49 protein-coding genes (1 of these 49 running past the window's edge) are annotated in these 57671 nt (G+C 36.6%); 19 read left to right on the top strand and 30 right to left on the bottom strand.

Features of this window, described 5'->3' with window-relative positions:
- On the top strand, positions 1–392 hold the 3' portion of the coding sequence (locus N7931_RS09415) for an SIMPL domain-containing protein (RefSeq protein WP_262793625.1). Its footprint begins 325 nt before the window's first position; the window shows 392 of its 717 coding nt (coding positions 326–717); the start codon falls outside the window, past its left edge; it ends in the stop codon at positions 390–392.
- A 33-nt stretch (positions 393–425) separates the two neighbouring features.
- Here the strand turns inward: N7931_RS09415 and N7931_RS09410 are convergent, their stop codons facing one another.
- The 5 genes from N7931_RS09410 to N7931_RS09390 form a co-directional block, all read right to left on the bottom strand.
- Positions 426–878, bottom strand: coding sequence for an MOSC domain-containing protein (locus N7931_RS09410; RefSeq protein WP_262793624.1), 453 nt, complete (start codon positions 876–878; stop codon positions 426–428).
- Between the two features lies 1 nt (position 879).
- Entirely contained in the window at positions 880–1401 is a 522-nt protein-coding gene (locus tag N7931_RS09405) for a DUF2937 family protein (RefSeq protein ID WP_262793623.1), read from the bottom strand.
- A gap of 43 nt (positions 1402–1444) precedes the next feature.
- Positions 1445–3325, bottom strand: coding sequence for an MFS transporter (locus N7931_RS09400; protein WP_262793622.1), 1881 nt, complete (start codon positions 3323–3325; stop codon positions 1445–1447).
- 7 nt (positions 3326–3332) lie between these two features.
- The gene (locus tag N7931_RS09395) at positions 3333–3950 is read right to left on the bottom strand and encodes a TetR/AcrR family transcriptional regulator (protein WP_262793621.1); all 618 of its coding nucleotides are present in this window, start codon (positions 3948–3950) and stop codon (positions 3333–3335) included.
- Between the two features lie 430 nt (positions 3951–4380).
- Positions 4381–4635, bottom strand: coding sequence for a hypothetical protein (locus tag N7931_RS09390; RefSeq protein WP_262793620.1), 255 nt, complete (start codon positions 4633–4635; stop codon positions 4381–4383).
- Positions 4636–4919: 284 nt separating this feature from the next.
- Between N7931_RS09390 and N7931_RS09385 the strand changes: the two genes are divergently transcribed.
- Positions 4920–5651 carry a MauE/DoxX family redox-associated membrane protein gene (locus N7931_RS09385; RefSeq protein ID WP_262793619.1) on the top strand — a complete coding sequence of 244 codons (732 nt, stop codon included), beginning with the start codon at positions 4920–4922 and terminating at the stop codon, positions 5649–5651.
- A gap of 64 nt (positions 5652–5715) precedes the next feature.
- Here the strand turns inward: N7931_RS09385 and N7931_RS09380 are convergent, their stop codons facing one another.
- A complete protein-coding gene (locus N7931_RS09380; protein ID WP_262793617.1) occupies positions 5716–6309 on the bottom strand; it encodes a single-stranded DNA-binding protein in 594 nt (197 codons plus the stop codon).
- Between the two features lie 9 nt (positions 6310–6318).
- The gene (locus N7931_RS09375; protein ID WP_262793616.1) at positions 6319–7695 is read right to left on the bottom strand and encodes an MFS transporter; all 1377 of its coding nucleotides are present in this window, start codon (positions 7693–7695) and stop codon (positions 6319–6321) included.
- Between the two features lie 147 nt (positions 7696–7842).
- On the opposite strand from N7931_RS09375, the gene uvrA reads away from it, so the two are divergent.
- Positions 7843–10677 carry an excinuclease ABC subunit UvrA gene (gene uvrA / locus N7931_RS09370; RefSeq protein ID WP_262793615.1) on the top strand — a complete coding sequence of 945 codons (2835 nt, stop codon included), beginning with the start codon at positions 7843–7845 and terminating at the stop codon, positions 10675–10677.
- A gap of 365 nt (positions 10678–11042) precedes the next feature.
- On the opposite strand, the gene rpe is transcribed toward uvrA, so the two are convergent.
- Entirely contained in the window at positions 11043–11717 is a 675-nt protein-coding gene (rpe, locus tag N7931_RS09365) for a ribulose-phosphate 3-epimerase (RefSeq protein ID WP_262793613.1), read from the bottom strand.
- Positions 11718–12104: 387 nt separating this feature from the next.
- Between rpe and N7931_RS09360 the strand changes: the two genes are divergently transcribed.
- Positions 12105–12758, top strand: a complete 654-nt coding sequence (locus N7931_RS09360; protein WP_262793612.1) for a TorF family putative porin — start codon at positions 12105–12107, stop codon at positions 12756–12758.
- 93 nt (positions 12759–12851) lie between these two features.
- Positions 12852–13055 carry a DUF2970 domain-containing protein gene (locus tag N7931_RS09355; RefSeq protein ID WP_262793610.1) on the top strand — a complete coding sequence of 68 codons (204 nt, stop codon included), beginning with the start codon at positions 12852–12854 and terminating at the stop codon, positions 13053–13055.
- On the opposite strand, the gene N7931_RS09350 is transcribed toward N7931_RS09355, so the two are convergent.
- From N7931_RS09350 to N7931_RS09310, 9 genes are all read right to left on the bottom strand, one after another.
- Complete coding sequence (locus tag N7931_RS09350; protein WP_262793671.1) at positions 13052–13897, bottom strand: Dam family site-specific DNA-(adenine-N6)-methyltransferase; 846 nt, start codon at positions 13895–13897, stop codon at positions 13052–13054. The two genes, N7931_RS09355 and N7931_RS09350, sit on opposite strands and share 4 nt — an antisense overlap.
- Positions 13891–15315 carry a hypothetical protein gene (locus tag N7931_RS09345; RefSeq protein ID WP_262793608.1) on the bottom strand — a complete coding sequence of 475 codons (1425 nt, stop codon included), beginning with the start codon at positions 15313–15315 and terminating at the stop codon, positions 13891–13893. Before N7931_RS09345 ends, N7931_RS09350 begins: the two co-directional genes overlap by 7 nt.
- A gap of 58 nt (positions 15316–15373) precedes the next feature.
- Positions 15374–16447, bottom strand: coding sequence for a 3-dehydroquinate synthase (gene aroB, locus N7931_RS09340; protein WP_262793606.1), 1074 nt, complete (start codon positions 16445–16447; stop codon positions 15374–15376).
- A gap of 13 nt (positions 16448–16460) precedes the next feature.
- Positions 16461–16976 (bottom strand): shikimate kinase AroK, encoded by a 516-nt coding sequence (aroK, locus tag N7931_RS09335; protein WP_262793604.1) that lies wholly within the window; start codon positions 16974–16976, stop codon positions 16461–16463.
- 234 nt (positions 16977–17210) lie between these two features.
- Complete coding sequence (locus N7931_RS09330; RefSeq protein ID WP_262793603.1) at positions 17211–19247, bottom strand: type IV pilus secretin PilQ; 2037 nt, start codon at positions 19245–19247, stop codon at positions 17211–17213.
- Between the two features lies 1 nt (position 19248).
- Positions 19249–19788 (bottom strand): pilus assembly protein PilP, encoded by a 540-nt coding sequence (locus N7931_RS09325; protein ID WP_262793601.1) that lies wholly within the window; start codon positions 19786–19788, stop codon positions 19249–19251.
- Positions 19781–20386 carry a type 4a pilus biogenesis protein PilO gene (locus N7931_RS09320; RefSeq protein ID WP_262793600.1) on the bottom strand — a complete coding sequence of 202 codons (606 nt, stop codon included), beginning with the start codon at positions 20384–20386 and terminating at the stop codon, positions 19781–19783. Before N7931_RS09320 ends, N7931_RS09325 begins: the two co-directional genes overlap by 8 nt.
- Positions 20383–20964, bottom strand: coding sequence for a PilN domain-containing protein (locus N7931_RS09315; protein ID WP_262793598.1), 582 nt, complete (start codon positions 20962–20964; stop codon positions 20383–20385). Before N7931_RS09315 ends, N7931_RS09320 begins: the two co-directional genes overlap by 4 nt.
- Complete coding sequence (locus N7931_RS09310; RefSeq protein WP_262793597.1) at positions 20952–22034, bottom strand: pilus assembly protein PilM; 1083 nt, start codon at positions 22032–22034, stop codon at positions 20952–20954. The genes N7931_RS09315 and N7931_RS09310 overlap by 13 nt, the downstream gene beginning before the upstream one ends.
- Before the next feature lie 169 nt (positions 22035–22203).
- On the opposite strand from N7931_RS09310, the gene N7931_RS09305 reads away from it, so the two are divergent.
- Entirely contained in the window at positions 22204–24735 is a 2532-nt protein-coding gene (locus N7931_RS09305; RefSeq protein WP_410369347.1) for a penicillin-binding protein 1A, read from the top strand.
- A gap of 78 nt (positions 24736–24813) precedes the next feature.
- Here N7931_RS09305 and yihA read toward each other — a convergent pair whose 3' ends face one another.
- The 7 genes from yihA to ubiD form a co-directional block, all read right to left on the bottom strand.
- Positions 24814–25446, bottom strand: a complete 633-nt coding sequence (yihA, locus tag N7931_RS09300) for a ribosome biogenesis GTP-binding protein YihA/YsxC (protein WP_410369348.1) — start codon at positions 25444–25446, stop codon at positions 24814–24816.
- A gap of 112 nt (positions 25447–25558) precedes the next feature.
- Positions 25559–27553: an ATP-binding protein gene (locus tag N7931_RS09295; protein WP_262793592.1), complete on the bottom strand. Its 1995-nt coding sequence runs from the start codon at positions 27551–27553 to the stop codon at positions 25559–25561.
- 127 nt (positions 27554–27680) lie between these two features.
- A complete protein-coding gene (locus tag N7931_RS09290; RefSeq protein WP_262793591.1) occupies positions 27681–29966 on the bottom strand; it encodes an EAL domain-containing protein in 2286 nt (761 codons plus the stop codon).
- A gap of 31 nt (positions 29967–29997) precedes the next feature.
- A complete protein-coding gene (locus N7931_RS09285; protein WP_262793590.1) occupies positions 29998–31515 on the bottom strand; it encodes an ATP-binding protein in 1518 nt (505 codons plus the stop codon).
- Positions 31516–31713: 198 nt separating this feature from the next.
- On the bottom strand, positions 31714–32412 hold the full coding sequence (gene fre, locus N7931_RS09280) for an NAD(P)H-flavin reductase (protein WP_262793589.1): 699 nt from the start codon (positions 32410–32412) through the stop codon (positions 31714–31716).
- Entirely contained in the window at positions 32413–32709 is a 297-nt protein-coding gene (locus N7931_RS09275; protein ID WP_262793588.1) for a 2Fe-2S iron-sulfur cluster-binding protein, read from the bottom strand. It abuts the gene before it with no gap.
- Positions 32709–34181, bottom strand: a complete 1473-nt coding sequence (gene ubiD, locus N7931_RS09270; protein WP_262793587.1) for a 4-hydroxy-3-polyprenylbenzoate decarboxylase — start codon at positions 34179–34181, stop codon at positions 32709–32711. The genes N7931_RS09275 and ubiD overlap by 1 nt, the downstream gene beginning before the upstream one ends.
- Positions 34182–34352: 171 nt before the next feature.
- Here ubiD and N7931_RS09265 point away from each other — a divergent pair, with 171 nt between their 5' ends.
- From N7931_RS09265 to N7931_RS09245, 5 genes are all read left to right on the top strand, one after another.
- Positions 34353–37058, top strand: coding sequence for a CHASE domain-containing protein (locus tag N7931_RS09265; RefSeq protein ID WP_262793586.1), 2706 nt, complete (start codon positions 34353–34355; stop codon positions 37056–37058).
- Between the two features lie 27 nt (positions 37059–37085).
- A complete protein-coding gene (locus tag N7931_RS09260) occupies positions 37086–37538 on the top strand; it encodes a type II toxin-antitoxin system HigA family antitoxin (RefSeq protein ID WP_262793584.1) in 453 nt (150 codons plus the stop codon).
- A gap of 103 nt (positions 37539–37641) precedes the next feature.
- The gene (locus tag N7931_RS09255) at positions 37642–38208 is read left to right on the top strand and encodes a glutathione peroxidase (RefSeq protein ID WP_262793583.1); all 567 of its coding nucleotides are present in this window, start codon (positions 37642–37644) and stop codon (positions 38206–38208) included.
- 64 nt (positions 38209–38272) lie between these two features.
- A complete protein-coding gene (gene recQ / locus N7931_RS09250; protein ID WP_262793582.1) occupies positions 38273–40084 on the top strand; it encodes a DNA helicase RecQ in 1812 nt (603 codons plus the stop codon).
- A 142-nt stretch (positions 40085–40226) separates the two neighbouring features.
- Positions 40227–41042: a DUF6174 domain-containing protein gene (locus tag N7931_RS09245; RefSeq protein WP_262793581.1), complete on the top strand. Its 816-nt coding sequence runs from the start codon at positions 40227–40229 to the stop codon at positions 41040–41042.
- An 80-nt stretch (positions 41043–41122) separates the two neighbouring features.
- Here N7931_RS09245 and N7931_RS09240 read toward each other — a convergent pair whose 3' ends face one another.
- From N7931_RS09240 to dnaA, 5 genes are all read right to left on the bottom strand, one after another.
- Entirely contained in the window at positions 41123–42673 is a 1551-nt protein-coding gene (locus tag N7931_RS09240; RefSeq protein WP_262793578.1) for a methyl-accepting chemotaxis protein, read from the bottom strand.
- A gap of 143 nt (positions 42674–42816) precedes the next feature.
- Positions 42817–45234, bottom strand: a complete 2418-nt coding sequence (gene gyrB, locus N7931_RS09235; RefSeq protein ID WP_262793577.1) for a DNA topoisomerase (ATP-hydrolyzing) subunit B — start codon at positions 45232–45234, stop codon at positions 42817–42819.
- A gap of 13 nt (positions 45235–45247) precedes the next feature.
- Positions 45248–46342 carry a DNA replication/repair protein RecF gene (gene recF / locus N7931_RS09230; protein WP_262793575.1) on the bottom strand — a complete coding sequence of 365 codons (1095 nt, stop codon included), beginning with the start codon at positions 46340–46342 and terminating at the stop codon, positions 45248–45250.
- 12 nt (positions 46343–46354) lie between these two features.
- Positions 46355–47455: a DNA polymerase III subunit beta gene (dnaN, locus tag N7931_RS09225; RefSeq protein WP_262793573.1), complete on the bottom strand. Its 1101-nt coding sequence runs from the start codon at positions 47453–47455 to the stop codon at positions 46355–46357.
- A 22-nt stretch (positions 47456–47477) separates the two neighbouring features.
- On the bottom strand, positions 47478–48908 hold the full coding sequence (gene dnaA / locus N7931_RS09220) for a chromosomal replication initiator protein DnaA (RefSeq protein ID WP_262793572.1): 1431 nt from the start codon (positions 48906–48908) through the stop codon (positions 47478–47480).
- A gap of 370 nt (positions 48909–49278) precedes the next feature.
- Between dnaA and rpmH the strand changes: the two genes are divergently transcribed.
- From rpmH to N7931_RS09195, 5 genes are all read left to right on the top strand, one after another.
- Positions 49279–49413: a 50S ribosomal protein L34 gene (gene rpmH, locus N7931_RS09215; RefSeq protein WP_262793571.1), complete on the top strand. Its 135-nt coding sequence runs from the start codon at positions 49279–49281 to the stop codon at positions 49411–49413.
- Positions 49414–49423: 10 nt separating this feature from the next.
- Positions 49424–49786, top strand: coding sequence for a ribonuclease P protein component (gene rnpA / locus N7931_RS09210; protein ID WP_262793570.1), 363 nt, complete (start codon positions 49424–49426; stop codon positions 49784–49786).
- Positions 49750–50013, top strand: coding sequence for a membrane protein insertion efficiency factor YidD (yidD, locus tag N7931_RS09205; RefSeq protein ID WP_262793569.1), 264 nt, complete (start codon positions 49750–49752; stop codon positions 50011–50013). Before rnpA ends, yidD begins: the two co-directional genes overlap by 37 nt.
- A 6-nt stretch (positions 50014–50019) precedes the next feature.
- The gene (gene yidC / locus N7931_RS09200) at positions 50020–51660 is read left to right on the top strand and encodes a membrane protein insertase YidC (protein WP_262793567.1); all 1641 of its coding nucleotides are present in this window, start codon (positions 50020–50022) and stop codon (positions 51658–51660) included.
- A 137-nt stretch (positions 51661–51797) separates the two neighbouring features.
- Entirely contained in the window at positions 51798–52898 is a 1101-nt protein-coding gene (locus tag N7931_RS09195; RefSeq protein ID WP_262793566.1) for a GNAT family N-acetyltransferase/peptidase C39 family protein, read from the top strand.
- Between the two features lie 87 nt (positions 52899–52985).
- Here the strand turns inward: N7931_RS09195 and N7931_RS09190 are convergent, their stop codons facing one another.
- Positions 52986–54449, bottom strand: a complete 1464-nt coding sequence (locus N7931_RS09190; RefSeq protein ID WP_262793564.1) for a RimK family protein — start codon at positions 54447–54449, stop codon at positions 52986–52988.
- A 277-nt stretch (positions 54450–54726) separates the two neighbouring features.
- Here N7931_RS09190 and mnmE point away from each other — a divergent pair, with 277 nt between their 5' ends.
- The 3 genes from mnmE to N7931_RS09175 all read left to right on the top strand — a co-directional run bounded on the left by mnmE (position 54727) and on the right by N7931_RS09175 (position 57510).
- On the top strand, positions 54727–56094 hold the full coding sequence (gene mnmE / locus N7931_RS09185) for a tRNA uridine-5-carboxymethylaminomethyl(34) synthesis GTPase MnmE (protein WP_262793563.1): 1368 nt from the start codon (positions 54727–54729) through the stop codon (positions 56092–56094).
- Between the two features lie 234 nt (positions 56095–56328).
- Complete coding sequence (locus N7931_RS09180; RefSeq protein WP_262793561.1) at positions 56329–56781, top strand: DoxX family protein; 453 nt, start codon at positions 56329–56331, stop codon at positions 56779–56781.
- A gap of 33 nt (positions 56782–56814) precedes the next feature.
- On the top strand, positions 56815–57510 hold the full coding sequence (locus N7931_RS09175; protein WP_262793560.1) for a pirin family protein: 696 nt from the start codon (positions 56815–56817) through the stop codon (positions 57508–57510).
- Positions 57511–57671 lie beyond the last annotated feature (161 nt).

Below are 57671 nucleotides of genomic sequence, written 5' to 3'. Positions count from 1 at the left end.
CCCAAAATTATGGCAATAATAATACCCAGTATCGTTACACTGCGACTCAAACTGTAACTGTATATTCGCCACAAATTGATTTAACCCGCGGGTTAATGCCACGCATGTCTGAACTTGGTAAACAAGGTATTGTTATAACCGGTGATGATTATCAAGCCAGAACTGAATATATTTTTAATCGCTTAAATGAAATAAAACCAGAGATGATTGAGCGAGCAACCCAAAATGCCCGTGCGGTTGCATTAAAATTTGCCGATGATTCAAACAGCGAGTTAGGTAAAATTAAACGCGCATCACAAGGCAGTTTTAGTATTAGTGCGCGTGATAAAAATAACCCGCACATTAAAAAGATTAGAGTAGTTTCAACTATTGAATATTATTTATCCGATTAAGCCTTAAAAATATCAACTCGATATTTTATAAGTTTATATCAAAGTTAACTTATCGCCTTTTGCGATAAATCCATCCGTTAAAATATCAGCTCGTAAGCCGCCGGATAATTTAAATGCGTCAATCACTTGATGGCGGCTGATTGTATTGTTTTCTAATAATTTACCCAATAAAGAGCAAGGCTCACATAACTCGATACCAAGTAGTTCAACTTCACCAATTTTAAATTTTTTGCCTACTAAATCATTTAACCTAATACCTTGAGTAATTAAATTACGACGCGGCGCATCCCAGCTTATCGTTTGCTGAAAAGTTTGATTAAACTGCGCAATCGCCTCTGCTTCTATCAAAGTTAAGTTTTGCCCCGGCCATTTATTTTTACCAAAGTTTCGGTCGCCCCAAATGCCTTGCCCAGCAGCACATTGAACTGATTCAAGCTCAGACAAAGCTTGTTTATGCTGCTGAGCAATAAAAATAGCCTGAATCATATTAGCTCCGTTTAAATGCTAAACGATAACTTTTGCGGCAACAGCCAACAAAAAACAAACTGATTACATCAAATAAGGCAGCAAAAATAATCGCAGCAGTCACGCCCCACGCAATTGCATTTACATTAAGTGGAACAACATAACTATAGTGCGTTTTGGCTTGCTCTAATATTTCTGGATTAGCATTAAATGCTAAATGCCAAACCACTTTATATTGGCTTTGTTTTAAAATGAGTTGCTCTTGTTTTAGTAATTCAACTCTTTGGTAAATCGCATCTATATTGCGCCCGTCAGCATTAATAATTTGATCCTCATTTTGCTGATAATACACAATCAATTTTTCAAGGCTGCCTCCAAAAAACTGGTCTGCGGTTTTTTGAAAACCAGATAAATTTTGTTGTGCTTCGGCTAATCTGGCTTCTGAAACCAAAGTATATTGCTGAATAAATCCCGGGATTTGCACGCCAAATAATAGCGCAATTGCAAATACTGTCAGCCTAAAATAACTACGGATCATACGCATTTTATTCTCCTTTAATTAACCTAAACTTCCGAGTTAAGGTTAATTACTTTGTGCGATCTAACATCTGCTGAATCTTATCTTGTAAACGTTCAGCGGTAACTTGTGGCGCTGCTATTGCTGGCTCAATTTCAACATTCACTTTAGACCAGAACCGGCTCGGTAATTTAGTTAATGCATGACCATTTTTATGGCTAAAGAAAGATCCCCATAAACCAGTTAACCCCACCGGAATTACAGGTACAGGGTTATTTGCTAAAATCCGTTCGATTCCCTTTTTAAAAGGACTTAATTGGCCATTTGGCGTTAATCGCCCTTCTGGAAAAATGCAAACGACTTCATCACTCTCCAGCGCTTGTTTAATACTCATAAAAGCCTGATCATACGTTTCTCTATTTTGTCTTGGCGGACAAATAGGAATCACTTTAGCATGTTTAAAAAAATATTTTAAAAGCGGTAATTCACTAATGCTTTTATCCATAACAAACCGGATTGGTCTTCGACAAACAGACGAAATAATCAATGCATCAACATAGCTGATGTGATTTGCCGCTAATACAACCGCCCCTTGTTTGGGAATAAACGACTCACCACTGGCTTTTACCCTATACATACAATGAGTTAATAACCAAATCATTAAGCGCAAAGTAAACTCAGGTACCTGATAATAAATATAAACAGCAACCAAAGCATTGAGTACAGCTAACACTAAAAATAATTGCGGAATAGTTAACCCAATCACAGATAAACACACAATTGCAAATATGGCGCTAACAACCATAAAAATAGCATTTAAAACATTATTGGCGGCAATAATTTGGGCGCGTTTTGAGGCTTGAGTGCGCTGCTGGATTAAGGCATATAAAGGCACTATATATAAACCGCCAAATAGGCCGATTAAGGTTAAATCTAACATAACCACCCAGTTAGCAGTGTTTTGCATAAAAGCACTAAAACTTTGACTGCTGATCTCTGAAACATCCGGCACAGCAAACATTAAATGCGCACCAAAAATAGTTAGCCCAATTGAACCAATTGGTACTAAGCCTAATTCGATTTGATCGCCAGATAATTTACTGCACAGCAGTGACCCCAGCCCAATACCGATAGAAAAAATAGCCAATAAAACAGAGACAACTTCAGGCTCTGCAACTAAATAAATTTTGGCAAAATTAGGAAACTGAGTTAAATAAGTTGCGCCTAAAAACCAAAACCAGCTAATACCTAAAATAGATAAAAACACAGCTCGGTTTTGTTTAGCTAATTTTAAAATTTTACCGGTTTGACTAAATGGATTAAAACTCAGCTTTAATTCACTGTTTAGCGCATTCGCTTTAGGAATAAAATAAGCTGTCAACAAGCCAGCGCAAGCTAACCCCACCACCACCCAAGCGGCATAATGTGCGCCATTTTCCAAACCGATTAATACGCCAGCTAATAAAGTACCAAGCAAAATAGCTAAAAATGTGCCCATTTCAACCAAGGCATTGCCTTTTAGTAACTGTTCTGGTTTTAAATGCTGTGGCAACAAAGCATATTTAACCGGGCCAAAATAAGCAGATTGAGTTCCCATTAAAAATAATAGCAACAGCATAGCAATTACATTTTGACTGATTAGCGCCCATGCAGCCACCAGCATAATGCCAAGTTCACACCATTTAACGACTCGGATTAAAGTCGATTTTTCAAATTTATCGGCCAATAAACCCGCATGTGCCGAAAACAAAAAGAAAGGTAAAATAAATAAAGCCGCCGCTATATTTATAATTAAATCAGAACTCGCAGGTAACGCTTGCGGCAGCATAAAAGCAACAATGAGCAACAAGCTGTTTTTATAAACATTGTCGTTCATCGTCCCTAATGCCTGAGTACAAAAATAAGGTAAAAAAGTGCGTTGTTTTAATAATGAGAAAGTTGAGTTTTTCATTGCAAACCTAACTGAGTTTTTGCCAGCTTAATAAAAAATGGGTAATTAACTGCTGAATAAGCTGATCACCTGCAGCTCCGTCTGAAAATAATTTATCTTCCAGCGTTAATTGGGTAATACCATGCACCGACGCCCATAAAGTGCGGCTGGTATCTGCAATCGCCTGCGGCTGCTCATCGGGCTTAATTTGCTGCAAAACGTTTTGTAATAAAATAAATAGTTTTTCAATTCGCTGGCTTTGCCATTCTGGCATTGCATCTCCTTCAGCCAGCCGTAGATCAAATACCAACTTCCAAAAATACGGTTTTTCTTTAGCATAAAAATAATAAGCCAAAGCAACCGCTAATACTTGTTCCTGATAAACATCTGCTGATTCAGTATTAACTCGCTCTAAAGCCAGCTCACAAACCTGATGGAGTTCATCTAAAACACTGGCACAAACTTCAAGCCAGCAAAGCTGGTAGCTGCCAAATATATTTAAAATAGAGCTTGGAACATAACCTACCTTTTGTGAAAGCTGACGAATACTTAAAGTTTGATAAGGCGCAACATTAAGGTGTTCAGTTAATGCACCTAAAATAAGTTGTCTTAGCTCTTCTCGGGTATGATCGCTGCGTCTGGCCATAATAATCTCTAACACAAAATAAAAAACAACGTTCAAAATAAACTGTTTGATTATTTTGTCAACACTTTATTCTGTAAACAATCATGCAATAACAGCGGAAAAATAAAATAATTAAAAAATTATAAAAATTTGGTGAACTAAATTGAAAAGGCTAACTCTATAGTTATACAAGCTGGTTGATATGTGTGTTTGTTAACTGGCTTGTGATGTGTGTTTAAAGTGTGTTCCTTGTTGTATCTCCCGTGTAGCCGCCTTTAGAATTTTTGAAGGCGGTTTTTTTTTTGCCTTTTATAAAGCGATTATAAAACTCACTGCCCCATTAACTCAATTGTGGTAATACCTGTTTTTTTTGCGGTTAGCTAGAACAAAAAAAGCCGACATATAGCCGGCTCATCAATTTGAATGTGTTAAAAACTTAAATAGCTGTAAATTAACAATCCATTTCTGTTTCTAAACTTTCATTTGTTTTTTCACATGCATCTTCAGCCATTTCTTTTGCTTTATCCGACGCATCTTCAGCCATCTCTTTAGTCTTGTCTGATGCATCTTTAGCGGCATCTTTTGTAGACTCGATCATGCTATCTAATTTTTCACCTGCTGTTTTTGGTTTTTCTTCGCAAGCAGATAATGCAAATACTGCAGTTGAAACCAAAGCCATTTGTACTAATAAATTTTTTAATTTCATGGTTTTACTCCGTTAAATTAGTATGTTCAAAACAATTATAGCCTAGCATGAAAAACTAAATTAGCAATATCCAGACAGAGTGTGAACAAGGTCTACAATAATAATTAAATTCCTGATTTCCAAACTGGTACGAATATTGTTTTTAGATTTTAAATACTAGGTTTGGATTATTGTTATAGTTGGATTAGTCGTATATTCCAATCCAAAGTTTTAAATTAACCACAGGCAAAAATTACAATTGATTGTAATTTTTATATAAAAGTTAATATGCTTAGGAGGAGGAAATGGAAAAAATAGCCGCATTATACCGAATGGAAACTAAAGATCATATTTGTCCATTTGGCTTAAAAGCAAAATACTTGCTAAAAAAACAAGGTTATAAGATAAATGATCATTTGCTGAAAAATCGTGAAGAAACTAATGCTTTTAAGCATGAATATCAAGTAAAAACAACACCTCAAATATTTATAGATGAACAGCGTATTGGTGGCTATGATGAGCTCAGAAGCTATTTTAACTTACCACCAATAAAGCAGGAAGGAACCACATATAGCCCTGTTATAGCCATCTTTTCAATTGCTCTTTTATTAAGCTTAGCATTTGCTTTTGTTATTCAAGGTTCAATCATCACACTTTTAAGCTTGAAATTTTTTATCGCAATTTCAATGAGTATACTCGCAATACAAAAGCTACAGGACTTATTTAGCTTTTCAAACTCATTTATTACTTATGATTTACTCGCTATGAAACTAATTCCATACGCTTATATTTATCCTTTTCTTGAAGCTTATGCAGGTATTGGAATGATTGCTGGATTACCATCAATATTAGTGGCCCCTATAGCTTTATTTATTGGTACAGTTGGAGCTGTATCCGTTTTTAAAGCCGTCTACATAGACAAAAGAGAGTTGAAATGCGCCTGTGTTGGTGGCAATAGCAGAGTTCCATTAGGTTTTATTTCACTAACCGAGAATTTATTTATGATTTTAGCCGGCGTTTGGATGCTGATTAGTTAACAAAAAAGCCGCTTAATAGCGGCTTTCTCAGTTATTTTTCAACATTTCACTATTTTGTTATAACTCAGAACGGAATATCATCATCAAAATCTAAATTAGGTTCGCTTGGTGGAGCAGCTTGTGGTGCTGGTTTATTTTGCTGTGCCGGTTGTTGATAACCACCTTGTTGACCGCCTTGATTATAACCACCGCCTTGTTGTGGCGCTTGATTATATTGAGGTTGTGCAGCTGGTTGCTGATAACCCTGATTCATTGGCGCACCTTGGTTCATCGGGGCACCTTGGCTATAACCACCGCCTTGATTATCTGAACGGCGATCTAACATTTGCATGACACCATTCATATCAACCACGATTTCAGTGGTGTATCTGTCTTGACCTTGTTGATCCTGCCATTTACGGGTTTGCAGTTTACCTTCAAAATAAACTTGTGAACCTTTACGTAAATATTCACCAGCAATTTCAGCTAATTTGCCAAAAATAACGACTCTGTGCCATTCGGTTTTTTCTTGTAACTGGCCTGTATTTCGGTCTTTCCAGCTTTCTGAGGTTGCAATAGTTAAGTTTGCTACTGCATTGCCATTTGGCATGTAACGAATTTCAGGATCTTGCCCTAAGTTACCAATTAAAATGACCTTATTTACGCCACGCGATGCCATTATATTCTCCTAAATTTGTTTTGCATGTTGAGTTTGCCAAAAAGCTAATGCTTTTTCATCCAACTTTGCGGGTAATATTTTTAAATAGGCTAATTGCTCTTCAACAATCACAACGGCTTCTTCTATCCCTTGGATTTCAGTAAGTTGTTGTGCCATTTTTTCTGCATCGGCAGAGCTATTAACTAATACATTCAATATTTTGGGTTTTGTTTTGTGTGGTAAAACCAATGTCCGGCTAATTAACCACCACGGCAATGCAAGGCTTGCTGCACCTAATAGTACACCAACTTGCCCAAAATGTTGTAATAGAACACCGCCTAGCATACCACCACAAAAAGCGCCTGCAAATTGGCTACTTGAAAAAGCGCCCATTGCTGAACCTTTTTGTCCGGCTGGCGCAATACGGCTCACCCATGACGGTAGATTTGCTTCTAAAAAGTTAAATGCCGCAAAAAATACAATTAACGCTATGATTAAACCCACACTGGACTGACCAAATAAATAAATAACCAGCATAGCAACCGCCATTAACCAAATTGAAATTTGGAACATGCCTGCTTCTTTATTATTGCGCATTGACCACATCATCATAGGGGCAAGTACAATAAAAGACATTAACAGTGCCGGAAAGTACAGCATCCAGTGGCTCTCAGATTTAAAGCCTGCGCCAACTAATAAACCCGGAACAACAACAAATAAGCAGGTTAATTGGGTATGTAAAAAGAAAACACCTAGGTTGAGTTTTCTCAACTGAGGATGGCGAATCAGTTGTTTAAGCTGAGCCGGAACCGGAATTGCATCACGATTACTGTTTTTAGTGACTGAATTTGGTACCAGAGTCACAACCACTAAAATTCCAATCACAGCTAATACGGCGGTAAAACCAAATAATCCACTTAGGCCAATTTTATTCGCTAATAAAGGACCAACCACCATAGCCGCAGCAAAAGATAAACCAATGCACATACCAATAATAGCCATAACTTTTGAGCGTTGATCTTCGCGAGTTAAATCGGCAGCTAAGGCCAATACCGCACTGGCAATTGCGCCCATACCTTGCAAAAATCGACCGACTGCAACCCAAAAAACATGATCAGAAACCGCAGCTACAATGCTACCAATCGCAAATAAAGTGAGGCCAATTAAGATAACCGGTTTACGCCCTATTTTGTCGGACAATAAGCCCATTGGCACTTGCAGCAACGCCTGAGTTAAACCATAAGCACCAATAATAATACCAACCCACATAGGTGAATAACCAATAAGTTGCTGACCATAAATGGCAACAACGGGCATTATCATAAAAAGTCCCAGCATACGCAGGCTAAAAATGCTGGCTAAAATGGCTGCTATTTTTTTTTCGTGTTGAGTTAAACCGTTTGACATATTGAAATACTAAAAAGAAAAGTCAGTTGCAATAAAATCAGGTTGCCGAGTATATCATGTGATATGTTTTTGTACTGTATAATTAACCAGATTTTTTTGTAAAACTATGCGAACATATTGTACGTTTTATTTTTTATTGGGATAGGTATGGATAAAATTGAAGTTCGTGGTGCACGTACACATAATTTAAAAAATGTAAGCTGCACCTTGCCACGAGAAAAATTAATTGTGATCACCGGATTATCCGGTTCTGGTAAATCTTCACTGGCATTTGATACTTTGTATGCAGAAGGTCAAAGACGTTATGTGGAATCTTTATCTGCCTACGCCCGCCAGTTTTTATCGTTAATGGAAAAGCCGGATGTAGATCATATTGAGGGTTTATCTCCGGCGATTTCAATTGAGCAAAAGTCTACCTCTCATAACCCAAGATCAACCGTTGGTACAATCACAGAAGTTTATGACTATCTAAGACTTTTATTTGCCCGTGTGGGTGAGCCACGCTGCCCTACTCATAAACAACCTTTGGCCGCACAAACTGTTAGCCAAATGGTTGATCAAGTATTAGCTTTGCCAGAAGGCAGCAAATTAATGCTTATGGCTCCAATTGTTCGTGGTCGTAAAGGTGAGCATGTAAAAACTTTTGAAAATTTAGCGGCTCAGGGGTTTATTCGCGCTCGGGTCAATGGCGAAATTTGTGATTTAAGCGATCCACCAACATTAGAACTCCATAAAAAACATACGATTGAAGTAGTGGTAGATAGATTTAAAGTTCGCGAAGATCTACAAACCCGTTTAGCTGAATCATTTGAAACCGCATTAGAGTTGGCCAATGGCATTGCTATTATTGGCTGGATGGACGATCCCAAAAAAGACGAGCTGGTTTTTTCTGCTAATTTTTCCTGTACCTCTTGTGGCTACAGCATGACAGAAGTCGAACCCAGAATATTTTCGTTTAATAATCCAGCTGGCGCTTGCCCGAGTTGTGATGGTTTGGGGATTAAACAGTATTTTGATCCCGACAGAGTCATTACTAACCCAGAATTGAGTTTATCCGGTGGCGCAATTAAAGGCTGGGACAAACGCAGTTTTTATTATTTCCAAATGTTAAAAACATTAGCGACTCATTATCAGTTTGATTTAAGTGCTCCGTGGCAATCGTTAGATCAAAAAGTTCAAGACATTGTGCTTTATGGCTCAGGTAAACAGGAACTTGAATTTAATTACATGAATGACAGAGGTGACATTATTACCCGTCATCATCCTTTTGAAGGTGTTATTACTAATATGGAACGCCGCTACCGCGAAACCGAATCTAACTCGGTACGCGAAGAAATGGCAAAATTTTTAAACAATCAGGCTTGCCCAAGTTGTAATGGTGCCAGACTACGTGAAGAAGCACGTCATGTTTTTATTAACGAAAACAACCTGCCACAGATTACCGAGCTTTCAATTGAAGCTTGCAAAACCTTTTTTGAATCGTTGAATTTAACCGGCCAAAAAGCGCAAATCGCCGACAAAATTTTAAAAGAAATTAATGACAGGCTTGGCTTTTTAGTAAATGTCGGATTGAATTATTTAAACCTGTCGCGTAGTGCAGATACTTTATCGGGCGGTGAAGCGCAGCGTATTCGTCTTGCCAGCCAAATTGGTGCAGGCTTAGTTGGCGTGATGTATGTATTAGACGAGCCTTCAATTGGACTGCATCAAAGAGATAACGAAAGATTATTAAAAACACTAACTCATCTGCGTGATTTAGGTAACACGGTTATCGTGGTTGAGCACGATGAAGATGCAATCCGCAGTGCCGATCATATTTTAGATATAGGCCCAGGTGCAGGTGTGCATGGTGGTCAAATTGTCGCTCAGGGAACACTGGACGACATACTAAAAAGTGAAGACTCACTCACTGGTAAATACCTTTCAGGAAAAAGAGCAATTGAGATCCCTGCTCAACGTCATCAACACCAAGATTTATGGATAGAATTAAAAGGTGCATCCGGTAATAATTTAAAAAATGTCGATTTAACGATTCCGGTTGGTTTAATGACGTGTATTACTGGAGTTTCCGGTTCAGGTAAATCCACGTTAATTAACGATACTTTATTTAGTTTGGCACAAACCCAGCTAAATAAAGCCAGCACCAATAAACCTGCGCCTTATAAAAGCATTACAGGTTTAGAACATCTGGATAAAGTAGTTGATATTGATCAAAGTCCAATTGGCCGTACTCCAAGATCAAACCCTGCAACTTATACCGGTATTTTTACCCCGATTCGAGAATTATTTGCAGCAACCCAAGAAGCCCGCTCACGAGGTTACAAACCCGGCCGGTTTAGCTTTAACGTAAAAGGTGGCCGCTGCGAAGCTTGTCAGGGTGACGGGGTAATTAAAGTTGAAATGCACTTTTTACCAGATGTTTATGTGCCTTGCGATGTGTGTAAAGGCAAACGCTATAATCGTGAAACATTGGAAATAAAATACAAAGGTAAAAATATTCACGAAACTCTGGATATGACAGTTGAGGATGCGCGTGAATTTTTTGATGCTGTACCAGCAATAGCCCGTAAATTACAAACTTTGATGGATGTTGGTTTAAGTTATATTCGTTTAGGCCAAGCTGCAACTACTCTCTCTGGTGGTGAGGCTCAAAGGGTAAAACTAGCGCGGGAATTATCCAAACGAGATACAGGCCAAACTTTATATATTCTGGATGAGCCAACAACAGGTCTGCATTTTTATGACATTGAACAACTGCTCGCAGTTTTGCATAGATTAAGAGATCACGGCAATACAGTGGTTATTATTGAACATAATTTAGATGTCATTAAAACGGCTGATTGGATTGTAGATTTAGGCCCTGAAGGTGGCAGTGGTGGGGGCGAAATTTTATTTAGCGGTACGCCGGAAGATCTTACCAAAGAAAAACGCTCACATACGGCCAGATTTTTAAAACCTATGTTAGTCAACCTCAACTCGTGATAACAAATTGCTTTCTAGTGGGTATTTTCCCCGATAACTGTGTTGAATTCGCTAGTAATAGCCAGCTATTACGTACGCAAATTCGCCTTGTTCTCAGAAAAAATCTCTCACTAGAAAACGAAATCAAGCTAAAAACCAATAAATTTAAGGTCTTAGCTAACTTCTTATCCCGAGTTGAGATTGAGCAGTTAATTTTGAGCCGTTAAATATAGCTCGGTGTTTAAGCGGTTAAAGATAAAGTTTTAACTGCTTAAATCTCTATAAAAAAGCGATTTAAATTAAACAAAGGCTAAAAGTGACAATCACTTTTAGCCTTTTATGTTATCTTGATTGCTACAACTAAACCTAAACTGCTTAGGTATAAATTAGCAATTCACTTTAGCCAGCTCTGTGCGCATTTCATCAATTGCAACTTTATAATCATCTGCACCAAATATTGCAGTACCAGCGACAAACATATCCGCACCAGCAGCAGCTACTTCAGCGATATTATTGGTTTTAACACCACCATCTACTTCAATTCGGGTATTTAGACCTAATTCATCAATTCTGGCTCTTAACTGGCGAATTTTATCCAAAGTATAAGGAATAAACGACTGCCCGCCAAAGCCCGGATTAACTGACATAAATAAAACAAAATCCAACTTAGGTAATACATAATCTAATACAGATAAAGAAGTCGCTGGATTTAATACTAAACCGGCCTTAATGCCTCTGTCTTTTATTAAACTAATAGAGCGGTCAATGTGTCGACTTGCTTCGGGGTGGAAACTAATATAACTGGCGCCAGCATCAGCAAATTGATTAATTAAATCATCTACCGGCTCAACCATTAAATGCACATCAAACTCAGCTTTAATCCCGTATTTAATTAAAGCCTCTAAAATAGCCGGGCCAAAAGTTAAATTTGGAACATAATGATTATCCATCACATCAAAGTGAACAATATCCGCGCCTGCCGCTACTACATTTTCTACTTCTTCACCTAAACGAGCTAAATCTGCCGCTAAAATTGAAGGTGCAATTAAATAAGGATTCATACTCAACCTGTCTGTTTAATTTGAGTCTCGCGGCTTTTGAGCCACATCTGTTTATTGGTATTTTACACAAGCTTTCAAACTGAGCAAATCTCAAAAATTTACAATAATTTCATAAAAATGGTGCAAAGATTGCTTTGAACCAAAACAGTGCACTATTATATAACAATTGCATTTTTCTACGCACCGTTTTGGTTAGAGCTGATAAATTTAGTATAAGGCTTAATATTCCTTACCTCTTTCCATTTTAATATTTTTTATTATTTTAACCATTTAAAAAACAAAGACTTAAATTATTTTTTAAACTTATATTTAAAATAGGCACAGTGATTGCTACCACTGATTCAGCACATTAAGTTTTAAATACAAAATCCAATTGGGAGAACTAGCATGAAAAAAACATTACTTGTGGCTTCAATTTTAGGTGCAGTATCTGCAATGTCTTCAACTTCAGCAATGGCAGTTGAGGGTTTATCAGCAAACGTTGGTGTAACATCTAACTACTTCTGGCGTGGTATGACTCAAGCAGCTGATGAAGCAGCGGTTTCTGGTGGTATTGATTACGCAGCAGCATCTGGTTTTTATGCTGGTACTTGGGTATCAAATGTAAACTTTGGTTCAGGTGATACTGAAACAGATTTATATTTAGGTTTTAGCGGTGAAACTGAAAGCCTAAGCTATGACGTAGGTTATGTATATTTTAACTATGCCAATGCAGGCCAAGCGGCTGATTTTGGTGAAGTATATGGTAGCGTAACTTTTGGTGCATTAACTTTAGGTTTAGCAGTATTAGCAAATACAGAAGCTAGCGAGTATGACTTTGGTGACTCAACTTATGTTTCTGCTGATTATGCATTTGAAGTTTCAGAAGGTTTAGAAGCAGCTTTCCATATTGGTTCTTACGATGGTGATTTTGCTGTTGAAGGTGTAGATATTGGTGCATCTTTATCTAAAGATGGTTTCACATTTGGTTTAATCGAAACAGATCGTGACGGCCAAGGTTTAGAAGCTTACGTTTCTTACGCAATCGACTTCGATTTATAATAATAAAATTATCTTCTCTAATTTTAGCCCGCTTTTTGCGGGCTTTTTTGTTTAAGCTAAACTCAAAACAAATAAACTTATTTTGGAATTGATTTGAGCCGCTTATCCAATAAACTCCAATACCTATTATCTGCACTGGCCGCATTAATTGGTGTACAAAGCCATGCCAACCGAGAAAAAGATTTTAAGCAAAAATCTGCCATAGGTTTTATCCTAACTGGCATTATTTTATTAATGATATTTATTTTGGGGCTAATTATGCTGGTGAAACTGGCGGTTTATTTAACCTCGGTTTAAACCACAGGTTGCTTTAGTTTATTCACTTTATATAAAGCTAAAACTTCATTAACGGCTTTTCTGGTGCCTGCATTTTGGCTAATCACTCTGGATACTTTTTTAGTTTGAATTTTTGCCGGTAAATATAAATGACGGCTCACCGGTGTATCATGATTGCTAATTAATACCGTATTTTTACCTGTGCTGGATAATTCATGGGCAATATCAGCTAAACGTTTTTGATCATGAATATTAAAGCCAGATTTAGCATATTGAGTAAAGTTAGCGGTTTCGCTCAAGCTAATATACGGCGGATCACAATAAATAGCGCTCCCTTTAGGGGCTTGCCGCATACAAGTTTCAAAGTCTAATAGTGTAAATTCAGCTTGCTGGGCTTTGCGGGCAAAAAAGTACATTTCATGTTCAGGAAAATACGGCTTTACGTATTTTCCAAATGGCACATTATAAAAACCTGAATTGTTATAACGACATAAACCGTTATAACCATGACGGTTTAAATAAGTAAATAAAACTGAGCGACGATAGCTATCTGTTTCCTGATTAAACTCAGTTCTGAGCTGGTAATAAGCATCTGCCTGATTATATTTTTCTTGATACATATTTTTACAATCAAAAATAAACTGCTCAGGCGTTGCTTTAAGGTGTTTGTATAATGCAATCAGATCTGGGTTAATATCATTTAAAATATAGTTTTTAAAATTGCTGTTTAAAAACACTGAGCCAGCACCAACAAAAGGCTCAACTAAAGTTGTACCGCGTTTTGGTAACAAATCAACAATAGATTCAACCAGTGAATATTTACCACCGGCCCATTTTAAAAATGCTCGTGTTTTTTTCAAAATTCAGTCTTGTCAGAAATTAGTTTTTGTATTGCTGCAACAGATTTAGCAAAAGCCCCTTCGCGAGTTAATTCTTCGGGTAATTGTGTAATCGCTTTAATTGCCTGCTGCTGAGTAGCATAAATACCGTAAGTTACCCCAAAGTATTTTTCACTCATATATATGTTTAATTTTTCAGTTGTTTTTAATGAAGCTAGATACTCATCCAATACTTTTTGTGAACTAACCAAGGTGAGTTGGATTACATAAGCATCGGCTTTTTGAGCCTTAAACCAAAGGTTATCATAATAGCCGGAATCGGCTTGGGTTTCATCTTGATTTAGCGCAGATTCAGCTAACTCAGGTTCGTTTGCTTGATTTCCATTCGCCTGATGATTGGTTTCGCTGTGTTCAGACTGAACTTGTTCCGGTTTATCTGTTTGAGTTAATTCAGAATCAGAGTTAGAGCCACTAACTAGGTTATCCGCCGTTTTATCATCAGCATCGCCAGCTTCTGTCACACTTTGTCCGTTAGCGTCACTCTGTATTTTGTCAGCCTTTTCACTTGTTTGATTTTTTGCTTGGCGGGCAAAAAATTCAGCCGCTGTCATATCTTTTTCAGCCGTTGCTTTATCAACAAAATCCATGTTTTCTTGAATAATCGCTTTATTTTCAATGGCATCAATTTGTTGTTTTGCAGTGCCGGCATTTTGTTGCGGAATTGATGGGTTATCCACTTGTTCTGCTTGAGATGAGGGCTGAATTTCAGCTTTGGCATTGGCTTGGTCTTTTGTTTCTGCTTTGTTTAATAACCAAAAAAGTGCACCACAAAACAGAATTAAAATTCCCCCTAAACCAACATATAAACCCGTTTTTTTCTGAGTTGATTTTGTTTTCTCGTCAGCTTTATTGCTTTTTGTTTTTGCTAATGTATTTGTAACTGTTTTTTTATCTTTAGCGTTATTACTTTTCGCACGATTATCTTTAGCATTAGTCTCAGCTTGGCCTGAGCCAATTAAACTTACTGTTTGGCTGGGATAATCATTAATAAATTTATCGCCCTGCGCTGGGGTTATTTCAAAAATAACATTAAACCGACCAGCTAAATATCGCATCGCCTGTAATAACTGATTAATAACTGAGTCGCTTGGTAACCCCTGAATGGCAACAACATAACAAATATCATTATTATCAAACTGATCTAATAAAAATTTTAAATCACTCTGACCCAAACCAACAGGTTGAGAAAATAACTGTTTAGCAATCGTTTGAATAATTTTATCGTCAGATAAGCCAGTTAGGCTTGGAATGTAACTTAAGCAAAACTCATCCTGAATATCACTTAAGTAACGAATTAGCGGGTCTTTAGGCTCAGAATATAAAATAACAGCGTGGGTAAAAGACAAGTTGTAAAACAGACGATCCCAGTTTTGTGGCCTCATCTTTAAATGCCTTATATTAAATTATGCCAATTATTATCTTGAGCCAAGCAGACATAAATTAATTTAAAATGGCTTCAAGCTCAGCTTCTGTCACGTCGTCCATAATTTCGCAGTGACCAATTTTTGTCGGAATAATAAAGCGCATGACATTAGCCTGCACTTTTTTATCTCGCTTCATGTGTTTTACAAAATCAGCAACCGACATTTGCTCAGGCTTAACAACAGGTAGTTGATAGCTTTCGATTGTAGCGGTCACTTCAGCAAAATCATCCGCATTAATATAGCCGCGTAAATGAGCTAAGTGAGTTGCTAATACCATACCGGTAGCAACAGCTTCGCCGTGTAACCATACGCCATAACCCATTTCGGCTTCAATTGCGTGACCAAAAGTATGGCCCAGGTTTAATAACGCTCTGGCACCTTTTTCAGTTTCATCCGCGGCAACTATTTCAGCTTTAATTTCGCAGCAGCGTTTAATAATTCGGGTTAACTCAGCATTATCTAAAGCAGATATTTGCACTTTGTTATCAATTAAACTTTGCCAGAACGAACGATCAAAAACGATCCCATATTTAAGCACTTCAGCCATACCAGCAGCAAATTCACGCTTAGGTAAACTTGATAAGGTATCAATATCAATAAATACAGCTTCTGGTTGCTTAAAAGCTCCAATCATATTTTTGCCAAGCGGGTGATTAACCGCTGTTTTACCACCAACAGATGAATCAACCTGAGACAATAAGGTCGTCGGCACTTGAATAAAATCAACTCCTCGTTGATAACAAGCAGCGACAAAACCAACTAAATCACCAATAACACCACCACCAAGCGCGATTAAAGTGACGTCTCGGGCGCAGTTATGTTCAAGCAAAAAGCTATTTACTTTTTCAAAGTATTCGAGTGATTTATATTGCTCACCATCCGGTAGTTGGTAAGTCAAAACATCAAATTTATTTAAGCTATTAACTAATTTATCCAGATATAAAGGCGCAATAGTTGTATTGGTAATCACCACCACTCTTTTGCCTTTAATAGCATTTTCAAATAGCTCAGCCTGATTAATTAAACCGCTGCCAATTAAAATCGGGTAGCTGCGCTCAGCTAAACTCACTTGAAGTTCTGTATTGCTCATATCTGAATCTTAATTAAAAACCTAATTTATCGATGATCTCACGAGAGACTACTTTGGCACTTTGGTTATCTGTTTTAACCGTTAAGTCTGCAATCTCTTCATATAGCGGGTTTCTGGCTTCGGCAAGATTCTCTAAAACTTCTTGCGGCTCGCCGGTTTGCAATAAAGGACGACGCTTATCGCGCGCAGTTCTTGCAACTTGTTTTTCAATGGTTGTTTCTAAATAAACAACAAAACCACGAGCTGAAAGACGGTTTCGTGTTTCTTTGCTTAAAATAGAGCCACCACCGGTCGCAAGTACAATGCCTTGTTTTTCGGTTAAATCGAAAATTACTTTTTCTTCACGCACTCTAAAACCAGCTTCACCTTCAACGTCAAATACCCAAGCGATATCAGCGCCTGTGCGACGTTCAATTTCGGCATCAGAGTCAAAAAATTCTAAGTGAAGTTCGTTTGCAAGTTGTCTACCAATGGTACTTTTACCGGCCCCCATCGGGCCTATAAGGAATATATTACGTTTCTCGGCCATTTTAGTTTTTACACATCTATTAAGTTAAGTTGCTCCGAAAATCCAGTATCCTGAAAAGAGCCGCGATTATCCCAATAATTAGCAAGTAAAAGCAAGCTTAGTAGCCAAAAATGAAGCCAATAAGCCTAAAAAATCTAAATTTGGAATAATAAACATGCATAAATTGAGTTTTGCGGGCTTTTTTACAAAATACCCAAGTTCAACTATGCGGATTTTACTGTAATCTGGCTGTAATTAAAGCTTTTCTGTTACGATTCTTGGGGTAACAAAAATAAGCAGCTCTTTTTTCTCATTAAATTCTCTGCTTTTTTTAAATAACCGGCCAACGTAAGGAATATCACCCAGCAGCGGAACTTTAGATTCGGTATTAACGATTTGTTGCTGATAAATACCACCTAATACTATAGTTTCACCGTTATCGACTAATACTTGAGTCCCAATCTCCTGCGTATCAATGGCTACAGCAGAGCCGGTTGAAGTATCCACAGTGTCACCACGAGTATCTTGAGTAATAATTAAATCCAGAATAATTTTATTATCCGGTGTAATTTGAGGTGTAACTTGCAGGCTTAAAACCGCTTTTTTGAACGTTACAGCGGTTGCGCCGCTTGAAGCAGCTTGCACAAACGGTATCTCAGTACCCTGCTCTATATAAGCGGTTTTTTGATTAGCTGTAGTAATTCTCGGGCTGGCAATAATTTCGCCTTTATTTTCAGTCTCAAGTGCGGTTAACTCTAAATCTAGAATTGTGCCGTCGCTTAATCTGGCAATACTTAACCCAATACTTCCCGCAGCATTAGCAACCGGCAAATTCACATTCATTCTTTGATTTAGCGGCGGGATCACACCAGATGCAATCGTATTTGCCCCTTCTAATGAACCGGAAACACCATCAGAATTTTGCTGATCACTAAATCCCCAGCGAATGCCCAACTCTTCACTTAAATTATCATTCACAGTCACAATTCTGGATTCAATTGTGACTTGTTTTACTGGAATATCTAAAATGTTAACCAGCTTTTTAACGTTTTCGATATTGCTGCCGGTATCCCTAATTAATAATGTATTAGTTCTTTCATCAACCGAAACAGCCCCACGCTCCGACAGCATTTTGCTTTGCTCACCCTGCAACATAGCTGCGATTTCTGTTGCTTTGGCATAGTTAATCTGAACAAACTCAGAATATAACGGTGATAATTCTTCAACTTGCTTTCGGGTTTCCAGCTCTTTTGCTTCTCTGGCTGCAATCTCTTCGCTAGGTGCAACCAACAAAATGGAGCCTTCCATGCGTTTATCCAAACCTTTAATTTTAAGAATAATATCCAGCGCTTGATCCCACGGCACTCCATCTAAACGCAAAGTCACATTGCCGCTTACCGAGTCACTGGTTACTAAATTAAAGTTATTATAATCTGCAATAATCTGTAAAACAGAACGCACCTCAATATCCTGAAAATTCAGTGAAATAGGTTTGCCATTATATCGGTTTGAGACACCTTTGTTTTTATTCTCAGCCACAATATCTAGACTAAAGATACTGTCAATTTGTTGATATTTATAATCAAATGGCGCATTCATGCTAATTTCAATACGCGCACTGTCGTCATTTCTAAAGGTTTCGATATTATCGACTATCGTGCCAAAATCGGTCACATCCATCTGATACAAAAGCTCATCTAAAATTCGAGTATTATGAAAAACCGCAATAATTTTGTTATTCCGCTCAGTAACATCGATTGCCGCCGCTTTATTTTTCATAAATACCAAGACTCGACCGCTATTATTTTCTGCATGACGAAAATCAATGGTATCTAATGAGTTAATATATTTGGACTGTGCGGTTTTATCATTTGCCCCTGTATTTAAATTATTGGCAATAGCAATAAAAAAACGATTGCCGGATGAGCGGGTTTTGTAAATTTTTAAATATTCTAATTCAATATTCAAGGTCAGTATTTTACCTTGCTGGCGAGCATTGATTTTATTGACACCGGCATGATCAATTTGAGTGGTGGTTAGGTAGTTTTCAAATTTTGCATTGTCAAAATTTAAACTAATCGCAGCAGGATTATTACTCACCTGAATTTCAGGTTTTGCGATGATTTGATCAAATACCAATTCAATTTCAATCGCATCACGCATAGTTGGCTGATATTTTATTTCATAAAGCGTGGGTGAAGCCTGTTCCTGTGCATATAACCGGCTCGGTAAACAATAAAATAAACAGATTAAAAACAAATAGCTATAAAGATATGTTTTATTATTTTTCATATTATTGGTTTCCTGCCGTATCACTTTTAGCAAAAATCGAAATTTCAGCCTGCCGAATTACCCAGCAGCCACTGCCATCCGGAATCAGCTCTCGCAGCTTGATATATTCAGGGGTAATTTGTTCAACTCGCCCATGAAACAAGCCGATATAATCGCCTTGTTTAACTCGATATAATTGACCACCAGCAACCGATGCTAATGCGTACAGCTTGCCTTTTTCGCCTAAAGTGCCACGCATTTTTATGGTATCGAGCGGATATTTCTCTAAAGCCTGTTTGTCACGATTAAAATCTGGCTGCAAACAATTTAAATCGGCCTGTTTGGTTTGGGTTAACATTTCTGGTTGTGGTTTTACAAACGGGCTACGCATTTGCTCAACTGAATACTCAAAGCTGGTAAATTCTTTTACGGTTAATATTGGCTCGATATCCGTTTGGGCATTTGCTTGTACTTGCTGAGTAAATGCCTGCAAGTCAGTTAAATCTTTACCGCATCCAAACAGCAATAAGCTCCCGATAAATATACAAAGTGGTTTAATCATTGGTTTTAACCTCTTTGTATCTATACGTTTTTGCTAATAAACTTAAAATTAAATTGCCGTCTTTTTGCTTGATCGTAAAATCATGCAGGGTAACAATTCTGGGTAAGGCCGCGACTTTACTTAAAAAGTGACCAAAATCATGATAACTACCTGTTATTTCTAACTTTAACGGTAGCTCAGTATAAAACTCTCGCTCAATTTCTGGTTCCCAATTTATTTTTGTAAAAGTTAATCCGTTTGTTGTACCTATATAAGTAATGTCGTCTAACAGACCAGGGGTTTCTGTTTCTGTTGGTAATGTTTTTAATAGCTCAGCAAAAGATTGCTCCATTTGGCGCATTTGAGTTTTATATGCATCAGCATTTATCGCAATATGATATTTAGCTCGATATTCTAGTTTAAGTTCATTTTCTTGCTCAGTTATTGTTTTATAATTTTCAATTTGGTCACTAATCATTAACTGATAACTCAAAATAGCGACCACAATAGCTAATAAAAAAGCGACAAAAACTTTAGCTGGCTTAGGCCAATTACCCATGTCGTTAATATCAAGCTCTAGCTCATTTAGGTTTTTAAGATCAAAGTTTTTTAAACTCATGGGTTAACCTCCGCCGCCGATATTCGCTCGGCAAAAGGCTTAACCTGAACTGACATTTTAAAGTCGCTTAATAAATCTATTTGGGCATTTGCTTTGGCGGCCACTATGGTATTGAGTAGCGGCAATTCAAATAAATAAGACGCTTCGGCATTTCTCATTAAGTTAGAAACCCGATTATTTGATTCACTTTTACCTGTAATAAAAACCGAATTCCCTTTTTTCTCAAGTTCAGTAAAAAAGATACCAGCAGGAACGGTAGTGGTAATTTCTGCCAATACTTGAGCTGCCAGATTACGGTTATGTTGTAAGTCGGCAATCAGCTCCATGCGCTGCTCTAAGCTTTTCCGTTTGGCTTTTAGCTCTTTAATTTCAGCAATTTTAGCGTCTAATACCAAAATTTCATTTTGCAGATACTGATTTCGCATTTGCTGATTTGCAATTAAATGACTGTAATAAGCATCTACTAATAACATTAATCCTAGAGCACTAATTCCTACCATAACCAAAATAACAATATAAGATTTTTGCTTTTTCTGTTTTGCTTGCTCACGCCAAGGTAGTAAGTTTATATGTGGCATAAATCAAAACTCCGCATGGCTAATCCAGTCGCAATTAAATATTCTGAATTTGACTTATTAAATTCAGAATCAACCAAACTATCTCCCTTTTGCATCTGTAAAAAAGGCTTTGCTAAAATACAAGGAATTTCAAGTTCCTGCGTGATCTGTTCAGCTAAGCCATGAATTAATGCGCAACCACCAGACAAAATTATATAATCAACTTTTTGTTCTGCTGTTGATGTAGTGAACATTTGGATTGTTCTTCTAATCTGTTGAATTATTGAATTTTGAAATGGCCCTAAAATTTCGGCCTGATAATTTTGTGGTAAATCACCAGAAAGTTTTTCTAATTCCGCTTCTTCATAACTTTTTTGATAAAAACTCTCTATATTTTTGGTAAGAACATCTCCTCCAAAAGGCTGATCTCTCGTATAAATAACCTGATCTTTTTTAATAATGCTCGTTAATGTTATATGAGCCCCCAAATCTACCATCGCAATACACGGCTCATCATCAGAGCCTTTAGGTAATTGGGGTAAACATAACTTCGCGGCACGAGCCAAAGCATAAGCTTCAACATCCATAACTTTAGCGTTAAAACCCGCTATTTCCATAGCCGATACCCTAGCTGTTACACTTTCCGTTCTAGCAACACTCACTAACACTTTAACTTTCTTATTATCTGTGTTGACTGCTTCGATCCTTTCAAAATCAATACTAACTTCTTCAATTGGATAAGGAATTAAACTATCTGCTTCTATTTCTATTTGAGTTGCCAATTCATCATCACTAAAGCTAGCGTCCATAAAAACTGTTTTAGTGATTACTGTAGAGCCAGATACAGCGACAGACACATCTTGAAATTGCCGAGATATTTTTTTTCTAAGTCGACTTATAACTCGGCCAACAGCTTCAATGTCTTTAATATCTTTATCATTAACTAATCCTTTTGGCATAGGCTCTTGCTCAAATTGTAATAGCCGATAATCATGACCTTGCCGCTCCATTAAAACAGCTTTAACAGAATAAGAGCCGATATCTACACCAATTAAAATTGAGCTTTTTTTTCCTAATAACTTGCCAAACATAGTAAATGACCATTTATTTTCATTATTATATGGTTAAGTCTGGTTAGCTTTTTTTATGCCAATCCACCACAACAAAATGCCGAATACTTGGCATATTCAGAATTTGTTGTAACATAACCATGTTGAAACTTGATATTATTTATATTCGCTAACCAATTCCTAAGCCCGGATGCTCATTGTGAAAAAAACGATTAAGTATTTATTTTATTTTTTTATTATCTCAAGTTTATTGGGCTGCTTAACTGTTTACGCCACTTACCAATATATTAAAAATGACTTACCTGATGTTGAAACTTTAAAAAATGTTGAGTTCCAAACTCCTATGCAAGTTTATTCAGCAGATGGCTATCTAATTTCTCAGTTTGGTGAAAAAAGACGAATCCCTCTTACTTACGAGCAAATACCACCTAAACTCATCAATACCCTATTAGCTACAGAAGACAACAGGTTCTATTCACATAACGGCGTTGATTTTATTGGTATGGTTAGAGCCGCTATTACAGTATTGACCAGCGGCTCTAAAAAGCAAGGTGCAAGTACAATAACCATGCAATTAGCTAGAGGTTTCTTTTTAAACAGAGATAAGACTTATATACGTAAAATAAAAGAGATTTTTATTGCTTTAAAGATGGAGCAAGAGCTAACTAAAGAAGAAATTTTGACGTTATATATTAATAAAGTTGAGCTCGGGTATAGAGCATTTGGCTTTGGTGCCGCAGCTAAAGTTTATTACGGTAAAAATATAGATGAGCTCAATATAGCTCAAATGGCTATGTTGACCGGCTTATTAAAAGCACCAACCGCTTACAACCCATTGCGAAATCCTGAACGAGCTCTTTTCAGACGAAATACCGTTTTGTGGCGTTTAAAAGATGCAAGATATATAACCGAACAAGAATATCAGCAAGCGTTAGAGCTGCCTTTAAGCGCAAGGTATCATGGTGCCGAAATCGAATTGGATAGTCCATATATCGCAGAAATGGTAAGACAAGAGTTGGTTGATAAATATGGTGAAGAAGTAGCATATACCCAAGGTTTTCAAGTTTATACGACTGTAACACTTAAATCTCAGTCAGCTGCCTTACATGCCCTTAGAGAAAATTTGCATAATTATGACGAAAGGCATGGCTACAGAGGAGCTCAAAAGATTCTCTGGATAGAGAATCAAGAAAGCAAACCAGATAACAAAGAAATTATAAATGCCCTAAAAAATGAGCCTGATTTTGGTTGGCTGGAAAATGTTGCAGTTATTCACATCGACAATGAAAAAAATACATTTTCTTTTCTACGTAAAAATGGACAGACTGGAGTTGTTGAATGGGATGGAATGAAGTGGGCCAGAGCTTTTATTGATGACGATAGCCAAGGAGATGAACCCAAATCTGTTACCGAAATTGTCCATGTTGGTGAGGTCGTTAGTGTAAGAAAAGTTGACTCAACATGGCACTTATCTCAATTTCCTGACGCCTCATCAGCTTTAGTTGCAATAGATCCAAATACTGGAGCTATTCAAGCCTTAGTGGGTGGTTATGATTTTAGGCAAAGTGAATTTAATCGAGTTACTCAAGCCAAACGTCAAGTCGGTTCAAATATTAAACCTTTTATTTATTCTGCCGCAATTCAACATGGGTTTACCTTAGCCAGTATTGTTAATGATGCACCGATTAATCAATGGGATAGACGTCAAGGGACAGTTTGGCGTCCACAAAACTCTCCTCCTGTTTATGATGGTCCTATCAGGTTAAGAACGGCATTAGCTAAATCTAAAAACGTAGTTTCAGTACGTTTATTAAGAGCTGTTGGAATTGATAACTTAGTTAATCATTTAACTCAATTTGGTTTTTCGCGTGATGATATTCCAAGAAATGAATCATTGGCTTTAGGCTCAGCATCATTTACCCCAATGGAATTAGCAACAGCTTATACCGCGTTTGCAAATGGCGGTTATATTGTAAAACCTTATGTTATTGAACGAGTTGAAGATTCTGCCGGCAATATGATCTACCAAGCGCCAATTCAAAAGTTGTGTCGGCCAAACTGTGAACCGCAAGATTCAATCGCTGAATTTACTCCAACAGAAACTCAAACAATAGAACAAGAATTAATTTATGCACCACGGGCAATTTCAAAACAAAATGCGTTTTTAATCGCAGATGCAATGACAAGTACGATTTGGGGCGGCGGAGACTGGAACCGAGGAACAGGTTGGAATGGGACAGGCTGGCGTGCACGAGCCTTAAAACGTAAAGATATCGGCGGTAAAACAGGTACAACTAACGAAGCAAAAGATACTTGGTTCAGTGGTTATGCCCCCAATTTAGTTGTAACTAGTTGGGTCGGCTTTGATGATCATAGACGTGCTCTAGGGGCGAGTTCTTACAATAATAATCTGGGTAAGGATCAGGTTTATGGTAAAGAGTTTGGTGCACAAACAGCACTGCCGTCATGGATTACATATTTACAAACAATGCTTGATGGTATTCCACAGAATGACAACCAGCTACCGGAAGATATTTCAACTGTCAGAATAGATACGGAAACAGGGAAACTCAGCAACAAAACGGATTATACAGCTATGTTCGAATATTTTATATCAGGAACAGAACCTAGCCAGTTTGCAGATAACTCACCTCAAATAGAAATGCTAAATTCAACACAATCAGGTGAAGTGGCCGAAACAGAAATAGAACAAATCTTTTAAAGTAGAAATTTAAATTAAGTGCAGTTAATAGCTGCACTTAATCTATATTTAAATTGAGTATTCATAGCTTCACAATCGTTACTCAGAAGCTTGGATATTTTCGGCTTTATACCATTGGTTTAATTTGTTTTTAAGCTGTTTAACCCCTATTCCTTTTAACGACGAGAACAGCTCGACATCAACATCACCTTCAAAATTAATACTGGCTTTCCTAACCTCTTTTAATACTGTATTACGGGCACCTTGTTTTAATTTATCTGCTTTAGTTAATAAAATCAGGACTGGTAAGCCACTATCAACAGCCCAAAAAACCAAATCTTGATCTAAGTCTTTAAGTGGATGCCGTATATCCATCAATACCACTAATCCTGCTAAACATTCACGATTTTGTAAATATTCACCTAAAGACTTTTGCCATTTTTTCTTAACTTCTAACGGCACTTTTGCAAAACCATAACCAGGTAAATCTACCAACCGCCGTTCTTCATCCAACTCAAAAATATTAATTAATTGGGTACGTCCCGGTGTTTTACTTGTTCTGGCTAGCCCTTTTTGTTCTGTGAGTGTATTTAAAGCGCTTGATTTACCCGCATTAGAACGCCCAGCAAAAGCGACTTCGTAACCAGAATCATCACCTAAACCATCTATATTTGGTGAACTAATTTTAAATTTTGCATGTTTGTACTGAATCACAAGATCACTCCTAAGAATTTTCGCTTAGTCTAATCAAATATATCGACAATGCCAGCTATAGATAACAATAAGAAAAAATAAGGAGGTAAAATCATAAAAATAAACTTTTGACTTGTTTTTATGGTGATATTTATGAATCAGAGACAACAACAGCTTGATTTAATTCTGATATAAGTTGAGCAAAATACCCTTGACCCTCTGCGATATTATTTTGCCTAATACTATGCTCAAGTAAGCCTGCAACTTCGGTTAACTTATTAAACCCAAAGTTTCCAGCAGAGCCCTTTATATTATGAGCAATCTGTAAGACTTGTTTCCAATCATTTTTCTGCTGTGCGCTTTCTAAAATTTCAATTTGCTCAGGTAAACCGTCTTTATATTCAGCTACCATTTTTGAAAATTCTGCACTATCAATTGAAAATAAAAACTCATCTTCATCCTCTTCAGATTCTTGCGCAATAGCTAAGAATTGAGATAATACTTGGATAAATGAATGCCGCTCGATAGGTTTGCTTAAATGACCATTAAATCCTCTTTGCAAGTAGCTATCAATATCCTTTTTCATTGCATTGGCTGTAAGAGCTATGACTGGTATGGATGCATTATTTTTTCGGATTAAACCCGTTGCAGTTATACCATCCATAACGGGCATTTCAATATCCATCAAAATTAAATCAAAATCTAATAATAAACACTTTTCAATTGCCTGCTCACCGTTAACAACTAAACAAACATCTAAACCAAGCTCAGTAAGATATTGAGCAATTAAACGCCCATTATCAGGGTGATCCTCCGCTAATAAAACTGTCCCTTTAAACTTTTGTTTGGAGAATAAATCCATATTTGGATAACTTTCAATTTCAGGGAGAGCACTTTCCCATACAGCAGATTTTGAAACCTCAGCCTTAATTGTAAAACTGAACTCTGAACCAATTCCAACTTCACTACTCACGTTAATCTGGCCATTTAACTTTTCTATCAATTCCTTTGATATATACAGCCCTAACCCCGTCCCACCAAATTTTCGACTTTGACTACTTTGAGCTTGATGAAATGCACAAAAAAGTTTATCCAGAACACTTTGCTCCATACCGATTCCAGTATCTTTGATTTTCACATGCAAATTATTTGACTGCTTAGAATAAGACACTCGAACATGAATCCCACCTTGTAATGTAAACTTAATGGCATTATTAGTTAAATTAAGCAAGACCTGATATAAACGTGTGCCATCAGTCATAATCTTATTAGGTAGAGGAAAAGAGTAGCTAACAGAAAAATTTAAACCTTTCTGATTTGCTAAAGCTTGTTGGTTTTGCTCTACTCTTTGGAAAAGAGCAAATAAATTAGTTTCTTCAATATCAACTTCTAATTTACCAGCCTCTATTTTAGACAAATCTAAAATATCATTAGCAATAGTGAGCAAATGCTTACTATTAATATAAATAGTGTTTAGAACTTGATCATTTTTAATTTTATTTTCTTCGGCATTAATATAAGCTTCGGCATACCCTATAATTGAAGTTAAAGGGGTTCTTATTTCATGGCTCATATTTGCTAAAAATTGGCTTTTAAAATTATTTGATGCTTCTTCTTTTTCTAGTAATATTTGTTTGTGTTCATTGGCTTGAGTAAGTGCCTGTTCATAGTTAAATAAACGGCGGTTAACTTGCTCTAAAATAATACTCGCTATCCACGCAATTACAGCCCAAATAAAAATTAACACTAAAACAGAAATATCTTCTTTTGTAATTTGAGGCTTGGCTATTATTAATACCAGAGGAATAAAAAAGCTAACAACCCCTGATAATAATTGCGTTTTTGAACCTACCTGAGCAATCACAATCCCAATTAGAAACATTAATAAACTAGGAACGATTAAAATATGGTTTTGAGTTAAAAACGCATTTAAATACGTAATAAAAACAGCCCCAACAATATTATAAATGATTAGAGATGTTTTTGAGTTAAATAGCGGTTTAGTTGAAAAAGTAGCCCAAGTAATAGCTGCCCACGCTAGTAAATAGCAAGCTCTCGCAGGAGCCACCAGATTAAACTCTTCAGTTGATAGTACATAAGATTGACACAATAAAATTAAAGGGATGATACCACCGATAGCATACACATAAGCAACAACCGGGCGAGTTCGTTTCTCAAGATATGCTTGATATTTTTCTTCCTTTTCAGCAGAAAAAACCTGACTCTTAAAAAACTCGAAAATTTGTCCCATGAGTATCTACTTATTATGTTTTTTAGCTATCAAAATGGTGATTTTTATATTGAGTAATAATATGTGAAAATTCAATTTCAATCTCCCGACCATCCTCGCCTAAAGTAAGAACTTGAGCAACACTGCTTTCAACTAAATCTACCAATTTTTGCTCTAAGTTTTCATCTGCGGAATGAGATAATAAATTAGCTCTGATATCCAGTAATAATTCATCAATAATTTGATGTGCTCCTTGTTCAAATTTAGAAACTTTCTTTTTCAGTTTGCTTAATACTCCCTCCAAATTATCACACATCTCTAACAGAGCTTTGAGCTGATTTAATTCTCTCCATTTTTTTTCTAAGCCGACAATCATGTTAATACAGAAATCGTCAAACCAACTTTGCGTCATATTCGGGCTAGACTTTATAATCATCCTGAAGTGTTTGGCGTTAACTATAACTCTTTGGTTAAAATGATAAATTTGGCCAGCATCCTTTAATAAAGTGAATGCACTATCTTCCATTGGGCTACACAATATCCCCGGAGCTCTATAGCTTTTTTCACCGTCGATAGAATCAGCTTTTAAACAAATTTGCCAACCTAAATTTTTAGAAAATTCAAAAATATACTCAACAAATTCGTTTTTATTCTTACAGGACATCAGTTGAGTAAATAGCTTAATTAACAAACGGTAATACTCTAATTCAGAGTAAGTTGTAAATGATTGATTTTTTAAAGAACAATCTAAATTATTTTGCCTACTGATATAAAATTGCTTTATAACCCGAAATTTAGCTAGTAACTGGCCCACGGAGTCTGTTTTAACAATATAATCCTCGCAGCCAGCGGAAAAAGCATTGAGTTTTAATGATTTGTCGTCTGTTCCTGACGCGATCATCAAACTTTTATCGATTCCGACTATTTCATTTAATTGTTCAAAAGCAGTAAAACCATCTTGAGTGCTTTCAACATCTACGAGGATTACAGCACCTGTATTTAATTGTGGTGCTGTCATTAAACCAGCCAAATCTGAAAATTCGATAATATCTAACTCTATATTTAGAGTATCTACTATTGTTTGTTTAAAATTAGAGTCTGAGCTTAATAATAATAGCTTTTGCTTGAATACTTTCTTATTGTCGGAGTTAATAAACTCTGGGTGATTATGAATCCATAAATCGAATTCTGATGCAGGCATAGGTTTGGCATAATAAAAGCCTTGCCCTTGATCACAATTAACCGATTTAAGGTAGTCCAAGGTAGCCATATCTTCAATGCCTTCCGCGACAACATGAATCCCGAGTTTATGTGCCATTTCAATGGTAGATTCAATAATAGTCCTAACTTGGGGGCGGTTAAAATAATTGGCCGTAAAAGATTTATCTATTTTTAATTCATTAAACGGAATATCCTGCAATTGCTGAATTGAGGAGTACCCCGTACCAAAATCATCTATAGATAGCCCAAAACCTTTAACTCTCAGCCGAGTTAAAATCTCAGCTGATTTTTCTGCATCTTCAGCTAAAGCACTTTCAGTTAACTCAAGGACAATATTTTTATTTTTTATTTGAAATAATGCGACTTGCTTAGCCAAATAATCAGGAAAGTCTAAATTATTCAGACTAAATGCAGATAAATTAATTGCGACTTTAAAATTTGGATTAATATTTATCCATTCCCGCAACTGAGGCAATACCTCTCCAATAATGCAGTGAGTTAACTCATCAATCAAATGATGCTTTTCTGCTAGTTCAATAAAAATGGGGGGCGGAATCATAATTCCATCTTGTAGCTTCCACCGAGCAAGCGCTTCAACGCCTACTATATGTAACTGATGAATATCAAATTTAGGTTGATAATAAACTTCTATTGTCCGTTTTTTTATCGCCCCTCTCAATAAAGGTAATAAATCCACCTGCTCTTGTGTGGCTCGATGAGCTTTTATAGGCTTTTGAGGCTTAATTTCATCATCTTGAAGAACATTTAATAACCTTTCTAATGGAAACGGCTTAACTAGTGGAGAATGCATTTTTAAGCCATAACTCTGCCCTATTTGTTGAGCAGAGTTTAAAACAGATGGTTCACAGCCCGAAGTAATTGAAACTGCACCTTTATAATTTTTATTTTTTAACCACCTGAGTAGCTGTACACCATCGGCTCCGGGAATAGATAAATCAAGAAGTATGTGCTCAAATTGATTTAAATTAACACTTTGAATTTCTGTTCCGTTGGTTACAGCTGTAGTAGATACACCGATTAATTCAGCCGCATCTGTAATAAACTCGTTAATTAATTCATCGTCATCTACTACTAATATTTTTCGCATTAGCTTTCCTTAGAGCAAGAGTGAATAACCTCTAACACAAAGCAACTTCTACTTGGTTTAGAAGCTCTTTTTTCCTAAATGGTTTACTAATTACCGGAATGTTTATTAGCTCATCTTTATCTATTAGCCTATTATCTGTATAGCCGCTCATAAAAATAATAGATGAATCAGGTTTTTGTTTTAAAAGTAAACTGGCAAATTCAGCACCATCAAGATCCCCCGGCATTACCAAATCACTTAGAATTAAATCAAAATTTTGACTTGTCGCTAAATCTAAGCCTTCCCGTCCAGAATGTGCGGTTTGTACCCGTAAGCCATAAATCCCCAAAAACTCTTTTAACAAAAATAGAATTGGAGCCTCATCATCTACTACCAAAACACTTTTACCACTCAGTTTTTGTTCTATTTCCATGTTTTGTTCCTTACTATCACTTTCAGATATATTTTCTTCTACTATCGGAAAATAAAGTGAAAAACAGCTACCTACACCTTCTTCACTTTTTAATTTAATAAATCCATCATGAATTTTCATATAGCTTTTAACTAAGTTTAATCCGATTCCTGTTCCTTTATTATTTATTTTAGTCGTAAAAAAAGGTTCGAATATTTTTTCCTGGATTTCTTGAGCTATACCACATCCAGAATCTTCAACACTTAAACATACATACTTTGTTATATTTAAGTTCTGATTTTCATCTAACACCTCACTTTCAGCAAAGGCCGTTTTTATATATATAACCCCTTCTCCAGACATTGCATTACTGGCATTAATACAAAGGTTAAATAGAACATCAATAAAATGGCTAGTATCTAAGTTAACTCTAATTGCATTAGGGGTTAAATTTAATGAGATTGAGACATTAGCAGCGACTGTATCTTGAAGTAAATCAGTATTATCTAAAATAATTTTATTTATATTACAGACACTTGCATCTGCTTTATCATAATAAGCTAAATGCCCTAACCTTGCGGCAAGAATTCGACCCCGGTTAATTCCTTTTAGAGCAGCCACAATTCTTTTATCGAGTTTGGCTTGCCTTGTTGATTCAAGTTTTAGCATCTCTAGGTGACCAGAAATAATATTTAAAATATTATTTAAATCATGAGCTATTTCACCTGAGTAACAACTTAGTATTTCAAACTGGCTAGCAGTTTGACTACTTAATAAATTTAACTGCTCTTTTGTTATCTCATCAAAACATATTAATGTTGATATTTCATTATCATTTTGAGGATAGCTTCTTTCAAAAAAAGAAAAACTTAATTTGGCGTCAAAAGGATCTGAAAAACGCCTCCAAGCGATAGAGTTACACTGAAAAATTTTATGTTGCCGAGCATTTTGAATTAAAACTTTAGCATTAGGGAAAAGAGTATCAACAGGTGTGTTTAAAAGTTGAGAGAGCTCAACTTTTAAACAAGATTCAGCGGCCTGATTTGCAAAAATAATATACTCATCAGCATTAAGCCCAACCATAGCAATATTCAGTTTAGATAAAAAACCATCCGGTAACTGAGCTTCTATATCAGAATCAGACCTGTACATTATCATGATTATACTTCACCTCCCTGTGCAGCTTTGTTTGGCTTTAAAAAGCAAAATAAAATTAAGAAGTAGCCAGAGACATCTTTAATTAAATTTTATAAGCTATTCTAAAGTATAACTAATTTGATATTTTTTGCGAATAATTAAAAATTAGATTTAAATGATTATTGGATATAATTATCTTTCCATGTAAACAATATTAACTTATATAAAGGCAAATGCATCGGCAAATATATGATCGACATTTAAGCCTTTTTTAACAAATTCGTCTCTGGCTTTACCAACCATCTCAAAACGACCTGCACAATAAATATGATAATCTGCCAGATTCTCAAAATCTTCCAGCACAGCATTAATCACTAAACCACTTCGTCCCTGCCAGTCAGCATTGGCTGTTTCAATCACCGGAATAAAGTGAAAATTGTCTAACTCATTATGTTTTTCTAACCAATATTCTAATTGATACGCTGCGGTTGTATTACGCAGCCCCCAATAAAAATAAATTTGCTGCTGGTGATTTTGTTTAAGTAAAGTATCGGCAATTGATTTGGTATAGCTAAACCCAGTGCCACCGGCTAATAAAATAATTGGACGATTATCATTGTCTCTTAACCCTGCATTACCAGAAGGGCCTTTTAAATAAACAACCGAATTATTTTTAATGTGGTTTAACGCTGCCGATGTCCACTCATCGCTCATTGCTGCACCAATGTGTAATTCAATATATTCATTGTCCAGCGGTGAGTTGGCTATTGAAAATGGTCTTTTATCATTTTCTGATATAACCAGTTCAATATATTGTCCGGCAATAAAAACAACGGGTTCTGTTGGCTTTAATAAAACTTTAGCAACATGCTCGGTTAGCGGACTAATTTCTACAACTTTACATTCAATATTAGACATCTAAATTCTCTTAGTTAGGTGCACATTTGGCTGATATAACACAATATCTGTCAGCGGATATGCAATGCAAGCAAAGGTGATACCCTGCTCTTTTTCCTCTTGGGTAAAAATATAGGGTAAATCGCCATAGCTTACCTTGCCAGCTAATAAGTTACAAACGCAAGAGTCGCATGTTCCCTGCATACAAGAATACGGAAAATCTATATTTTGCCTTAATGCAGCTTCAACTATAGTTTCCAGTGGTTCGACTGTAAATTGAACATTACTTGGCTTTAACGTTACTGTGCAACTTTTCATTATTTGGCAAAAATATTTAGTTCATCCCAAATTTGATCAACTTTAGCTTTCACTTCTGCATCCATCTCAATGGCAGTGCCCCACTCTCGAGTTGTTTCGCCCGGCCATTTATTGGTCGCATCCATCCCCATTTTTGAACCAAGCCCAGACACTGGCGAGGCAAAATCAAGATAATCAATCGGTGTATTTTCAACTAAAGTGGTATCACGAGCCGGATCCATTCGGGTCGTAATCGCCCAAATAACATCATTCCAGTCTCTTGCATTTACATCATCATCGCAAACAATCACAAATTTGGTATACATAAACTGGCGTAAAAACGACCAAACTCCCATCATTACCCGTTTAGCATGTCCGGCGTATTGTTTTTTCATAGTTACAACCGCTAAACGATACGAACAACCTTCTGGCGGTAAATAAAAATCAACAATTTCAGGAAATTGCTTTTGTAAAATCGGTACAAAAACTTCGTTTAATGCCACACCAAGCACAGCCGGTTCATCTGGTGGACGACCAGTATAAGTGCTGTGATAAATTGGGTCTTTACGGTGTGTGATATGGGTAACGGTAAATACCGGAAAGCTATCTACCTCGTTATAATAACCGGTGTGATCGCCATACGGCCCTTCGTCCGCCATCTCACCCGGCTCAATGTAGCCTTCTAAAACAATTTCGGCGCTTGCCGGTACTTGCAAATCACAGCTAATACAATCAACAACTTCGGTATTATTGCCTCTTAATAAACCGGCAAAAGCATATTCAGATAAAGTATCAGGTACAGGCGTTACCGCCCCTAAAATGGTTGCGGGATCAGCCCCTAAAGCAACGGCAACCGGAAATTTTTCACCTGGATTTTGTTGCTGCCATTCCTGAAAATCTAACGCGCCACCACGATGCGATAACCAGCGCATAATAACTTTGTTTTTACCTAATAATTGCTGACGATATATGCCTAGGTTTTGACGTTTTTTATGAGGTCCGCGCGTAACGGTTAAACCCCAAGTGATTAATGGCGCAACATCACCCGGCCAGCAATGCTGAATCGGCAATTGAGTTAAATCAACTTGCTCGCCAGTTAAAACGACATCCTGACAGGCTGCTTTTTTAACTTTTTTGGGCGCCATATTTAAAACTTGTTTATAAACCGGCAGTTTGGCAAACGCATCTTTAAAACCAGACGGTGGCTCAGGCTCTTTTAACATAGCAAGCAATTTGCCAACTTCTCGCAGCGCTTCAACCGAGGTTTGCCCCATCCCCATAGCGACACGCTCTGGTGTACCAAATAAATTACACAGCACAGGCGTATCAAACCCAATTGGATTCTCAAATAATAGCGCAGGCCCTTTTGCTCTAAGCACTCTATCGCTTATCTCTGTCATTTCAAGATAAGTAGAAACCGGCTGTTTGATTCTTTTTAATAAGCCTTGTTTTTCAAGCTGGGCAATAAAATCGCGTAAATCTTTATATTGCATAAATAAAAATATTGCTGGTTTAAATTAAATAGAGGATACGCAAAAAAAACCGCGCTGTAAGCAGCTTTTTGGCATTCAGGATTATTTTTTTATATTTGGGCAGTTTATAATGCTAAATTATGTATACACTTAAAAAATAAAGCTAAACCAGATAAAACTATAATAAAGATTATGCCTTCTATTATAACTAAAAATATTATTGCTTTTTTTCTGTATTTTATTGCAGCAATGTTTGGTGCTTTATTTGCTTTGCCCTCTGAAATATCAAGCCCAATATGGCCTGCAGCAGGTGTTGCTGCTGGATTATGCATCATTTGGACCTATAGAGTCCTGCCAGCGTTATTAACCGCTTCACTTATTTATTACTTTTTATCTTTTGATGAACCAAGTTTAAACGCAACAATAGCAACTATTGGATTATCTATAGCAACCTGCATACAAGCTTTTTGTGCTTCAGTTTTAGTATCAAAATTATTAAAAAAATCATTCGTTCAGCTAAAACCTTATGAATTGATTACTTTTTTTTGCAAAGTAGCTCCTATTAGCTGTTTAATATCTTCAACAATAAGCATATTAATACTAACTAAACTTGCCTATCTAAACCTAAGTAATATTTTATATAATTGGTTAACTTGGTGGCTAGGAGACACCCTAAGCTGCTTAATAATTTCTCCTATCATTATTTTAATAAATTATCGTAAGGAGCTTAATTTACAAAATAAACTCCCAATGCAACTAATCCCTACATTTTTGGTTTTTAGCATTGTTGCTACAGCCTTTGTATTTAGTCGATCTCAGTTTGTTAATAATCAAAAAGAAGCTTTATCCGCAACAACTCAAGAGATAACTCACTTAATCAAAACACAAGTTGAGCTCTATCAAGTTAACCTACAAGCATTAGGTGCATTTATCCAAAGCAACAAAGAGCTTTCAGAGCAAGAGTTTCTAAATTTTTCTCAAAAAATATTAAATAATAAAACCATTGTTCAAGCCGTTGAATGGATAGAACCCGTAAATGCGCAAGAAAAATCAGATTTTTATAGTCATTTAAGCGAGCTACACCACACCGAAATACACTATAAGTTTTTTGATGACAACTCCCCAGATGTTACATACGCTATTGTTTTTGCTTACCCAAAAACCAAAAACTCACAAATCATTGGGCTAGATTTAGCAACAGAACCTAAGCGCTCAACAGCAATCAGGAAAGCTCTGACGACAGATGGATTCAGCTTTTCTGAGCCTGTGACATTACTACAGAGTCAAAACGGCAATAAAGGCGCTTTATTATTTCATGCCGTGTACGAAGATACCCCCCCTGAAAAATTGAGGGGATTGATCACATTGGTTATTGAATATAAAGATTTATTTTCTCAAACTAATTTTTATATGAAGGAAAAAGGGATTTCCAATTATGCAATATCAATAGACTTTTTGAATCATATACAACTCTATCAATATGATAATTTAGATAAAACCTTACCTGTTTATACTAGCCACATTCAGCTAGATATTCTTAATCAAACTTGGCAACTAAAACTTACTTTACCTCAAGAGAATTTAATTCAACAACAAGATTGGGCTAGCTGGGTGATTTTAGTGATTGGTTCGATAATAACCCTTAGTATTCAACTCTTTATTATATGGTTATCAATTAACCGTAATTTAATCACACAAAAAGTAAGTTTAAAAACTAAAGAACTTAATGAAGCGAAAGAAAAAGCAGAGCAAGCGACACTCCAAAAAACTTATTTTTTAGCCAATATGAGCCATGAACTCAGAACGCCCCTAAATGCGATCATGGGGCTAACAGATATGTTCAATAGCAGTGAGTTAAATAACACTCAACAAGATTACATCAGGAAAATTAGAACTGCGTCTAAAACACTACTGTCTTTAATTAGCGATATTCTTGATTTATCTAAAATAGAGACCGGAAAAATAGAACTAGAGGTTGCCCCTTTCTCTTTAAATCGACTGGTAAACCGAATGTCAGAACTATTCACCAGTCAAATTGAAAATAAGGGTTTAGCATTTAAAATCAACTACAAACCATTAGTCAATGATAAAATATTAGGTGATGAGCACAGGCTTCAACAAGTAATTATGAATTTATGCAGTAATGCGCTCAAATTTACCGAATTCGGTGGTATAACATTAACAATACAACATGAAACTAGCCAATCTGATAACAGTAAATTAATTTTGTATATTGAGGTTAGCGATACCGGAACAGGTATTCCACAAGATAGAATCCAAAGTATTTTTGAATCCTTTACTCAAGCCGATTCCAGTATAACTAGAAAGTTTGGAGGCTCAGGATTAGGGTTAAGTATTAGTAACAATTTAATAAAACTGATGGGCGGAAGTTTATGTTGTGAAAGTCAATTTGGGATAGGAAGTCGCTTCTACTTTGAGCTATCCATGAAAAAAAGCGCCTCCGGCTACAATACGAGCAAACAGCCTGAAAAAATTATAGATTACGCGCTGAGAGCAAAAAAGCTTTTACAAGGACAACCCGTTTTAATTGCCGAAGATAACGAAATCAATCAACAAATCATTATTTTCCAAATGGAGCAATTAGGGGCAGATGTTACCTTAGCCGAAAATGGTTATGAGGCGGTTGAATACTGTAAAACCCGTAACTTTAAGCTGGTTTTAATGGATATTCAAATGCCAGTTTTAGATGGAATAGAAGCAACAAAACAAATATTAGCCCTGCCAAATGCAAATAGCAGTAAAATAATAGCGATGACAGCAAATGTATCTATAGAAGATAAAGCCGCTTGTTTAAAAGCAGGGATGCTAGCCCACATACCTAAGCCATTCGATGTCAATAAACTTCATCAAACATTGATAAATGTATTAGAATCATAAAATATCATATTGAGATATAAGGGTGCCATGGAAACAAAATATCAAGTTGATATAAAATCAATTAACAATACTCTGAATTTTTTTTCTAATTGCAGTGATCAAAAAGCAAAAGAACTAGTTGAGTTATTAAATTATTCTCAAAGTGTTATCAACAATGAGCTTGAGCTATTAGATAAATTGCAATTAATAGAAGATTTAAGTGAACTAGAAACGGACAAAAATGCTTTTCTAGTTATCATTCTGGATTATTTAATAGCTAGCATTGAAGCATACCAAGCCTGTGAACAAACAACACCAAATCAGGTGCTTGCTAAATTAATGAAACAGGCTAATGTAAAACAAAAAGAACTATCGCATATAGTTCCACAAAGTATTATCTCTGAATTAGTGAATGGTAAACGTCAGTTAACCTTGCGTCATATTCAATGTTTTGCAGAGTTTTTTAATGTGCCAGTCAGTTATTTTCTCAAAAATGAGTGATAACTTTTAAACTGAATTGGGTAAAACTCTGTATAAGGTAGGTTGATTTCGTAACTTTCATTATGAAACCTCAGCGTGCACCTTAAATAAATGGAGAAAAATAATGAAAGCTTTACTAAACAATAAGTTATTTAAACCAGCTTTGGCTTTGCTATTGTTAGCCCAAAGCCCGTTAGCAACCTCAGAAGAAAACAGTTGCCCAGAACTGCTAAATTTCCAAGCAAAAAAATTACATAGCAGCAAACAAATTGATTTTTGTGAGACCTTTAAAGGCAAAACTTTACTGGTCGTTAATACTGCCAGCGACTGTGGTTTCACCCCACAATTTAAAGAGCTGGAAGCTTTATATCAAAAATATAAAGAGCAAAATTTTGAAATTATCGGGTTTCCGTCTGATGACTTTTTTCAAGAAAGAGATACCGAAAAAGAAACCGCTGAAGTCTGTTATATCAATTATGGCGTAACGTTTACCATGTTAAGCAGTAGCGCCGTACGCGGTAGCGATGTTAATGATTTTTATAAAAATTTAATAAAACAAAGTGATACATCGCCTAAATGGAATTTTTATAAATATCTGGTTAACCCGCAAGGTAAAGTGGTTAAAGTTTATAACTCCAGAGAAAAACCACTTGAACAAATCGAACAAGATTTAATTAAACAACTTAAATAGGCTAGTTAGATAGCCATCCCTTTTCGCTTTCAGTAAAATAGCGGCTCAGATTTAAGGAGCCGCTTTGTCTAATTCAGCAATTTCAGTTTTACAAAACGTATTTGGTTATACCGCTTTTCGCAGTGGTCAGCAGGAAGTCATCAACGCCCTGCTACACGGACAAGACTGTTTAACAATCATGCCAACAGGCAGTGGTAAATCCCTGTGTTATCAAATTCCGGCAATTGCTTTACCCGGCTACGCTATTGTTATTTCACCTTTAATAGCTTTAATGCAGGATCAAGTTGCACAATTAGAAGCGCTTGGCGTGCCCGCGGCTTATATTAATTCAACTCTCGATTACCAGCAGCAGCAAGATATTTTAACTCAACTGAGTCACCAGCAACTTAAAATATTATATGTAGCGCCAGAAAAACTAATGCAGCAGCACTTTTTAGCGCAGTTAGAGCAAATGCCACCTAATTTAATTGCAATTGATGAAGCGCATTGTATTTCTCAATGGGGACACGATTTTAGACCAGATTACGCTCAGCTAGGCTTGCTTAAAAACAGCTTTAGTCGAGTTCCTTTTATAGCTTTAACCGCAACTGCTGATTCCGCTACCCGACAGGATATTTATCAATTATTAGGTTTGCAGGATGCATTTCAATTTATCGGTAGCTTTGACCGCCCAAACATTCGCTATATTCAACAAGAAAAATTCAAACCATTACAACAAGTTGAGCAATACTTAAAACAAAAATCTGGCCAAAGCGGCATTATTTACTGCACATCCAGAAAACGAGTTGAAGAAGTGGCGGATTATCTTAGCCGACATCAATTTAAAGTCCGAGCTTATCATGCAGGCTTAGATGTAAGCGAACGCTCACTATCACAAACTGAGTGGTTAAAAGATAATGTGCAGATTATTGTTGCTACAGTTGCGTTTGGCATGGGTATTAATAAACCAGATGTACGCTTTGTTATTCATTATGATATTCCACGCTCTATTGAAAGCTATTATCAGGAAACAGGCCGCGCCGGACGGGATGGTTTACCCAGCGAAGCGATTATGTTTTATGAATTTTCAGATGCCGACAGAGTTCGCTGGTTAATTAATCAAAATGAAAATCAACAAAGAGCCGATATAGAGCATCATAAATTTAACTCAATGACGGCTCTTGCGGAAAGTGAAACTTGCCGACGTATTGTTTTACTTAATTATTTTGGCGAGAGCAAAGATAATGCCTGTCAAAACTGTGATATTTGCCTGAACCCGCCACAAAAATACTCTGGGACAGTTGATGCACAAAAAGCTTTATCTTGTGTTTATAAAACGGGTCAAAAGTCTGGTTTTAATTATGTAATTGAAGTATTACGCGGCGCTAATACTCAAAGAGTACGCGAATTTTCACACGATAAATTATCGGTTTATGGCATAGGTAAAGCTAAATCAAACGAATATTGGCTAAGCGTTTTGCGCCAGTTAGTTCATCGTGGTTTATTAATTATTGATATTACCGACAATGGCCATTTAAAACTAACGGAACTAGCCCGACCAATTTTGCGTGGCGACATAGAATTAGAGCTTGCGCTCCCACAAATAAATATTGCCAGCGAAATAAGTAAAGATAAAAAACCTAATAACTTTGCCCATTTAAACTACGATAAAAGATTATTTGAACGACTGCGCCAAACCCGTAAAACGATTGCGGATGAACACGATGTACCACCTTATATTATTTTTAACGATGCCAGCCTAGTTGATATGTGCCAGCAAATGCCAGAAAACAAACATCAAATGTTGCAAGTAAGTGGTGTTGGTAAACGTAAATTTGAAAAATACGGTGATCGGTTTTTAGCTGAAATTCAGGCTTACATCCACAGATTCGATTAAAGTAAGATTAAAACAGGGTAAGCTCTATGTTTAAGTGTTTAAGTGTTTAAGGTTACAAACAATAACACTTGATAACAGATCTTCAATTCATTCTCTTCTAAGCTAAAAATATTACAGTGCATTAGCTTAAAGGAGATAAACAATGAATAAACTCAACCAAGTCAGCTTAATTGCAGCATCTGGATTTATATTAACAGCCTGCGACTTAGATTCAGATCTTAAAATAGATCAAGATTACCAACATATTCGGGTTTATCAGGACGACCAACAATTATCTTGCCAACCAGATACAGCCATTTCATTAGCTCAAAGCGCGTTAAGTTTAGCCCAAGAAAATATCGAGATTCATTGTAGCCAAAAAGCCCATGATGGTTTTGCCTACCCAGAATCATGTGGTTCAGATACTGGCAGTATTAATGTTTTTACGATTCATAAAGGCGATTTAGCAACGGCTGAATCACTTGGCTTTGCGCCGTTAAATACGTTGCCTCAGGCTCAATTTAATCCTAACTGCGAATATCAAGTCATTCCTGATGATTATAAATATGCGCTTATTCATCAGGTTAAAGCAAATATAAATACATGGGAAAGTTTATCGGCAACAGATTATCAATTTAACTATCAGCAAAGTTTTACTGACTGCCCAAGTTTAGTCGCCAGCCCCAAAGTCAGAATTACAGTAAGCGATGATGCAATCGTAGAAGTTTACGATTTAGATAACCAAACTTATTTAAATAACTTAACTGACTATTCAACTATCCCTGAGTTATTAAACCAATTTAAATTACAGCTATGGATGACCCCACTGTATGCTGGTCGCACAGCTGAGCAAAATTATCAACTCGCTGAATATGATGAAAATGGTGTGCCGCTTAATTATTTTTATGATCAAGGCACAAATGAGTGCGATGCGGTTTCAGTCAATGTTTCAGATTTTATTAATCTAGCTTCTGATTAATATGTCTGTATATGAAAAATAACAACAAAAAAGCCGGCGATTGATGCCGGCTTTTGTTTTTTCGATGATTTCTATTTCAACTATTTATCACTAAAAGTTGAGCTTACGTTATTAATATAATCAGTCGTATCTAATAACTTATTAGCTTGAACTTCTAACGCTTGTGCATTGTTATATCTTTCATCAGATAAATTATCAATAGACTGAATATTTTGATTAATCTCTTCTGATACCCTTTCCTGCTCTTCTGCTGCGGTTGCAATTTGTAGAGAAATATCCGAAATCTGATTCACCATATTATTGATATTTTGCACTATATGGTTACTTTGCTCGGCAGACTCATTACATTGCTGAGCTAGGTTTAAGTTTTGCTGCATCACTTTAAGCCAATCAGCAATTGTCGCTTGCATACCCTCTATGCTTTTTTGAATGCTCTCTGCTGAGCCTTGAGTACGTGTAGAAAGCGCTCTAACCTCATCAGCCACTACCGCAAAGCCTCGCCCTTGTTCACCGGCTCTAGCGGCTTCTATAGCCGCATTTAAAGCTAACAAGTTAGTCTGCTCTGCAATCCCTCTAATTTCATTCATTGCATTTTGCACAAGCTCAGCCTGAGCTTTTAATTCATCAGCCGAATTCGCTGCTATTTTGGATTGTTTAGCTAAATCAGAAATACCTTGGGCTGTATTATTAATTTGCGAACAAGCTGACTCACACTCACTGTTGGTCTCTCTAATTTGTTCATTTGTCTGAGCTGTATTTTTTGCTATTTCACTCGCTGTTGCTGACATTTCGTTTATTGCAGTTGCTACTTGAGTTAACTCAAACTTTTGTTCTTTAGCACCTCGGCTTGCTAGTGTAATACTTTCACTTAAATTAGCTGATACTAAATTTAAACTGCCAGTTAAATCATTAAAACGTCCTAGTACAGTTCTGTTTTTTGCTTTTGCCATTAAATCAGCATATTCAATTAAAGCTGAATTACCTTTACCGGCGTAAACAAACCGCGAAACACTGTCTTGCTGTTGACGAATTTTAGCTAAGCTTGCTGGTAGCTTGATCAACTCCTCTGCAAAAATCCCCAATAATAAAACCAGTGTAATGAGTAAGCCTATTGCTGCCAGCCAATTAATGTTTAATCCAATTAAAACAAAAGCAATTAAACCTACCAAACCAGCCAAAGCCGCTTTAGTTTTGAATGGTATCTCATAACTAGCTGACTTTTTATTATTGTTTACTGCCTGATAAAAGGATTCTGCTTTTTGTTTTAAAATATTATCAGGCTTTACCCGAACAGATTGATAACCAACTAACCGGCCATTCTCACGAATTGGAGTAACAAAAGCATCCACCCAATAATAGCGGCCATCCTTACTTAAATTTTTCACCATGCCCCGCCAGGATTTACCGGCTTTTAAATGAGCCCATAAATCAGCAAAAGCGGCTTTAGGCATATCTGGATGGCGTACTATATTATGGTTCTGACCAATTAATTCATCTTTAGAGTAACCACTTACTTTGCAAAAAGCTTGATTTGCATAAGTGATTACACCTTTAAGATCAGTTGTTGAAACCAGTTCTTCATTGTCACTATAAGGTACTTCTTGGTTTATTACTTGCGTATTATTTTTCATAAAAACAAATCCATCTAGAGTATTAACCTCATTTTATATAGGGTTAATCGAATAAACAACGCTACTACCAAATATTTATGTATATAAAAAAAGCGGCTCCTAAAAAGGTAGCCGCTTTCAATAAAATTAAAATTAATTAAAGTCTAAACGTCTAGGTTACTTACATTTAATGCATTTTTCTCAATAAACTCACGACGAGGTTCAACTTGATCACCCATTAAGGTTGAGAATAATTGATCTGCACCAATTGCATCTTCAATTGTTACTTTCAACATTCTACGGCTTTCAGGATCCATTGTTGTTTCCCAAAGTTGATCTGGGTTCATTTCACCCAAACCTTTATAGCGTTGAATGTATAAACCTTTTTTCGATTCTTTCATCAACCAATCTAATGCTTGTTCAAAAGAGCTTATTTCAAAAACTCTTTCACCGCGTTTAGCATAAGCACCTTCTTCAATTAATGAAGCGATTACACTACCGGTTTTAGAAACTGTTTTATAATCGGCAGAATTAATAAACTCTAAATCCAGATTATATTGATAATCAACACCATGAGTACGTACATTAAATCTTGGTACATATAACTGAACTTCACTATCAAATACTAGCTCAGCTTTAAAAATTGAGCTGCCATCTTGTGATGATTCTAATTTTGCAGTTAATGCATCAGCCCAAGATTTCACTTTAGCTTCATCTTTTAACGACTCTTCAGTTAATGTTTCAGCAAATTTAAGCTGGTTTAATAGATCTAAATTATAGTTACGAGACAAGCGTTTAATGATACTTTCCATTGTCTGGTAATCTTTAACTAACTGCTCTAATGCAGAGTCAGCAATCGCCGGAGCCGAATCATTTACATAAAGCTCAGCTCCATCTAAAGCAATATTAGTTAAATAAGCTTCGTAAGCAGCTTCATCTTTTATATATTGCTCTTGCTTACCTTTTTTCACTTTAAACAATGGCGGCTGTGCAATAAATACATGGCCACGTTCAATGATTTCAGGCATTTGACGATAGAAGAAAGTTAATAATAAAGTACGGATATGCGAACCATCAACGTCAGCATCCGTCATTAAAATAATTGAGTGATAACGTAATTTATCCGGGTTATATTCATCACGGCCAATGCCACAACCCATTGCAGTAATTAAAGTACCAACTTCGGCAGAAGAAAGCATTTTATCAAAACGCGCTTTTTCTACATTAAGGATTTTACCTTTAAGCGGCAAAATAGCCTGATTTTTACGGTTACGACCTTGCTTAGCAGAACCACCCGCAGAATCACCCTCCACTATGTATAGTTCAGATAAAGATGGATCTTTTTCCTGACAATCGGCTAATTTACCCGGTAAACCAGCAATATCTAATGCACCTTTACGGCGAGTCATTTCACGCGCTTTACGAGCCGCTTCACGCGCGCGTGCAGCATCCATAATTTTGGTAACAATAGATCTCACTTCGGCTGGGTTTTCTAATAAAAAGTCATTTAACTTTTCACCCACACTTTGCTCAACCGCCCCTTTAACCTCAGACGAAACTAACTTATCTTTAGTTTGTGAAGAGAATTTAGGATCTGGCACTTTAACCGAAACAACCGCAGTTAAACCTTCACGCGAGTCATCACCGGTTGTCGCAACTTTAGCTTTTTTCGCATGGCCTTCTTTTTCCATAAAGGTATTTAAGGTACGTGTTAATGCACCACGAAAACCAGCTAAGTGAGTTCCACCATCACGCTGTGGAATATTATTTGTAAAACAATAAATATTTTCTTGGAAAGAGTCATTCCATTGAGCAGCCACTTCTACCGTAATACCATCTTCACGCTCTAAATTAAAATGGAAAACAGATTTATGAATTGGCGTTTTATTTCTATTTAAATACTCAACAAAGGCTTGAATACCACCTTCGTACATATAATGATCGTTTTTACCGTCACGCTCATCTTTTAATTTAATTGATACACCAGAGTTTAAGAAACTTAATTCACGTAAACGTTTCGCTAAAATATCGTAATGAAAAACCGTATCACTGAATATAGTTGGTGATGGCCAAAAACGGATTTCAGTACCAGAGCCATCAGTATCACCAATCACTTCTAATGGTTTAACCGGCTCACCTAACTTATATTTTTGTTGATGAACTTTACCACCACGACGAATAGTTAACTGTAGGTCATCCGATAAGGCGTTTACAACAGACACACCCACACCGTGCAAACCACCCGAAACTTTATAAGAGTTATCATCGAATTTACCACCGGCGTGCAACACTGTCATAATAACCTGTGCAGCAGAAACCCCTTCTTCAGCATGGATCTCGGTAGGAATACCACGGCCATCATCACGAACAGAAACAGAACCATCCGAATGGATTGTGACCAGAATATCAGAACAATGTCCGGCTAATGCTTCGTCGATACTATTATCCACCACCTCAAATACCATGTGATGTAAACCAGTTCCATCGTCTGTATCACCTATGTACATACCCGGACGTTTACGTACAGCATCTAAGCCTTTTAATACTTTAATCGATGACGAGTCGTATACCTGCTCTGACATTTTTAGACCTTCATTAGTTTAACAATTGCCCATGTTTCACGTGAAACACTGCATGTTCAAAATTAATAGCTTGTTGAATTATCGCCAAATCTTTTTCTATGCATGTAAAAAACATTTGGTTATTTTGGCTTTTACCTACCGAAAACGCATTAACGATAGATTGGTAATCCAACTCAGCAGCAATATCATCTAAAACCCAAATACAATGTTTTTGACTTTTAGTGACTAATAACGCTTCAGCGGCCAGTAATAAAGCTAAAACAAACCGCTTGGTTTCTCCACGAGAGAGAATATTTTTCACTGGCGTATCGTCCAGTTGGAATATTATATCATCTCTGTGGACACCATAGTTACAACTTCGTCTTTTGATTTCAAAGCCTTGGTTTTTCGCCAAAAGCTCAGCTAAATCAAATTCACTATTCCAGCCTAATTTATAAGTAATAGTTGGTGACGAATTAACTTTACTAGATTCAACCTGACGATAAGATTTATTTAAATAATCTTGTAACTGCGAGATAACTTCATTTCGCATAGATTGAATCTGTAAATTCAACTCAACAAACTTTGGGGTCCAAGCTTGGATCATTTTAAGATCGGCTTGCTTAAGCGCTTCGTTTCTTTGTTCAAGCACTTTATCAAACTGACGGTAAATTTCAGCAACATCTTCACTATGTTTCACGTGAAACACTAACCAGTCGATAAATTTTCGTCTACCCGATGGACCAGAATCAATGAGGTCAATTGTATCAGAGGTGAAACTAATGATAGGAAATTCAGATGATAATTCACTAAGCCGTTTTGCTTTTTTTCCTCTGACTTTTATTTCGCTACTGCCATTTTTATATTTGCGAATACCAAATGTCGCAGTATCTTGATAATCAGATTCAGTTGCAGCAAAAATAGTTAAATCATTTTGGTCGAATTGAACCAGCTCCGCCGTTTTAGATTTTCTAAATGTACGGCCAAACCCCAACATATAAATAGCTTCTAAAATAGAAGTTTTACCGCTTCCGTTTTCACCAACAATAATGTTGCAACTAGAATGTGGCACAACTTCCATTTTATTAATACACCTAAGCCTGTGTATGGCTAATTTACTGATGTACATTAAAAGCTTATATTAGAGTCTCATTGGCATAACAACATAGACAGATCGATCATCTAAGTTGTCTTCAATTAATGCACTGCTGTTTGAATCACCTAACGTAAATTTAACTTCGTCAGACTCTAAAACATTTAATACATCAATCATATAAGCAACGTTAAAGCCAATTTCTAAATCATCACCCTGATAATTAATTTCGACAACTTCTTCTGCTACTTCCTGCTCAGGGTTAGTTGCAGTAATAGTTAACTCACCACTAGATAAGTTTAAACGAACGCCACGGAATTTTTCGTTAGACAAAATAGCCGCACGTGTAAACGCTTGTTTTATAACGCTTTTATCAGCAACAATTTCTTTATCGCCACCTTTTGGTAATACTCGTCGATAATCAGGGAAACGGCCATCCACTAATTTACTGGTAAATGTAAAACCAGAGCTGCTTAACCTAATATGGTTACTACCAATTGAGATATAAACATTATCGTCAGAATCTTCAATCAAACGACTGATCTCAGTCACCCCTTTACGAGGAATAATGACTTGAGATTCTTCTAAGGTTTCTTCTAAATCGACTCGGGTTAATGCCAGTCTGTGTCCGTCAGTTGTAACACAACGAATTTGGTTGCCCGAAGTTTCAAGCGACATACCATTTAAATAGTAACGAACATCCTGATTCGCCATAGAAAAAGACGTATTATCAATCATGCGTTTAAAGTCAGATTGTTTAATCGCAAAATTGATTTCGCTTTGCCATTCTTCTAAGTTAGGAAAATCTTTAGCCGGAAGGGTCGATAAGGAATATTTACTACGGCCAGAACGGATGCGTAATTTATCGTCTTCTAAAGTGAACTCAATTAAAGCAGAATCATTTAACCCTTTACAAATATCAAACAGCTTTTTAGCCGGAACCGTAATTTTACCATCGTCAGAAGCTTGCACTAATTCAACCGATGCAATCAGTTCAACTTCTAAATCGGTACCGGTTAATGATAAAACACCATCTGAAATATCTAACAATACATTAGATAAAATTGGCAATGTATGCCTGCGTTCAACAGTACCTGTTGCGAGTTGGAGTGGCTTGAGTATATCTTCTCGGCTAACTGAAAATTTCATATTATTCTTGTCCAATATTTAGTTACGACGATAGTGTTCTTACCAAATTAGAGAAATCTTCTTTTATATCATGATTTTTTTCTCTAAGTTCTACAACTTTACGACACGCATGTAACACAGTTGTATGATCACGCCCACCAAAAGCTGCGCCAATTTCTGGCAAACTATGATTCGTCAATTCTTTTGACAAAGCCATAGCGATTTGACGAGGACGAGCAACGCTGCGACTTCTGCTTTTTGACGACATATCCGCAAGCTTAATTTTATAATACTCAGCCACTGTCTTTTGAATGTTATCTATTGTAACCAGTTTTTCCTGTAAAGCGAGCATATCGCGAAGTGCATCTTTTGCAAAATCAATTGTGACTGTTTTACCGGTAAAATTGGCATTGGCAATCACTCGGTTTAATGCACCTTCTAAATCACGTACATTTGAGCGTAAGCGTTTGGCAATAAAAAACGCAACTTCGTGTGGTAAATCAAAATTAGATTCTTGGGCTTTTTTCATCAAAATAGCGACCCGCGTTTCTAATTCTGGAGGCTCAATAATAATGGTTAAACCCCAACCAAAACGAGATTTTAACCTTTCCTCTACCCCTTCAATTTCTTTAGGGTATCTGTCACTGGTTAAAATAACCTGATGGTTACCTTCTAATAAAGCATTAAAGGTATGAAAAAACTCTTCTTGCGAGCGCTCTTTACCAGCAAAAAATTGAATATCATCTATTAATAATGCATCCACACTACGGTAATGGCGCTTCCACTCTTCAATCGAGTTAGTTTGAATCGCTTTTACCATGTCCTGCACAAAACGTTCAGAATGCATATAAACCACTTTTGCATCAGGGTTACGCATTCTAATTTCATTACCCACAGCATGCATTAAGTGAGTTTTACCTAAACCTGTACTGCCGTATAAAAACAACGGGTTAAAAGCAGTGCCAGGGTTATCCGCTACCTGAGTGGCAGCAGCGCGAGCTAATTGGTTAGATTTACCTTCAACAAAGTTATCAAAAGTATAGTTTTCACGCAGGTTTGATTTTAAGCTTTGCGGTGGCGTTTGCCCTATTTTGCTAACATTTCCAGCAGATGCAAAATTAAGCCCGTGTCCACCACCATTAAAATGGCTATGCGGCTGTTGCACTACATTAGATTGCGCAGTATTTTTATTGCCCAGCTCAAGTTTTGGGTTAGCAATAGGCGCGGCAGATTTTGAACCAACTTCCATTTTTAAAGTTGGATGATCCTGACCTGCAAATTCTATTAACAGTTCATTAATTCGATCTGCATATTTATCTCTTACCCAATCCAAAACAAAACGATTAGGCGCTAATAAAATAAGATCATTATTAACTGTTTGAACCTGCAAAGGGCGAACCCACATATTATATTGTTGGGACGGCAATTCGCGCTGCAAAGCATCTAAACATGCTTGCCAAAGATTATCGGCCAAGGATTCCAGCTCCATTATAATTATCAGGTGACAGATCAAACCAGATTTTATCCACAACTTCAATATTGACAAATAAAGAATCTTAAACCACCTAAAAAAAACAAGTTAACAAACTGAAATATAATAAAAAAATATATTTAAAAAATTAACTTGACGACAACTCAAAAAGGGGATTCAAACTTAGCTTCAATACAAGATAATGTGGATAATATAATCAAATTAGCAAAGTTATACACTATTGATAAAATATTCTTATTAAATCTCATCAGGATATTTTAATTAAGCTTGTTGTTAAGATAATTATTTGCTATAGTTCGCGCCCCTTTAAAGGCGTTGTGCTTCGGCACATTAGATTAATCGGAATATTGCAATGAAACGTACTTTTCAACCTAGTAACTTAAAGCGTAAACGTAACCACGGTTTTCGTGCACGCATGGCTACTAAAAACGGTCGTCAAGTTTTAGCTCGTCGTCGTGCTAAAGGACGTAAAGTTTTAAGTGCCTAAGTCATTATAAGTGAATACTTATAAATACAAGCGGGAGTTTAGATTACTAACTCCCGCTGACTTTCAAAACGTTTTTAACGCTCACCCTAAAAAATTTTCCTGTCGATACTATACCATCTTAACGGCAACCAATAATTTAGGTTATGCCCGTATTGGTTTTACCATTTCAAAAAAGAAAGCCAAAAACGCAACAGACCGTAATCAAGTTAAACGTGTAGTGCGCGAACAATTTCGCTTAACTCATAATGAACTTCCGGCAGTTGATATGGTTTTTATTGCTAAACAAGGTATAGCACAGGCAGAAAATGAACAATTACGCCAAGAGTTGGACTTTACGTGGAAAAAATTAAAACGTGTTGCCAACAAATCTTAGCTAAACTGCTTATTTTTTTAGTTAAAAGCTACCAAGTAGTGATAAGTCCACTGTTAGGACCTCGCTGTCGGTTCCATCCAACCTGCTCAAATTATGCAATAATTGCAATAAATCGCTTCGGAGTTGCGATTGGTGGTTGGTTAACTTTAAAACGCGTTATAAAATGTCACCCGTTTTCGCCTGGCGGGCTTGATCCCGTCCCAGAATCTAAACCTAAAGAGAAATAAAGATTTATGGAATCGCAAAGAAGTTTTTTATTGATTGGTCTTGCGCTCGTGTCTTACTTATTGTGGGAACAATGGCAAGTTGATCACGCCCCTAAGCCGGCACCAACGCCTGCACAAATTCAGCAAACTGCAGCTGGCGTTAGCCCAACAGCTGGTTTAAATAATGGTGATGTGCCAGTTTCTAGCAATGAGCTAGTTGCAGCAACCAGTCCGGCTAATTCGAGTATAGAAGTTACTACTGATGTGTTGAAAACTAAAATCAACTTATTAGGTGGCGACGTAATTGACCTTAAATTATTAGACTATGCCAAAGAAAAAGACAGTGAAGAACCTTATACCTTATTGTCTGAATCTGGCGCTCAATTATTTCATGCTCAGTCTGGTTTAACCGGCACTGATGGCCCAGATGCCAGCAGTTCAGGTCGCCCTTTATATAAAGCAGCGCAAACCAACTACACCATGACAGGCGATACGTTATCTGTACCGTTAACTTATTTAAGCCCTAACGGATTAACTGTGACTAAAACCTTTGTATTTACCAAAGGCGAACACATAGTAAAAATTAATTTTGATATTCAAAATAATTCAAATACAGTTAAAAATGTTCAGTTGTTTGCTCAGTTAAAACAACATTCAGCACAAGCTAAAAGCTCAATGATGATGCCAACCTATCACGGTGCGGCTTATTCAACTAACGAAGAAAAGTACGAAAAAGCCAGCTTTGACGATATTTTCGATAAAAATATCAACATGCATAGCACAGGTGGCTGGATCGCTATGATTGAACATTATTTTGTAACTGCTTTTATTCCAGCAGCCGATGAGCAAATTGATATTTCAACTAAATCTTTATCTGGCGGTTTAGCGCTCATTACCTATAAAGATGCAGCCAAATCGATTGCGCCGGGTCAAAGCATTAGCTTATCAACAACTTTATATTCAGGTCCTAAGGATCAAGATAAATTAGCTGAATTAGCAGAATCATTAGAATTAACCGTTGATTACGGTATGTTATGGTTTATTTCTCAACCATTATTCCACTTATTACAATTCTTACATGGCTTAGTAGCAAACTGGGGTGTGGCGATTATTTTAATCACTATCATTGTTAAAGGTTGTATGTACACCTTAACTAAAAAACAATATACCTCAATGGCTAAATTACGTCAGCTTCAACCAAAATTAACTGAGCTGAAAAGCCGTTATGGTGACGATAGACAAAAATTCTCACAAGCTATGATGGAGCTTTACCGTAAAGAAAAAGTAAACCCTATGGGTGGTTGTTTACCTATCTTAATTCAAATGCCAATTTTCTTAGCTTTATACTGGGTGTTTGTAGAAAGTGTTGAGTTACGCCATGCTGAGTTTGCTTTATGGATCCACGATTTATCACAACAAGACCCATATTATGTACTGCCTATTTTAATGGGTGTAAGTATGTTTATAATGCAAAAATTACAACCAACGCCAGTGCAAGATCCGGTTCAACAAAAGATCTTCCAGTATATGCCTGTTGCATTTACCTTCTTCTTTTTATGGTTCCCGTCAGGCTTAGTTTTATACTGGTTAGTCAGTAACGTTATTTCAATTATCCAAATGTTAATGATTAATAAGTCCATTCAAAAACAAGGTCTAGGCGCTAAATAGCCCTGTTATTTGTTTTTAATTTCTCAAAAAACCCGCTTAATTTCAGCGGGTTTTTTATTGCCTAATCAATAATTTTTCTGTTGAATAATTCAACAATCAGCTAAAATAATAACACTTTAGTTTGTGGATGTTTTGCCTTGAATCAAGTTATTATCCGCCCTGCCTGCCCGTCTGATTTATCCCAATTAAATGCACTTGAACAAACCTGCTTTAAAACCGATAGGTTATCTAAACGCCGCTTAAAACACTGGATAAGTGCAGCAAATGGCATTTTATTAGTCGCAGAAGTTGCAGAACAAGTGCAAGGTTATGCCCTGCTGCTGTTACACAAAGGCAGTGTACTCGCCAGATTATATTCAATTGCCGTTCATCCCGAAGCCAGAGGTTTAGGCATAGCAGGCCAATTAATTAACTCAATTGAGCAAGCCGCCAGCCAATTTGCCAAGCTATATATCCGCTTAGAAGTTGCCAAACAAAACGAAACCGCTATTAAGCTATATCAAAACTTAGGCTACAAAGTATTTGATGTGTATTTAGATTATTACGAAGATCATCAGGATGCACTCAGAATGCAAAAGCGTTTGTATTACAAGCCAAATAAACTCACCACCCCAAATGTGCCTTGGTATCAGCAAACAACTGAATTTACCTGTGGTCCAGCAGCTTGCATGATGGCGATGTCAGCACTTTGCCCAACAATTGAAATGGGTCAAGCGTTAGAGCTGGATATTTGGCGCGAAGCCACCACAATTTATATGACATCCGGTCACGGCGGCTGTCACCCAATCGGACTCGCGCTAGCGGTGGAAAAAAGAGGCTTTAAATGTGAACTGTATTTAAACCAGAGCCAAACCTTATTTTTAGATGGTGTGCGTAACCCACATAAAAGAGAAATAATGACAACTGTTGATCAACAGTTTAGGCTTTTGGCGGAACAAACCCATTTGCAAATCCATCAACATAATGTCAGTCAGGAACAACTACAAAGCTTTTTAGAACAAGGTAAAATGTTAGTTATTTTAATTAGCAGCTACCGTTTTGACGGTAAAAAAGCACCGCATTGGGTGACTATTTCTGGCGTTGATGACAACTGCTTTTATCTGCACGATCCAGATCCACAAGATGATGATATAAATCACCTCGCCTGCCAATATTTACCAATTACCAAACAAGATTTTGCAAAAATGACCGTATTTGGCAAAGGAAAACTCAGCTCAGTTTTAGTAATCAGTAAATAAGCATTCGTGGTGGAAAAATAAAAGATTGCTGGAATAAACCTAAGAAAATTCCAGCATTTAGAGAGGAACAACGGTTAGAGATTAAACTTAACGCCCTCTTAACTCTAACCGACGCGCCATTTCAGACATAATAATCATATACAGTTCATCCCCTAAATAAACATCTTCAACACCCGAGTCCAAACTTGGGTTATCGTTAATTTCAATAACATAAGCTTGTTTACCCTGCTGTTTAATATCAACTCCGTATAAACCATTCCCTATAACTTTAGAGGCTCTAAGTGCAGCATCTAATACCACTTTTGGTACTTCAAATGTTGGCAAAGTTTCAAAACCACCCGACACACCACGCTTGGCACTATGGTTATAAATTTGCCAGTGGTTACGTGCCATAAAATATTTACAGGCAAATAAAGGTTTATTGTTAAGCACACCAATGCGCCAATCAAACTCGGTATACATATAAGTTTGTACTAAAACCAAGGCGCTTTTTTCTAATAATCGATTTAAAGATTCAACCAGTTCGGCTCTGTCTTTTACTTTAAATACACCTAATGAAAACGCACCTTCCGGTACTTTTAATACGACTGGGTAGCTAAAATCTTTTTCTATTTCTGCAACCGTATTTTCACAGCTACTTGAAACTGAAATGGTTTTTAATGCTGGTACCTTGTTGTAGGTAAAAGCATCCTGCAAAAATACTTTATTACAACAGCGTAAAATAGAGGCTGGATCATCAATCACCACCATACCTTCTAACTGAGCTTTACGGGCAAAGCGATAAGTATGATGGTCTATTGCTGTGGTTTCACGAATAAACAAAGCATCAAATTCGGTTAACCGCGAAATATCATTGGGTCCGATAAGCTCAGCATTTATGCCCACTTTATTTGCCGCTTTAAGCATTTTATTAATTGCAGTTTTATCACTCGGTGGTAATTTTTCTTCTGGATTAACCAAAATGGCCATGTCCCAGCGATATTGTTTTTTAGGTTTTTGCTGGCTCCAAAGCTTTTGATTAAATTTAAATAAAGCTTCCACAAACTTTTCTTTTTCAGTTTGAGTTAAATCACTCAATGAGCGAAAACTAATCGACTTAATCGACCACACGCCTGTTTCCAGCGTTAAATGCAAAATAGGTGCAGAAAAAATACTAAATAACTGTTTGGCTAAACTTTCAAATCCAGCTACCTGAGTTTGGCCAAAAAAGATATAAAACTCTAAAGTTTCATCCTGATAAATTTGGCTGTCTTTAGAGATTTTAGGTAATAATGCACCACTAATTTTCAGTTTATATAATTGCTCGTTACGCAAATCGTTCATCGTATTAACAGACGGCAACACCTTGTGCCCACGCGCTTCTGCCAATAAAGAGCAATAATAACCTTTACTTAAATACTGAGTAGAGTTACATAAATTAATTAACCGCGCTTTACTAACCCCTTTTTTAGGGTGATCAGCCAAATACTGTTCAAAACTAATTAAATAACCATCCAGTTCAAAACCAGATAACTCAGCCAAATCATCTACCACAATCAAATTAGCGTGCATGTTTTTCCTTACAAAAATAAAGTCAAATTTAGACTTAACTGCAAAAAATTTAGGCTTAATTTAACTAAAACACAAGTAAAATTTATCTGCAAATAAAAAATATAAAATCATTATATTTCATAAACTTATAATGTTATAAAAATATAAATAAGAACCATCAAATAAAAATGAGTACAAGTTCACATCCTCTAAGCGAATAGGCTTTTGTTTTACCCCTATGCCAAGCCAAGCTTAAAACGGTATAATTTGTTTAATTTCAGGTTAGATAAGTTTTTTTATGATGATGATTCAAGATTCAATTGCCGCAATAGCAACACCGCCAGGCCGTGGTGGTGTTGGTATCATTCGTATTTCGGGTAAAGCTGCACAAACGGTTGCTCAAACCATATTAAAAAAACAACTAAAACCCCGAGTCGCTGAATACCTTAAATTTTATGATTCAGACAATAATGTGATTGATCAAGGTATTGCCCTATTTTTTCAAAACCCGAACTCTTTTACCGGCGAAGATGTACTTGAATTACAAGGCCACGGTGGCCCCATTATTCTGGATTTATTACTCCAACAAGTATTAAAAGTTAAAGATGTACGCATGGCGAATCCGGGAGAGTTCTCTGAACGCGCCTTTTTAAATGATAAGCTCGATTTAGCCCAAGCCGAAGCCATTGCCGATTTAATTGAATCATCTTCTGAACAAGCAGCACGCTGTGCATTGCAAACTCTGCAAGGTGAGTTTTCAAAACAAGTGCATTCATTAACCGAAGAAATTATCCATTTAAGAATTTATGTTGAAGCTGCAATTGATTTTCCTGAAGAAGAAGTTGATTTTTTATCGGACGGAAAAATATCAGCCGACCTAAAACAAATTTTGGAAAATACCCACACTGTATTAAATAAAGCTCAGCAAGGCGCATTATTAAAAGACGGCATGCGAGTTGTCATCGCCGGTAAACCAAATGCTGGCAAATCCAGTTTATTAAATGCACTTGCCGGAAAAGAAACCGCAATTGTCACCAATATAGCCGGTACGACACGCGATGTATTAACCGAGCATATCCATATAGACGGCATGCCGCTGCATATTATTGATACCGCTGGCCTACGTGAAAGCCCGGATGAAGTTGAGCAAATTGGGATTGAACGCGCTTGGGGTGAAATTGAAAAAGCAGACCGAATTTTATTAATGGTCGACAGCACAGAAAGCAAACACGCAGTAGAACAAGACTGGCCAGAATTTTTTGAGCGTTTAGGTCCTAAAGCGGTTGGCGTAACTGTAGTTCGTAATAAAGTTGATCAAAGTGGTGAAACATTAGGTTTTGAAGATGCCAGCCCTTACCCAATTATTCGGCTGTCGGCTAAAACCAGTCAAGGTATTAATCTGTTAACCGAACACCTGAAAAAAATAATGGGCTACCAAGCCTCAACCGAAGGCCAGTTTTTAGCCCGCCGCCGCCACATAGACGCAATAAACCGAGCATTAGAACAATTAAATAATGCACTTTATCAACTTGAAGAAATGCAAGCAGGCGAATTGGTTGCCGAAGAATTACGCCTTGCCCAAAATCACTTAAATGAAATTACCGGTGAATTCAGCAGCGATGATTTGTTAGGTAGAATATTTTCTAGCTTTTGTATCGGTAAATAAGAAATAACCAACTTAGCCAGCATATTTTATTAAATGCTGGCTTTTAATAGTTTTTCATTCCGTCTTTTAAATCCAATCTCATTTAATTCAAAAAAATTGAACTATTAATCCAAAAAGTTCCGATTTTTTATTTTCAAAAAGCCAACTATAGTTAACTTAACGCTGAATAACTTAGTTTTTAGCCAAGTTATTTATTTTTAAATTTTTTAACTAAAAAATATAGTGAGCTTAGTTATGAACAAACAAACTTTAATCCGTTTATTCACCTCAAATGCCGGTTTAGCCCCATTAGCTTTACGTATTCCTATTGGGATCATTTTTATTGCCCACGGTGCACAAAAATTATTTGGTGCGTTTGGTGGCTATGGTTTACAAGGCACCGGACAATGGATGGCTTCAATTGGTTTAGAGCCGGGTTATTTAATGGCTTTATTAGCTGGTAGCGGTGAGTTTTTTGGTGGTGTATTTATTTTATTAGGTTTATTAACTCGTCCAGCGGCATTAGTGACAGCATTCACTATGTTAGTCGCTATTTTTACAGTGCATTTTGAAAATGGTTTATTTATGGCAAATAACGGTTATGAATTTGGTTTGGCTTTATTAGCGGCCTCTGTTGCTTTATTGATTTCTGGTGCAGGCAAATTATCAGCGGATAATGTGATAGTTAACAAGTTAACCCGCTCATAATGAACTCATTAATAAAAAATGGAAGGTGATAATATGATAAATATTAGAGCAGCAGAAGATCGTGGCCAAGCCGATTTTGGCTGGCTGAATAGCCGACATACTTTTTCTTTTGGCTCATATTATGATCCTAATCAAATGGGTTATTCAGCCTTAAGAGTAATTAATGATGATACAGTTGCGCCGGGTGCTGGTTTTAGCACCCACGGTCACAGAGATATGGAAATTATCAGCTATGTAACTCAGGGGACAATTGAACATAAAGATAGTATGGGTAATATTCAAAGTTTGCCCAAAGGTGAATTTCAGTTAATGTCGGCTGGTAGCGGAATAACTCATAGTGAATATAATGCGTCTACTACTGAAGCATTAAAATTTTTACAAATTTGGATTGAGCCAGCAACAAAAGGTGGCAAACCGAGTTATCAGCAAAAAGCATTTGCTCAGGCGCAAGGGCTTACTCAGGTGATAACCCCAAACGGTGATAACGGTACGCTAAAAATTAAGCAAGATGCCAGCGTCAGCCAGCTTTATTTAGCGCCCAAGACTGAGTTAATTTTGCCTGTAGCACTCACTCGAAAAATTTATATTCACTTAATTGCAGGGCAACTTCAAGTTAACCAGCAAACCATGAATCCGGGTGATGGCGCTAAAATATCTGATCAATCAGAGTTAACGCTTAATAATAACGGCCAACAGGCGACTATTGCTTTAGTATTTGATTTACCTTAATTAACCTCAACTCGGGTTAAGGTGTATTCTAACTAATTGAATTATTTAACCTTATAATTCCACATAGTTTCTAACGAGAATTTTTTTGTGTGGACAAGGCAAATTCACGCGTCAATAGCTAGTCTATTGCAAGTGAATTTAACGCAGTACCCGCGAAAAAA

The sequence above is a fragment of the Catenovulum sp. 2E275 genome (assembly GCF_025515275.1).
Classification (GTDB): Bacteria; Pseudomonadota; Gammaproteobacteria; order Enterobacterales; family Alteromonadaceae; genus Catenovulum.
The sequence above is the reverse complement of the archived record's forward strand: the minus strand, read 5'-3'. Positions and strand labels throughout refer to the sequence as shown.

Coding starts and splice junctions, on each gene's coding strand:
- N7931_RS09375 (WP_262793616.1), bottom strand. CDS start 7,695: ATGTCAAACGGTTTAACTCAACACGAAAAAAAAATAGCAGCCATTTTA.
- N7931_RS09330 (WP_262793603.1), bottom strand. CDS start 19,247: ATGAAAAATAATAAAACATATCTTTATAGCTATTTGTTTTTAATCTGT.
- N7931_RS09260 (WP_262793584.1), top strand. CDS start 37,086: ATGGAAACAAAATATCAAGTTGATATAAAATCAATTAACAATACTCTG.
- N7931_RS09190 (WP_262793564.1), bottom strand. CDS start 54,449: ATGCACGCTAATTTGATTGTGGTAGATGATTTGGCTGAGTTATCTGGT.
- N7931_RS09310 (WP_262793597.1), bottom strand. CDS start 22,034: ATGTTTGGCAAGTTATTAGGAAAAAAAAGCTCAATTTTAATTGGTGTA.
- N7931_RS09410 (WP_262793624.1), bottom strand. CDS start 878: ATGATTCAGGCTATTTTTATTGCTCAGCAGCATAAACAAGCTTTGTCT.
- N7931_RS09395 (WP_262793621.1), bottom strand. CDS start 3,950: ATGGCCAGACGCAGCGATCATACCCGAGAAGAGCTAAGACAACTTATT.
- N7931_RS09400 (WP_262793622.1), bottom strand. CDS start 3,325: ATGAAAAACTCAACTTTCTCATTATTAAAACAACGCACTTTTTTACCT.
- N7931_RS09305 (WP_410369347.1), top strand. CDS start 22,204: ATGCTCATTGTGAAAAAAACGATTAAGTATTTATTTTATTTTTTTATT.
- N7931_RS09240 (WP_262793578.1), bottom strand. CDS start 42,673: ATGAAAAATAATACGCAAGTAATAAACCAAGAAGTACCTTATAGTGAC.
- fre (WP_262793589.1), bottom strand. CDS start 32,412: ATGTCTAATATTGAATGTAAAGTTGTAGAAATTAGTCCGCTAACCGAG.
- ubiD (WP_262793587.1), bottom strand. CDS start 34,181: ATGCAATATAAAGATTTACGCGATTTTATTGCCCAGCTTGAAAAACAA.
- N7931_RS09405 (WP_262793623.1), bottom strand. CDS start 1,401: ATGCGTATGATCCGTAGTTATTTTAGGCTGACAGTATTTGCAATTGCG.
- N7931_RS09390 (WP_262793620.1), bottom strand. CDS start 4,635: ATGAAATTAAAAAATTTATTAGTACAAATGGCTTTGGTTTCAACTGCA.
- N7931_RS09315 (WP_262793598.1), bottom strand. CDS start 20,964: ATGCCACATATAAACTTACTACCTTGGCGTGAGCAAGCAAAACAGAAA.
- yidC (WP_262793567.1), top strand. CDS start 50,020: ATGGAATCGCAAAGAAGTTTTTTATTGATTGGTCTTGCGCTCGTGTCT.
- N7931_RS09265 (WP_262793586.1), top strand. CDS start 34,353: ATGCCTTCTATTATAACTAAAAATATTATTGCTTTTTTTCTGTATTTT.
- rpe (WP_262793613.1), bottom strand. CDS start 11,717: ATGAATCCTTATTTAATTGCACCTTCAATTTTAGCGGCAGATTTAGCT.
- dnaN (WP_262793573.1), bottom strand. CDS start 47,455: ATGAAATTTTCAGTTAGCCGAGAAGATATACTCAAGCCACTCCAACTC.
- N7931_RS09275 (WP_262793588.1), bottom strand. CDS start 32,709: ATGAAAAGTTGCACAGTAACGTTAAAGCCAAGTAATGTTCAATTTACA.
- N7931_RS09175 (WP_262793560.1), top strand. CDS start 56,815: ATGATAAATATTAGAGCAGCAGAAGATCGTGGCCAAGCCGATTTTGGC.
- uvrA (WP_262793615.1), top strand. CDS start 7,843: ATGGATAAAATTGAAGTTCGTGGTGCACGTACACATAATTTAAAAAAT.
- N7931_RS09360 (WP_262793612.1), top strand. CDS start 12,105: ATGAAAAAAACATTACTTGTGGCTTCAATTTTAGGTGCAGTATCTGCA.
- gyrB (WP_262793577.1), bottom strand. CDS start 45,234: ATGTCAGAGCAGGTATACGACTCGTCATCGATTAAAGTATTAAAAGGC.
- N7931_RS09180 (WP_262793561.1), top strand. CDS start 56,329: ATGAACAAACAAACTTTAATCCGTTTATTCACCTCAAATGCCGGTTTA.
- aroB (WP_262793606.1), bottom strand. CDS start 16,447: ATGAGCAATACAGAACTTCAAGTGAGTTTAGCTGAGCGCAGCTACCCG.
- recF (WP_262793575.1), bottom strand. CDS start 46,342: ATGTACATCAGTAAATTAGCCATACACAGGCTTAGGTGTATTAATAAA.
- aroK (WP_262793604.1), bottom strand. CDS start 16,976: ATGGCCGAGAAACGTAATATATTCCTTATAGGCCCGATGGGGGCCGGT.
- rpmH (WP_262793571.1), top strand. CDS start 49,279: ATGAAACGTACTTTTCAACCTAGTAACTTAAAGCGTAAACGTAACCAC.
- N7931_RS09380 (WP_262793617.1), bottom strand. CDS start 6,309: ATGGCATCGCGTGGCGTAAATAAGGTCATTTTAATTGGTAACTTAGGG.
- N7931_RS09245 (WP_262793581.1), top strand. CDS start 40,227: ATGAATAAACTCAACCAAGTCAGCTTAATTGCAGCATCTGGATTTATA.
- N7931_RS09290 (WP_262793591.1), bottom strand. CDS start 29,966: ATGCGAAAAATATTAGTAGTAGATGACGATGAATTAATTAACGAGTTT.
- N7931_RS09255 (WP_262793583.1), top strand. CDS start 37,642: ATGAAAGCTTTACTAAACAATAAGTTATTTAAACCAGCTTTGGCTTTG.
- N7931_RS09345 (WP_262793608.1), bottom strand. CDS start 15,315: ATGAGGCCACAAAACTGGGATCGTCTGTTTTACAACTTGTCTTTTACC.
- N7931_RS09320 (WP_262793600.1), bottom strand. CDS start 20,386: ATGAGTTTAAAAAACTTTGATCTTAAAAACCTAAATGAGCTAGAGCTT.
- N7931_RS09285 (WP_262793590.1), bottom strand. CDS start 31,515: ATGATAATGTACAGGTCTGATTCTGATATAGAAGCTCAGTTACCGGAT.
- N7931_RS09385 (WP_262793619.1), top strand. CDS start 4,920: ATGGAAAAAATAGCCGCATTATACCGAATGGAAACTAAAGATCATATT.
- N7931_RS09325 (WP_262793601.1), bottom strand. CDS start 19,788: ATGATTAAACCACTTTGTATATTTATCGGGAGCTTATTGCTGTTTGGA.
- mnmE (WP_262793563.1), top strand. CDS start 54,727: ATGATGATGATTCAAGATTCAATTGCCGCAATAGCAACACCGCCAGGC.